The sequence below is a fragment of the Hymenobacter lapidiphilus genome, from assembly GCF_013377885.1.
Classification (GTDB): domain Bacteria; phylum Bacteroidota; class Bacteroidia; order Cytophagales; family Hymenobacteraceae; genus Hymenobacter; species Hymenobacter lapidiphilus.
Genome location: NZ_JABKAU010000023.1, coordinates 1 through 56870 on the forward strand (window position 1 = coordinate 1; position 56870 = coordinate 56870).

Genomic DNA, 56870 nt, shown 5'->3' on the forward strand with positions numbered 1-56870 from the left:
GCGCTCCGCTTGGTTGAAGGAGCTTTCTAGCGGACTTCAAGAATGAACCCCGGTACTTCTTGCTCGGCATCCCGCAGGGTTTCGAGTACTCGGTCCGCGTACTGGCCCAGGTGCAGGCGGCTTTGGGCAAAGTCCCGCCATTCCACGATTAAGGGAACATCTACGCATCGGATGCAGTCCCACAGCGCGTCCAAATTCTCGCCGTAGTAGTCGGGAAAGGCGAGCTGCTGCTTAAACTGAGCGTGCAGCGCCAGCACACTCGTCATCTCCGACCCTTGTAAAGCAACTTTCATCTTGGGAAGGTACTCAGAGGCGTTCACGAAAACGGTCGGATTTGCCAAAACGAAGATTCAACCTACGACTTAGTGGCTTCTCCCTGCGCCCTGGACTATGTCCTCGTAATGAATGCTTCTGCCATTCACGCGTACAAAGACCTGGGCGTCATGAATGGCCTCCTCCGTCATCACCACTTCTTTACCGAGTGTTAGGGAAACCGCAACCAGGTACTGCATAAGCCTTTCGTGGTCTGCCAAGCATTGTATTTCGCTCGGGCAAATGTCGTTCTCCAGTTCGAAATCTCCGAAAAAATAACACTGCACATGAATATGGGCCAGGAAGATCGTTGCGGACGTGGATGTACGCTCTTCATCATCCCACCAATGGGCGATAAAGTTCGCGTCAATTGCGCAAGCGGGCGCCTGATCGTTGTACTCTTCCACCGTCCACTGCACCGGGTAGTCCCGGTTAACCAAGGCAATCCACGCGGCCCAGTCGGCCCGGCTTGCATCGCGGACATAGATGTCGCGCAATCCCCCGTCGCGGCGATATACGGTTTGTTTTAGTTGTTCCCATTCCATCTTACTAACGCCTTGGAGAGATATGCGGTGCAACGAATCTTACATTTAATGGAGGAAAATACACGTTACTCTTAATTGTAATTTGACGTTCAGCGAAACGGTCGGAAGCAAAATGCAGCAATTCAGTTGAAGCATCGCTCTGGTCGTGCAGAAGTAGGCTTAGTTAAAAGCGTGATAATAGCTAAAATGGTATTTTGCCGCCACTATGTTCGCGAACTCTTTCCTACCTATTATCACGGCATTTTATCAACTTTCCGCTATGAAACCGCTTATTGTCATTGTTACGGTGGTGCTCGCAACCGCTTCCTGTAAGAAAAAGGAAACGGTCCCACTACCTTCCGGAAAGAACACCTTCTCCTGTCAGATTGCTGGCAAGGCATTTACGCCTCATCTGGACCCTATTCTACTGACGAGTCGGCAGCCGCTGCGGGCGTATCGCACCGGTACGCAAGGCGGGTTTGTGTTACAAGCACAAGATGCGCTGAATGTGCTGGAAATTTACCTGGCAGCGACGCAAGGTCCCGGCACCTATCCGGTGGGCTACGTCAGGGGTCCTATTCCCTATGCGCCCAACCCGGATAGTTATGCCGGCTACACGCAGTACCGGGGACCACAGTCTGGGGACGATCCCTACAACCCACCAGCACCCACCCGTTATTATACGGATGGCTCAAACACGGGAACGGTGACATTCACTCGTCTGGATACAGTGGCTCGAATAGCGGGAGGGACCTTCGAGTATACCGCTCGGGAAATGACGACGGGGCAGACCGTGCGGATCAAAAACGGAACGTTTGATGTGAAGTTCTGATAAACTGGAGAGACGAGACGACTCCACTAGTTCACGAAAACGGTCCGAACAGCGAAAGGACCACATAACAGCTTCGACTCGCGTATCCCTAGCCATGCTTTTGCACGCGTCTAACCCCCACTGGGCGGCCGATTTCCAGGCCTTGGCCCGCGTTCTGTCCTCCGCGCTGGACGGATTGGAGGTGGCCATTGCGCACGTGGGCAGCACGGCCGTGCCGGGGCTGGCCGCCAAACCCATCATCGACCTGGACCTAGCGTACGCACCCGCCGTGCCCTGGGCAGCCCTCCCCGCGGCCCTGACCCCGCTGGGCTACGTGCACGTCGGCGACCAGGGCCTGGCCGGGCGCGAGGTCTTCAAACGACCGGGCGGGGGGCCACCCCACCCGGTGCTCGACCGCATTGTGCACCACCTCTACGCCTGCCCGGCCGACGGCGCCGAATACCAGCGGCACGTGCAGTTTCGGGACTTTTTGCGCCACGACGAACCCACCCGGCGGCGCTACGAAGCCCTGAAACGGCAGCTGGCCGCGGAAGCCGGGCAAGACGCCAAGCGCTACGCGGCCCTGAAGCAAGTGCGCGCCCGGACCTTCGTGGCCGAGGTCCTCGAGCAGGCTCAGCGCCAGCGAGGAGGGCCCGCCCCAAGGGGAACCGGCCAACCGCTCACCCCATAAGGCGTTCCTCACGCAGCGTTCAAGAAAACGGTCCTAATAGAATAACGAGGGTATTTTGCATTAAGCTACAAACGCTACCGAGCCAGTTTCAACTTGAAATACTACGTTCGTTAACTCCGCTTCCTCAACTGCCTCACGCAACTTCTCCGACATAAAAAGGGGGCCCACGCGGCACTTAAAGAAATCCAAGCTGGGGTCAAATTGGTCACTCATGACGAGCGAACTAACCCCTGGAATCTTATGCGTCGTGTTACAGAAAGCTTCAAAAGCCTGCTGGTCGGGCAATGCTAGGTATTCCCACTGAGGCGAGGCCGGCAAGCTCCGGTTGAGCCGAAAGCGGGAGCGAGCAAAGTCGATGGCGTCATAGCCCAAATAGGGGCAATAGAATAAGGCGTACTCGCTGCTCACAAACGTGCCTTTCGGGTCGTAGAGGAGCACATCGAACCAATAATGAGGGCCGAGGTGGTGGCACGCAAACACCTCCCGGGCCCGCCTGCTGAGGAGGAATGGACAGCCCATGTAGAAGTTGTCGTACAGCAACAAGTCGGTCAATTTAGCCCGGGGCCGGAGCTGCGCGTACTCGAGGCGAAAAGGTCTCGGAGGGACATGGTTGGGGCGCTGCCAGTAGGTGCGGAAGTCAAAAAAGCGCTCCATCTCGTCGCAGGTGGTCTGGTTGGCAAACCGCTCAAACTTTATTTTAACCTGCGAAAGGCCGTCACGCACGCCAATTATCTTGGGCTCGGAACTGGTCGTAAAACTGTGATAGAGCATTAAATCTAATCTTCTCTTCTATGCGAGTACAAATAACACCTGTTCAGCCAAACGGTCCGAAGGTAAACGCACCCCGCTCAGTTGGAGGAGGGGTTAAATTAGACAGACAAGACATCTCATAGCCGGCTCCCGTAAGAAGCCCATTTTATGCTTTAGCCGCTAACAGGCAGTATGAAGCAGAAGGTACTACCCATGCCCAGCTCGCTTTCCACCCATAGTCGCCCGCCTTGGGTGGCAATAAACTCTCGGGCGATGCTCAGGCCCAGCCCCGAGCCGCCCCGGTAGCCGCTTGGATCGGGCAGCTGGGCGAAGCGCTGGAAGATGCGCTCGTGATACTCGGCGGCAATGCCCGGGCCATGGTCCTGCACCCGTATCAGCACCTTCTGGCCCAGGGCTTCGGCCCGCACCGTCATGGCTTCGCCCGGCGGCGAGTAGCGAATGGCATTGGCCAGCAGATTGATGAGCACCCAGGTAGTCTTCTCTACGTCGGCGCGAACGAAAGGCAGGTTGAAGGGCAGCTGCAAATCAAGCGTAATCTGCTTGTCGGTGAGTTGGGCCTGCACGGTGGCCGTGGCATAGCGCACCACATCGGCCAGGTTGGTAGGGCGCAGGTCGAGCTGGATGCCCGCGCCCGCGTCGAGGCGCGATACGTCGAGCAGCTCGCCTACCATGCGCTGCAGGCGCTGGGTTTCCTGCCGGATGGTGGCCGTGATGCGCTGGCGTTCCTCGGCTGGCAGCCGCTCATCCTGCAGCAGCCGCAGGTTGATGTTCATGCTGGAAAGCGGCGTTTTCAACTCGTGCGACACGGTGGCCAAAAAATTCGACTTCAGTTGGTCAAGTCGCTTGAAGTCCGACACGTTGCGTAGCGTCAGAATCTGACCCGCAAATTCCTTCTGGTTCAGCGCTTCATTGAAGGAGAGCAAGTCCCGCACGTCGAGTTGGAAGTAGGCTTCCTCTCCCTGTTGGTTGATGTGCAGCAGCGGCACTTCGCCGCTTCCGCCGCTGGCTGGCTCTAATGGTCGTAACATGGTCCGTACCAGGTCGTTTTCGAGGGCCACCTCGGCCGCGGGGCGGCCTAGCAACTGGTCGGCCTGCAAGCCCAGCAGCTCGCAGGCCACGGGGTTCACTAGCAAAATAACGCGGTGCTGGTCGAGCAGCAACAGGCCCTCATCGAGCCCGTTCACGATGCTGGCGGCCCGGTTGCGCTCGGTGATTAGCTGGGCAATGGTGGAGCTACGGTAGGCGTTGAGCTGCCCCAGCAGCCGGTTAAACGACTGGGCTACTTGCCCGAATTCATCCCGGCTCTCCACTGGAATGGTGGCCGAAAAGTCCTGGTTTGTAGCATGCTCAATGCTGACGGCCAAGCGCTGCAGTGGGCCTATGGCCGCCGCCGGCACCCGTATTACAAAGGTCAGCGCCGTGAGCACGCTCAGCCCGATAACGGCCAGCAGGTAGTAACCGGCCCGCGTGGCGGTGGCAGTAGCCCGGTCGTTGTTGGCCTGCAGGGTGGTCATGTTGAGTTGCACCATGCGGTGAGTCTGCCCGCGCAGTTGGCGCACTACCGCCCCGCGTCCACCCGCGCCCGCGGCATCGGTCAGCCGCTCATAACGAGCCAGATTGGCCGTGAGACTGTCCACCACTTCCTGCTCGCCGGGCTCCGTGATGTTGCCAGCCTCGCGGGTTAGACTTTCGCGGAAGCGGGCCAGTTCGGCTACCCCTTCGGGACGCTGCTCCAGTTCATCGAGCGACCTGAACATCTGCTGGCCCAACTGCACGCTGTAGAAGTTGTTCTTCAGAATGCTTTTGGCGCTCTGGTCGAGCTGGCGCACGGTGTAGAAGGCGTAGCCACCCAGGGCCAGCAGCAGGGCCAGCAGCGCCAGAAATCCCAGAGTTATTTTGGTCTTAAACGTCATGGGGTGGGATGCTTATGCTTAGGGCACGGGTAGAATTTTGGGCAGCAGGCAAAAACGGCGTCGTGCTCCTCATGACAGTTCGAATCTTCCTTTCAGCAAATGTCTCTATACTCACTTCTAACCACTCAATATGTCACCAGAAACATATCCACGTCCTGCCTTAAGTGCGCAACGGCGCGAATGAGGTCCTGGGTGATGCCGCGGTGGCTGAGGCGCTGCCAGGTAGTTTTTTCGCGCGTAATGCCGCACATCAGCAGCGTGGCTTCTTTCTCGCGGGCCACCGTGATGACGGTCCTTACCACGTCGTCGCTTTTCACGCGCAGAATCTGGCCACCCAACTCGGTAGCCAGCTGCAAATTGCGCAGCAAATGGCGCTGGGTGGCCAGGTGGATGCGGTCGGCGGCTTCGCGGCTGGTTTGTACATACAGCACGTACCAGGTGGTAATGCCCAGCTGCTGGGCCAGCCGCGAGGCTTTGCAGATGATTTGCCTGGCGGCCAGCTCGTTGGTGTTGATGCAGGCCAGCAGGCGGTCGGCATTACGGCGCGGGGCGGGCACCGGGGCAGCCCCGCCAGCTTCCGACTCCACCTGCTGGCCCAGTAGCTGGGCCACTTCGCGCACTGCCAGTCGCCGCAGTTGCAATAGGTTGTCGGCCCGAAAGAAGCTATTAAGCGCCACCGGCACTTTAGCCGGGTCGTAAATTTTACCCGCTTGGAGCCGGCCCCGCAGCTCGCCTACGGTCAGGTCCACGTTCACTACCTCGTCGGCCCCGCGCAGCACCTGGTCGGGCACCCGCTCGGTTACATCAGTGCCGGTTATTTTGAGTACCTGGTCGTGCAGGCTTTCCAGGTGCTGCACGTTCAGGGCCGTGAGCACCGAAATGCCTGCCTTCAGCAACTCTTCCACATCCTGCCAGCGTTTCTCGTTCTTCGAGCCGGGCACGTTGGAGTGGGCCAGCTCATCGACCACCACCACGGCCGGCCGGCGCTGAATGATGGCCTCCAGGTCCATTTCTTCCAGCGCCCGGCCCTTATAGAACAGGGTTTTGCGGGGCACTTCGGCCAGGTCGCGCACTTGGGCCACGGTTTCGGGGCGGCCGTGGGTCTCCACGTAGCCCAGCACCAGGTTTATGCCCTGACGGCGCAGCTCGTGCGCTTCTTGCAGCAGCCGGCAGGTTTTGCCCACCCCGGCCGCCAAGCCCAAATACACCTTCAGCCGCCCACGCCGCCGCTGCTGCACCAGTCGCAAAAACCGCTCGGCCGATTCGTCGCGCCGGGCATCATCAGCAGCCTGCATAGAAGTTGGGAATGAGGGTATATTGTCCGTTAGAAACTCAAGGCAATGCTGCTAGTCAGGTTGCCGTAGTTATCCGAAGTGCGGCTGTTGCGCTGCTCGAAAATGGGCCGTTTAGCATCCATCACCCGGCCCTCCACCCGAAATACCACGTTGGCGGTGGGGGCGTAATCAAGGTTGAGCGAGGCGGCCTTCACCTGGAAGTCGGCATCGGCGGGCAAGGGGGAAAAGGAGCGGATGATGACGCCGCGGGCGGCGTTGTAGTACTCGGCCCGGGCCGTGACCGACCACTGGTCGGCGAGCTTGTAGCGCAAGAACGCTGCGCCAGTATGCCAAGTGTCGCCCTTAGCGCCGCGCCGCTCGTTCTCCTGCTTACCCACGTCAAATACGACCGCCAGACTCAGGCGGTCGGTGGCGGCATAGCTCACGTAGAAATCGTGGAAGTAGCGGCGGCGGCGCACCGAGTCCTGGGGCTGCTCATTGCCATAAAAAGTGCTGGAATTGATGAGCAGTTTGTCGGTGGGCCGCCACTGAAGCTGGGTGCCCAGGGCCTTGCCCTGGTTGTTGTCGCGCAGGTTTTGCCAACCGTTGAGCGCCAGGGCGGTCAGGGTGAGCTGCGGGGCCACCTCGTAGGTGAAGCGCGCACCGGACTCGTAGTAAGGCGAGTTTTCGGCCATCAGCGAGCGGGTCAGCGTCCAGTTGTCTTTGCTGATGGCTGACTCAAACCCGATGTGCGAGGCGAAAATACCCACATCGAGCCAGGCTTTTTTGAACGGCCGGAAACCGGCGTAGCCCTCGTAAACATTCCGAAAAACCGGATCCTCCGCTGCGTAGTTGGCCGATACGTAGGAGCCGGCGTGCAGCCCGACCGCCCCGCGCACCTGCCCGTTGTCGTAGCGCAACCCCACGAGGCCCTGATTGATGGTAAACTCGTTCTGGCGGCTATGCGAATAGAGAAAGCCGGGTCGGTTTTGGGTATTGTTGTTCTTGAAATCGTAGCCGTAATAGCCATCCACGAAGCCATAAAAGGTGAGCGGATTGGGAGCGGCCACCGAATCGATAGGAGTCTGAGCCGAAACCCCGCCGGCGGCCAGCAGGATTAAGCTCAGCGTCGCAAGTGTCTTCATTAGAAACGATAAGTACAGCATTAAGCTAGCGCGTAAGGGGCTTGCTCCCGCCCGTTGTCGAACAGCGCCAACTGGAACCGTTCCGCAGCGGGCGGGGGTAAAGCCTGCCCCCATCTACTATTATTTTTCAGTGAGCGTATCCAACGCCAAGTTGAGCTGGAGCACGTTGACCGTTACCGGACCGAGCAGCACAAATATGGGCTCCTGCACGTGGGCATCTACCAAGGCTTTCACCCGGGCAGCAGGTAGGCCGCGCAGCCGGGCCACGCGCTCCACTTGAGCATATGCCCCGGCGGGCGAAATATGCGGGTCGAGGCCCGAGCCGCTGGCTGTCACCATCTCCACTGGCACCTGGCCCGGTTTCACACTGGGGTTTAGCCGAAGAAAGGCAGCCACGCGAGTGCCCACTTCGGCTACGTACTCCGGGTTAGTTGGTCCCTTGTTAGAGCCACCTGAGCCGTCGGCACGATAGTCCACGGCCGAGGGCCGGGAGCTGAAGTACTCGGGTCGGTCGAATTTCTGGCCTACGTCCTCGAAGCCCACCACCCGGCCCTTGTGCGACACCTGCACGCCCTGGCCCTGGCCGGGAGCCACCTGGGCCGCGCCCCACACCAGAGCCGGGTATGCGCCGCAGCACAGCACCAGCAGGGCCAAGGTCAGACGAAAAGCGGAAGCAATATTGTTTTTCATGATTTCTGAAATGAGCGACTCAAAGCCGCGGAGTTACGAAATGACAGATACTGTTCCTACTTGCCAATTCCGGCCCGGTCTGGCCCATCATCAGTTTAAGGGATTCTATTTTGCTGATAATCAGCGCAAAAATTTGCCTTATACAATCACGTACTTGCCATAATTTGCCCGAATCGGGTCAGAACGGCCCGGCGGACTGGTCAAAACGGCGCGGTTAAAAGCTACATGAACAGTCCAACTACTAAGTCAATCAGCTTGATGCCAATGAAGGGCGCGACCACGCCGCCGAGGCCGTAAATGAGCAGGTTGCGGCGCAGCAGGGCCGAGGCTCCTACGGGTTTGTAGGCCACGCCGCGTAACGCCAGCGGCACCAGTGCCGGAATCAGCAGGGCGTTAAAAATTACGGCGCTCAGGATGGCCGATTGGGGCGACTTCAACCCCATCACATTGAGCGCGCCCAAAGCCGGAATGCCCACCATGAATAGCGCCGGCACGATGGCGAAGTACTTGGCCACGTCGTTGGCGATGCTGAAAGTCGTCAGCGTGCCGCGGGTCATGAGCAGCTGCTTACCGATTTCGACCACCTCGATGAGTTTGGTGGGGTCGTTGTCGAGGTCGACCATGTTGCCGGCTTCCTTGGCGGCTTGGGTACCGCTGTTCATGGCTACGCCCACGTCGGCCTGGGCCAGGGCGGGCGCGTCGTTGGTGCCGTCGCCCATCATGGCCACCAACTTGCCCTGCTGCTGCTCGGCCCGGATATACTGCATCTTATCCTCAGGTTTGGCTTCGGCAATGAAGTCATCCACGCCGGCTTTTTCGGCGATAAACTTGGCCGTAAGTGGGTTGTCGCCGGTCACCATCACCGTTTTGATGCCCATGCGGCGTAGGCGCTCAAACCGTTCCTGAATGCCGGGCTTGATGATATCCTGGAGTTCAACCACGCCCAGCACCTCGTCGTTGTGACTCACGACGAGCGGAGTGCCGCCATTGCTGGCCACCAGTTGCACCCGCTCCACCACCTCGGCCGGGTAGGCCTTGCCGGCCCGCTCGGTAAGTTGCCGGATAGCGTCGGCGGCACCCTTGCGGATGCGGGTACCATCAGCCAGCGTCACGCCTGAAGAGCGCGTTTCGGCCGTAAATTTAATTAGCTCGGCCCCTTTCAGGTGTACTTTCAGCTTTAGCGCATCAACTTGCTGGGTTAGGGCCAACTCCACTATGCTCTTGCCTTCGGGCGTTTCATCCGTCAGGGAGGCAATCGTGGACATCACCGCTAAGTGTTGCACGGCCACGCCGGGGGCGGGCCAAAAGTGGGTGGCTTTGCGGTTGCCGATGGTGATGGTGCCGGTTTTGTCCAGCAGCAGCACGTCGATGTCGCCGGCCGTTTCCACGGCTTTGCCGCTCTTGGTGATAACGTTGGCCCGCAGGGCCCGGTCCATACCGGCAATGCCGATGGCCGAGAGCAGCCCGCCAATCGTGGTCGGAATCAGGCACACGAACAGGGCGATAAACGAAGCGACGGCAATGGGCGTGTTGGCGTAGGCCGCGAAGGGCTGCAGCGTAAGGCAGACGATGATGAACACCAGCGTAAAGCCGGCCAGCAGAATGGTAAGCGCAATTTCGTTGGGCGTTTTCTGCCGCGAAGCGCCTTCCACCAGCGCAATCATCTTGTCCAAAAACGACTCGCCCGGCTCAGTGGTCACCACTACCTTAATGCGGTCGGACAACACCTTGGTGCCACCCGTTACGCTCGACTTGTCGCCGCCGGCCTCCCGGATTACCGGGGCCGATTCGCCCGTAATAGCCGACTCATCAATAGTAGCCAAGCCCTCCACAATTTCGCCGTCGGTGGGAATAATTTCGCCGGCTTCCACCAGAAAAAACTGGCCTTTGCGGAGTTGCGACGACGACACCATACTCTCGGTACCCCGCTCATCAACCACGCGGGCAGGGGTTTCTTCGCGGGTTTTGCGCAGGCTCTCGGCCTGGGCTTTACCCCGCGCCTCGGCAATGGCCTCGGCAAAATTGGCGAACAGCAGCGTGAGCAGTAGCACCAGAAACACGGCGAAGTTGTAGCCGAAGCTGCCCTGAGTAGGGTCGGGCCGCACGAGCAGCCCCAGTGTCACGAGCAGCATCACCACGGTGCCCAGCTCCACGGTAAACATCACCGGGTTGCGCACCATCACCCGCGGGTCGAGCTTCACGAAAGCCTGCTTCACGGCCTCAGAAACCAGCGCGGGTTGAAAGAGAGAATTAGACATGGTTTTTTAAGCTGTCAGCTGCTGGCTGTTGGCTAGTAGCTGATGTTGAATGTGAAAGGAATAAGGGGAAAAGCCGCCGCCTTCGGAGCAGCACGAAAAGCTGTCAGCTAATAGCTACCAGCTAATAACCTATTGAGAAATGCTCGGCCAACGGGCCCAGGGCCAAGGCCGGGAAGAAGGCCAGGGCGGCAATAATCCAAATGACGAAGAAGACCATCAGGCCGAAGGTGGCCGTATCGACGCGCAGGGTACCGGCACTTTCGGGGATGTACTTTTTGCCGGCCAGCAGGCCCGCAATGGCCACCGGACCGATGATGGGTAGGTAGCGGCTCAGCAGCAGCACGAGGCCGGTGCTGATATTCCACCAGGGCGTGTTATCGCCTAACCCCTCGAAGCCCGAGCCGTTATTAGCGGCCGCTGAAGTGTACTCGTAAAGCATTTCAGAGAAGCCGTGGTAGCCAGGGTTAGCCAGCCAGCTAGCGTATTCGGTGGGGTTGCTCACGTAGAGGTGGGCCGCCAGGGCTGTGCCGCCCAGAATCATCAGCGGGTGCAGCAGGGCTACGATGATGGCAATTTTCATCTCGCGGGCCTCTATTTTCTTGCCCAGCAGCTCCGGGGTGCGCCCCACCATCAGCCCTGAGATGAACACGGCCACGATGATAAAGACGAAGAAGTTGAGCAGGCCCACGCCCACGCCTCCGTAAAAGGCGTTGGTCATCATGCCCAGCATGGCGTTCATGCCCGAAAGGGGCGTGAGCGAGTCGTGCATGGCGTTTACCGAGCCGTTGCTGGTAACGGTTGTTTGGATGGCCCACAGGGCCGAAGCAGCCGAACCGAGACGCATTTCCTTGCCTTCGAGTGCGCCTAGCGTCTGGTCGACACCCAGGGTGGCAAGGGCCGGATTGCCGTGCATTTCGAGGTACACAGTAGGGACTTGCAGCAGCAGGTAGCTGGCCGTCATCACCCCAAACACCATATAGCCCAGCTTGGGCCGGCGCAGGTAAAACCCTAGTGCCAGGGCCAAGGCCATTGGAATCAGTGTAATGCTCAGGTTCTCGGCCATGTTGGTGAGATAGGTCGGGTTTTCGAGCGGGTGGGCCGAGTTCACGCCGAAGAAGCCCCCGCCGTTGGTGCCGAGCTGCTTGATGGCAATCATGGCGGCGGCCGGGCCGCGGCTCACGGCCGTGGTGTCGCCCTGCAGCGTAATGAGCGCCTGCTTGCCGGCAAACGTCATGGGGGTGCCCTGGAAAACCAGGAGCAGGCCCAGCACCAGCGAAAGCGGCAGCAGCACCCGCGTGATGCTGCGCACGAAATACACGTAGAAGTTACCCAGCTTGTCGGCGCTCCGGTCGCGTAGGGCATTGAACACCACCACGCAGGCGGCCATACCAGTGGCCGCCGTCACGAATTGCAGGAACATGATGCCCACCAGCTGCGAGAGGTAGGTCAGGCCGGTTTCGCCCGAGTAGTGCTGCAGGTTGCAGTTCACCAGAAACGAAATGGCCGTGTTAAACGCCTGGTCGGCGGACATGGACGGGTTGCCGTCGGGGTTGAGCGGCAGGCTGCCCTGGAAGCAAAACACGAACATGGCCCAGACAAACCACAGCACATTAATGGTGAGCAAGGTCTGTAGGTGCTGCTGCCAGCTCATTTCGCGGGCCGGGTTGATGCCCGACAAGCGGTAGAGTCCGTTTTCGAGCGGGGCCAGGAAATCGGACCAGCTTCGGTCGCCGCGGTACACAGTGGCCAGGTAGCGGCCCAGCGGAATGGCCAGCAGCACCGTCGCGCCGAAAATGGCGGCAATGCCAAGAAGTTCAGTGGACATAGATTAATTGTCGGTTGGTAGCAACTGGTTATGAGGCTTTAGAAGCGCGGGCTTTGCGTTACGATATTTAAAACCAGCCGCAGAATTAGAATTTCTCCGGGCGAAGTAGCACGTAGCCGAGGTAGCCGAACGTGGCCAGCCCGAGCAGGAGTAGGGCAATCATCATGGCTTGGGAGCGGGGTTAGATGTGGTCGAAAAAGTCGACCGATTTGTAGAAGAGCCAGAAGCTGGCGAGGCCAGTGGCAGTCAGCAGCGGAAGCATCAGGGCAACGGACATAAGCGGGGTGAGTGAATAGGTGTGCCAGCCCGCTTGCCAATCCTGACCCGATTTCGCGCCGGCATAGTTTTCACATCGCTATACTGTTGGCAGTCAGATTTTAAGATTATTATTCCGCTTGGCTCACTAGTCCCCAAACGCAAAAAACCGAGTAATTCTGACCCAGTGCGGTGGTCAGAATTACTCGGTTTGATTGCTGGTTTTCTGGTGGCTAAGCGTTGCCGTGCTACCCTATCCCATACTCCTGAATCTTACGGTACAGCGTTTTGGTACCGATGCCCAGCTGGCGGGCGGCTTCCATTTTATTACCGCTGGCTTCCTGCAGCACCCTCGCAATCTGGTGTTTCTCCATCGTCCGCAGGGTGCGGTCGTTGGCATCGGTGGTGGCGGGGTCAGGCTGGAAGTGGTGAAACTCGGCGGGCAAATCGTCGGTAGTCAGCAACTCGCCGTCGGCCAGAATAACGGCCCGCTCCAGCACATTGCGCAGCTCGCGCACGTTGCCGCGCCAGTCGTGGCGGCGCAACTGCGCCAGCGCCTCGGGCTCCAGGCCCCGCAGGCGGCTCCCCAGCTTAGCGGCGAAAAACCGGAGGAAGTACTCGGCCAGCACGGGCACGTCGGCCCGGCGCTCATTCAGGCCCGGCACCGGCACCATAAACACGGCCAGCCGGTAGTATAAATCAGGTCGGAAGTTACCCGCAGCGGCTTCTTGTTGCAGGTTGCGGTTAGTGGCCGCCACCAACCGCACGTCCACGGTGGTGGGCCGGGTGTCGCCGAGCTTGGTGAACTGCTGGGTTTCGAGCACCCGCAGGAACTTAGCCTGCACACTTAGCTCCAACTCCCCGATTTCGTCCAGAAACAGCGTGCCGCCGTGAGCGGCCTCCAGCAGCCCCTTCTTGTCGGCCAGCGCGCCCGTAAACGCTCCTTTCTTGTAGCCGAACAACTCCGATTCGAGCAAATCTTTGGGGAAGGCGGAGCAGTTAACGGCCACAAACGGCTTGCCACGCCGGGGGCTGGCCTGGTGGATGGCCTGGGCAAACAGCTCCTTGCCGGCCCCGGTGGGCCCTTCGAGCAGCACGGTGCTGCCGGTGGGCGCGGCGCGGCGGGCCAGTCGCTGGGCCTCCAGCAGCGCCGCCGACGAGCCAATCATGCTCTCAAACGTGTACTGGGCGCCCACCTGCTGCTCCAGCTCGGCCACCCGCCGCCGCAACCGCGCTTTCTCCACCGCCCGGTCCACCACCACCACCAGTTGGTCGTCGGATTCGCCCTTGGTCAGGTAGTCGAACGCGCCCTCCTTCATGGCCCGCACGCTGTCGGGAATGGTGCCGTAGGCCGTTAGCAAGATGATTTCGGCCAGCGGAGCCTTGGCCCGGTAGCGGGGTAACAGGTCGAGGCCATGGCCGTCGGGCAGCTTCACGTCGCTCAGTACTACCAGTACTTCGTCGGCGTGCTGGGCCAGGTCATCGAGGCCCCGGTGGGCATCGGGGGCTTGGCGTACGGTGTAGCCCTCTAACTCCAGCATCCGGGCGATGGCCTGGCGCAGGGGCGCTTCGTCGTCAATGAGGAGCAGTGTTCCGTCGGGCACAGGCCGGGGCTTGAGGGCAGTAAGATGGGTAACAACTGGTAAACAGGCAGAAATCTGCCATCAGCTACTTGTAAACGGCTTAAGCGGAATTCAAATGTAATTGCTTCACGTCAAGTCACGGTAACGGCCCATACCAGCAACGAGCCTAAACTACTAATTGACGAGCCTGGCCAGCATCCCCACAGGCAATCCGGTCCCCAATAGCAACTTTGGGATGGACCGGGGGCGTGCCCCTCTGGTCAGCAGGGCCACAATACTGATTATCCAGGCCAGCGCAAGCCGAACCAGGGTACGGGATGAACTCCGAACGCGCATGAACAATCATGAACAATAAGGAAGGACAGGAACAATGCTTACCGAGCGAGCCGGGGGCAGCTTTACTGTCTATCCTATCTCTTGCCTGACTTGGGCTGCGGTGGGCGTAGCGCTGATACGGGTGAGCAGGACGTTCTGCACCGGGGCAAGTACCAACGGCACCTTCTCCACTTTCACCGAACTGGTGTCGAGACCGAAGTACTTGTCTTCGGAGGCGATAAACTGTTTGAGGTAGAAGTAGGACTGCATGACCAGCTTCTCAACGAAAGGAAAGTCGTTTTCTACCGAGAGGTACCTTTCCAGCACGATGAAGCGGAAGTCGCCGGTGACGTGTTGCTTGCTCAGCGACTCGTAGCGCGAGGTGATGTCGACCTCCTTGTTGCGCACCATTTCCTCAATCACCTTGCGGAAGTACAGATTGATTTTTTGCTCGACCCGGAAACCAAGCCGGAAATTGATGCGGTAGGCGTCGTCCGGGGCCAGCTCCTTCACGGAATACTCCATAGTGTAAGGCTGGTCGGTGGTATCCACGTGCACGAACCAGTAGATATCGGCCCGCTTGGGCCGCTTCTGGAAGATGGAATAGATAATTTTCTGCTCGATTTCCGTGCCGCGCTCCGCCGACGACATGAACACTAGGTGGGTGGCATACTTGGGGATGGACTCGTCGGCGCTTAACATCTTGATGCCGTCGAGGTACGACTTGATGGGTACGAATTCGGTGAGGCGACGTTTGATATAGTAGGCTCGCAGCCACACGTACATCACCCCCATCAGCACCAGGCCAAGGGCCACCGATACCCAGCCGCCGTGCGGAAACTTGATGAGGTTGGCGACCAGGAAGGAGCCCTCAATTCCCCCATATACCAGCACGAATAGAATTACGAGCGGCAGTGGCACTTTCCTGGCTCGCAGCCACACGCTTAGCAGCAGCGTCGTCATCATCATGGTCACAGTAATGGCCAGCCCGTAGGCCGCCTCCATGTTTTCTGACTTGCGGAAATAAAGTACGATTCCTATGCAGCCCAACAGTAGCAGGCGGTTCATGCTGGGCACGAACAGCTGCCCCTTCACGTCGGTGGGGTAGTTGAGCTTCACTTTGGGCCACATGTTGAGGCGAATGGCCTCGGCCACCAGCGTAAACGAGCCGGTGATAAGCGCCTGGGAGGCGATAATGGCGGCCAAGGTCGCGATGGCAATGCCGGTGAGCAGGAACCACGATGGCATCAGGGCATAAAACGGGTTGCGGCCGGCCAGTTGCTCGCCTTGGTGGGCCACCATCCAGGCACCTTGCCCGAAATAGTTGAGTAGCAGGCAGGTCTTCACAAATACCCAGCTGATGCGGATATTGCCCTTGCCGCAGTGGCCCAGGTCAGAGTACAGCGCCTCGGCCCCGGTGGTGCACAAGAACACGGCACCCAGCAGCCAAAAACCGCCCGGCGTGTTCACCAGCAAGCTGTAAGCGTAGTAGGGATTCAGCGCCTGGAGTACTTCGGGGTGTTGTAGAATACCGCTCACACCGAGCCCAGCCAGCATGGAAAACCAGACCAGCATGATAGGGCCAAAGGCCTTGCCTACCATCTGGGTACCGAAGCTTTGCAGCAGGAACAGGCCTACTATAATGCCAATGACGATGGGCACCGTCGGCAACGTAGGATACACGGCCTGTAAACCCTCAATGGCCGACGAAACGGAGATGGGCGGCGTAATCACGCCATCGGCCATCAGAGCCGCCCCGCCAATGATGGCGACGACTGAGAGCCAGGCCCCCCGTCGTCGCACCAAAGCGAACAGGGAGAAGATGCCCCCTTCCCCGTTGTTATCGGCGTTGAGTGTAAGCAGCACGTACTTGAGCGTGGTTTGCAGCGTGAGCGTCCAGAAGACGCACGAGATGCCCCCGTAGACCAAGTTGGCGTCTATTAAGCCGGGAACAATGGCCTTCATCACGTAGAGCGGCGAGGTGCCAATGTCGCCATAGATAATGCCCAGTGCCACGAGTACGCCAGCCGTGGTAATACGACTGGTGTGATGGCTGGCGGCGTGGGCGGGATTGGCTATGGATTCGGAGTTGGCTGTGGATTCGGCTGTCATGCTAAAAAAAGTTGGGGGGGGTAGCTTAGTTTTGATATGTACAGCTCGTCCAATAGCGTAAGATCTAGCCAACTTCCCGCCACATTTTACAAAGCGCCCACGCCCGCTACCTAAGGTGCTCACAGGTACGGTAATAACTTATCTCGTCAATCTTCGGGCAGGAAATTTCCTAAATCACCCCTATCATTTTGACATGGTTCTTTGTCAGAATGATAGGGGTGCCCAGGTAAGTACCCCAGCATTAACAGGCCGGATTAGTTGATTTAATGAAAGCGCAAAAAACCATCACGGCGCTGGTCATTGGGTTAGTGATTCGCCTCGCTGTCTGGTCTGCGACCCATGATAAAGAATTTGCCCTGACGGGCATGCTGCTGCTTTTTGCTTGTTGGATTGCTTACAAAAATTTCCAAAGCCTGAAGAGCATTCGAGCAGAAATAAGCCGCAGGTACAGGGTTGGTGAATGAAGGTGCTGAGGCCCAGTTTTTGTCTATATGTTTAGCCTAATCGTTGAGACCCCGAACCCGTGAACAGCGCTAGCCGGTACTCTAGACAAAGAACCAAGCAGGTGGGAGTAGTTCATTGAAACGGTCCCAAGCTAAACGTGGCAATTCAGTCTAAGGAGGGTTCTAATAGTTCAGGAGTACTTCTTCATATACCTGCACCCTGTAGTCTGCCGAATCGAGTAGCGGTGCGCCCACGCCGCCGCTGTCTTGCAGCCAGGCACGGATTATCGCGGCCTCGTCGGCACACGCGTTGACGGGGGCCCTGAACGGCAAAGCTTCATGCAGCACGCTGATGAAGTTAAAGCGCAGCTGCCCCGCCTGCGGGTCGTGCCAGAGGTAGTAGCGCAGCCCGCCCGGCTGCCCACGCTGGGCGAGTTGGGTGCGGCGGTTACACTTGACGCGTTGCAAAAACGCCTGTACCTCTGCGGGCGCAATCGCCCCAGCCAATTCCTCGCTCACGCCGATGGTCCACATGTTCTCGGCAATCTCGTTCTCCAACTCGTCCCGCGAGGCGGCCAAGTACACCTGGTCGGTTACGATGGACTCCAAGTCCTGAAAGTAGGCTTCTTTACTGGTCATAGGAACGGGCTAACTTTCTGCTGCAGGAAGCACCGGCGCGAAAGGTATCGCTTTCTTGCGTTCAGTAAAATGGTCGGAACCGCAAAAGTGGATAGGTGTGAACTTAGTTGCCGCATTTGCACTTACAGGTTATAGAAGAAAATTATCAATTATAGGATTCCGCGCGGTATCTTTGGGGCATGGTCGTCATTTCCCAGAAGCCGCTGCGGGAGTTTTGGGAGCAGCACCCCGACGCGAAAGAAGCGCTGAGTGCCTGGTACGCCTTCGTGCAGGAAAGCGACTGGGCCCGGCACGCGGACGTAATCCGGGACTACAACACGGCCGACTACACCCGCGACGGGCGCTACGTGTTCAACATCCGCGGCAACCGCTACCGCTTGGTGGCCCGGGTGCACTTCGCCACCCGTACCGTGTTCATCCGCTTTGTCGGCACGCACCAGCAGTACGACCGCATCAACGCCGACACCATTTAACCAGCCCTACACTCGCTCACGTTTTAGCAGCCGATTCCCATGGACATTCGCACCCCCGCCGATTACCAGCAGGCCCTGGACCAGTTCACGGCCTGGATGGACCACGAACCCGCCGACCTGGCGCCCATGCTCGCGCTGCGCGACGCCATCAGTGCCTACGAGAAGGGCCAGGGCTACGAACTGCCCGCCCCCCAGACCCTGGTGGGGCGCTTGGAGCTGGAGATGTACCGGCGCAAGCTCAACAAGAAAAACCTGGCCGCCCTGCTCGACATCCCGGCCTCGCGCCTGAGCGACGTGTTGCAGGGCCGGCGCATCAACCTGGACCTGGCCAAGCGCCTCTACAAGCGCCTGGGTATTCCCGCCGAATTCATTTTAGAGGCCGCTTAACGGTTCTGATCAGGCACAGGGCGCGTTCAGAAATAGGAGGGTTTCTGTAACAGCCGCAGTCGAAAAAAGCTAAAAGGGATTCGACTTTGGCTGCTCTGTTGGCCACGCCCTACTTGATCAACGTGAGGGCCGCGTTAAAGTCGCGGTCATCCACCGCTTTGGCACCCGTTCCCCCCGGAAGGGGCGGCATCCCCTCGACAATGTCGCGAATAACGCCTTCCCGGTCCACAAAGATGCTGAGTGGGTAGCTGGTAGTGAACTGGTTGCAATACGCCTGGGCCCCGACCAAATGGCGAAACGTAAAGGACCGCTTTTGCAAAAAGGCGCGCACTTTCTCCCCGCTCTCGTACGTCAGGGCCAGGAAGACAACCGCCGCGTTGGCCGGATCGGCCTGAATGCGGTTGAGAGCGGGCATCTCCGCTACGCAAGGAGCACACGTGGTGAACCAGAGGTTTAGCACCATGGCTTGGCCGCGTAAGCTGTTTGATTCGAGGGGCCGGCCGGCCGTGTCGAAGAGCACGAACGCGGGCAAGGGGCGTCCGATAAAGGAGGCGTAGCGTTTTCGATTCTCCCATACGCCCGCCGTCGCCCCTTGCAGGATAATCTCGTGGATCAAGGTATCGTGCCGCGCGAGGGTGGATTTTATCTTTTTGGCAAACGTAAATCCCACAGCCTTTCCCTTTTCGTTTTGCGCCTGTACCAGCGAATCCACTTGCTGGGCCGTCCACAGCCGTGGGCCACTGCTCTTGTAGCGTACGATTTGGGCTTGGCTCAGGGAGGCTAGCAGGAAAAGGGCCAGCCCGCAAGTGGTGCCGAGCAAGGGGGGGAAGGACACAGAGTAGGGAAAAGGAGTGGGCCGGCTATTTCTGAAAAGGTAAGAACTAAGCAATGGAGTTCAAGGCTCGTTCAGCGAAACGGTCCGAAGGTAAACGTGCCCCGCTCAGTTGAATGAGCGGTAAATTGGCCCCCGGCTAAACGACATTTCCTCCCCGTCCCCCCCCCTCACGATTGCATGAAAGGCCTCGTCATACCCCGTACATCCGTGCTCTACGCCCTGTGCCTGTGCGGCCTGGTGTCGTGCACCGCCGCCCGGGTCAAAGGCGATATGTACGTCTTCGAAGCGAACCGGACTTCCCGGATCCCGGTCTCGCTCACGCACTTGCAAAACGAGTACTACCTCAAAACCATCTACCTACGTCAAAAGCGCTTCGACCGCCTGCAGCACCTGCTCGCCACCCAAAGGGTGGCCAGACCGGACAAAGACCGCTACGACCTCAACGCGCGCATGTACCTGGTGTTTGTCTACCGGGGGGACACTACTGAAATCGCCGTGGACCGGGGGGCGACCGTGTGTTACGACTGGCAGTGTTACCAAATCGATCGGGACGCGGCGCGGTGGATAAGCCGGCTGTTTACCGCGAAAGAGAAAAAGAGGTACGTTCCGATCGCCTTTTCGATGCTGCCGAAATGACGCCGGGCGCAGGTCGCGGGTCGGCACAGGCCGCTTGAGGGGGACAAGCCGCGCGTGACAACGACCGCCTTCGAAACGCACAAGTAACCCAATCGGCCCGTATCGGTATCAGAAGATAACGGATCCTTGTGTTCAGTCAAACGGTCTAATCAGCGCTGATTGCCCTCAATCGGGTAATTCGTCCGCTAACGGCCGGCGAACGTGCGGCTGCATGCCGGGTTCGCAGCTACCGTGCTGGGCGAAGTGCTGGCGCGCTTGTTCCAAGCTAAGCATGTTGGCCCCGCCGGCGTACGTGGGGTTGCCCAGCTGTACGCCATCGTCTTCCCAAAAGCACACGGGGCAAATGTCGAAGGTGTTATCCGGTGGAGTCTCCAGAGTGTAGAAGCCACAACATGGGCAGGGGTAGTTTCCGTGACGGTTTGGGGTCATGGCCCAAAGGAACAGAGTAATATGTTCAGCCAAACGGTGGCAAGGTAAACCCGGGCAATCAGTTGAAGGAGGGTTTCGGGAAGCGGATGGCATGAATAGGCAGAAATTACCAACGTATCGTGTATCTACAACCTTACACGAAGAGCTACCTTGTAGGGAGCAACGTTCCAAATTCCGTATGACTTCAAGAGTAGTGGCTTCATCTTATGTGATCAATTTCCCTGATCATGACTTCGATGATAACGCTATCATGGCTTTGCTTAAAGCGGAAGCAGACATCCTGCTTCAAGAATTTGCGATAGCCTCGCTGGCCGATTGGGAAATCCTTTTCCATGCCATCTATGGCAACAGACCCGCAATTGGTGTCGCTACCAGCATGCCTTCTTACATACAGGAGAAGCAAAAGCTTCTAATTATTCATATTCCTATTCCCACCCGCGATATTGTTCCCTGGGGCGTTGATCCAAAGCAGCATATACGACTTGGTGTACACCCCAATGAAGATAAATACATTAAACCCCTGCCGGTCCATTTTACTGATTTCACGAATCAAACCGACTACCTAGTAGACTCTATGCGCCGCGCAATAGCCTGTTGCTTTGAGAACGGATTTAGAGTCAATAGCATCCCTATAAAGGCAAAACACTCGGCAAAGTCGCGCTAATGCCAGATACGATTCCTACAGTTTAGCAAAAGGGTGATTTGAGTAAACTGAAGGTCTCATAACACTTTACAAACGGTCGTCTATAAAACATTATAAGTCGGCCTTACTGTAGGAGGCCACTTGATACGCGGAATGTCGTGCCTCCTGGTAATAACAACCTGATTTTCCTTAAAACATAGCCACGGCCTCGCGCTTTATGGCCAGGATGGCGGCGGCCGTAGGGTCGGGTAACTCGTCGTTCATCATCGTTTCGAGGATGCGGCGGGCCAGCTCGGAGCCGCGGGCTTCGGCGGGGTTGGGCAGCTTCTGAAACTGGCTGCTGATGAGGTTGCTGACGCTGTTCTGGGCCAGCCGAACGGCCGCCCAGGTTTCGGGCTGCATGTACAGCTGCTGGCTGAGGTTGTGCTCCACTTCGGCCCGAATTTCCTGCAGCAGCAGCCGGTGGTAATCGGCCGCCGGAAGGTTGGCGCTGGTGATGCGCACCAGCAGGTTTTGGGGGCTGAGGCGCTCCAGCAACAACGTAACGCGCTCCAGGGCCTGCAGGCGCAGCGGCAAGGTGGTTTTGCTGGCTTCCAGGCGCATTTCCAGCAGGCGGCGCTGCTGCTCACGCTCCAGAAATTGCTGAAACAGAAAGTAGATGGCACCGGCCACGATAAGGGCCGGCAGAATAATTTTGAGCAGGTCGAAGATATAGGCGGTAGTGTCCATGCAGCCGATTAAAAGAAGAAGCGAGTACCTAAGCAGTACCTGGGGCAATTCGTTGCGGAGGCAAAGATAGGCGGTGAACCGCCGGAGCCAAGCCGTTGTTGTAGCCTCGAACGCCACCCTCCCGCCATGTAGTGTGCCGGGCGGCCGCCAGCAAGGTGTGGCCCCAACTACGGGCGGCGTTGTATCTTTGCCCCACTTCTTCTAAAACCGAACGCATTATGGCAACGGCCGTTTCTACCAAACTTGCTCCCATCAGCCTCACTCCCCGCGCCCTGGAGGAGGTTCGCAATATTCTCGTTGAAAAAGCGGTTCCCGGCGAGTACGGCCTGCGCGTTGGCGTGCAAGGCGGTGGTTGCTCGGGCATGAGCTACCTGCTGGGCTTCGACAAGCCTAAAGAGCAGGACGAAACCTTCGACATCGATGGCGTGCTGCTCATCATGGATAAAAAGCACGCCATGTACGTGCTGGGTATGGAAGTCGACTTCCAGGACGGCCTTAACGCCCGCGGCTTCATTTTCAGCAACCCGCAGGCCAAAAGCACTTGCGGCTGCGGCTCCTCGTTCTCGTCGTAAGCGCTAGCGGCCGTTACTTTGGTCAGATTCAGCCCACCTGCAGCATCCTGCGTACCCTATTTGAGTATCGGTGGCCTGACTACTACCCGCCAATTTTATAAAAGAAGCCGCTTCGCCATTGGCGAAGCGGCTTCTTACTTTAGGGTATCTGCGGTACGGCTGGCAGCAGGGCCTTGGCCAGAAACGCCCGCACCAGCCCCAGCCGGTGGCGGACCTGATCCTGCTCGTATTCGCGGGTAAGCGTGGTTTCAGTGGCGCGCTCGATCAGGTCGCACTGGCGGCGCAGAGCCTGGCGGCGCTTGTAGGAGCCCGTACGGCGGCCAATCGTTTGGAGGGCTTTGAGCTGGCGTAGCAATATGGCCACGTTGTCGTCGCCGCTGCTGCGGATCTGGTCGAAGGCCAGCTTCACGAAATCTTCGAAGTTGCGGGTGTGAGCAATCAGGCGTACCTGGCCGTCGGCGGCACGCAGGGGCTGGTGCAACTCGCGGCTGGCCAGGAAGGCCAGCATAGCCCCCAACCGGTCGACGCAGATAACGGCCGTGGTGGTATCGTTGATGCCCGGCGACAGCGCCTTGAGGGCAATATCAACAATCTGGCGGAAGCCAAAAGCCACATCCTGCTGGTCGATGCTGCGTTGGTTGTCGATGGTGAAATAGCCGTTCAGCTGCTCCTGCTCCTTGTCGGTGGGCAGGCGGTCGGTAGCGTAATAGGCCACCGCCACCAAGGGCGTGTCGAGGGTTACGAAGTCGCCGAGGCGGTGTTCGAGCCGTATTACAGCGTCGTTTTCGGTGGCAAAATCCAGCAGCTCCTGACTAGCTACCCCCTGCATGTAGCCGGTGGCGGCGGCTAGCACCAGATGCCAGTTCAGGTCGGTGGTGCGTAACGTTTCCTCCTCTTCCTGATCGGCCTCCTGGCCTACCTGCTTGGGGAAGATTTTGGTCATGCTGCTAATAGTTTCGTTGGCCGCTTCGGCAATAATATTGGCCGCCTGAATAGACGTAGCAATATGGTGGATGAAGAAAATCAGCATCCCGATACTGACCAAGGCCATCAGCAAGGCAAACGACACGGCCAGCGGCGGCACAAACCCCGCGTCATGGTCACTGCTGTCGCGGATCGTGCGCAGTACGATAAGGCAATACACGAAAATGCTCACGAAAAAGCCCATCACCACCTGGTTGGGCCGGTCGCGCATGAAGTTGCGCAGGATGCGCGAGGTGTACTGCCCCGATACGGTAGCCAGCGTGGAGAGCGTGAGCGAGAAAATGAGGGCCGCTACCGTAATGGCCGAGCCGGAAATCGAGGAAAGCATACCCCGGGCCCCGCTAGATCCGGCTCCGAACAGCAGCGGATAGTTGGACGTCCATTTGTTGCTGGTGCTGTTATCGATCAGCACCAGCCCGTAGGCCAGCACCATCGACGAGATGACCATCAGGGTGGGCACGAACCATAGACTCGCGTTGATGTTAAGCCACCAGCTTTTAATTTTATTCATGGAGAAAATGAGGGGATAACAGGCGTTGGACAGCCTTTGTGGAAACCGGAGCGGCGCTTCGTTCCGTTACGGCTTGGGCACGTTTTTCAGCGCCGAATGCGGGGCGTCGGCCGATTCGTGCTGGAGGGCGTTGAGGGTGCCGTCGTTTTCGAGCACTACGGCGGCAGCCTCGGCCAGGGAGGCAATGCCCCGCTCGCGCAGACTGGCCAGGATTTCGCCTTCCGTCACGCGCTCCGCTTTCATTACGGCGTGTAGAAACCGGCCTTGGTACACGAGCAGTGTGGGTTCCGATTTGATGAGTTTATCCACCGTCTGATACCGCACCGATAGCCAAGTAATACTGTACTGCAGGCCAATAAGCAGGCCCATACCCAACAGGCCATCGGCCAGGGCTACGCTTTTACTAAGCAAGGTAGAAGCCAGCATGGAGCCCAGGGCTACTGTTACGATGAGGTCGAAGGCATTCATTTTGGAGAGCGTGCGCTTGCCGGACGTACGTAGCAGCAAAATGAGACCGATATACACCAGCACGCCAATTACTACAATCCGAAGCAGGCTACTCCAATTTGTGAAGAAGAATTTTTCCATAAGTTTCTGGTGAAGACAGACCCCTAGCCCTGCCCCAGGCTGGTACCCGGTTTAATTGTCGGCTTCTTGGGGTCTTCGGGCGGATCAGCGAGGGTGCCAGGCTCGGCCATGGCCACCTGAATGGGTATGGCCGGCATTTTGGTGGGCAGGCGCAGCTCCAGAATATCGGGCGGCAAGGCGTAGCCACCGGCCATGAGCGCCACTTTCACCCGGTTCATCACCCGGCTGCGCAGTTCCAGGGTGGCCCGGCGGTAATCGTCGGTGTCGGTCCAGAAAAACACCTTCAGGTTAACAGTGCTGGCGGCTAGCTCATCAACGATGGCAAATGGCTCACGGTCGGTCAGCACCTCGGGTTCTTTGCGCACCTGCTCCAGAATCAGGGCAATGGCGGCGGCCACATCATCATCGTAGTCAACCCCCACCACAAACTCCTGGCGGATGAAGCCGTCGCGGGTATAATTGATGAGCGGCTCCTTGAGCACAATGGCATTGGGAATGGATATGTCGCGGCCATCGAAGGTGCCCATTTCGGTGGTGCGCAGGTTAAGCTTGGTAATCTGGCCAAACATTTCCTGGATTTTCACCGTGTCGTTGACGCCGAAAGGCCGGTTGAAGGCCAGGATGATGCCGGCCAGGAAGTTCTCGGCAATGTCTTTGAAAGCGAAACCCACCACGAAAGCCGATAGGCCCGCCGCCCCCAGAATGCCGCCCACCACGCCCGAAAAGCCCAGGATATTAAGCGACACTACCAGCCCCATCAGCACCAGCACCCAGCGGCCCACCTGGGTCAGGAAATCGGTTAGCAGCGGGTCATCGGAGCGGTTGCTGAGCTTGGCCGCCAGCCAGGTTCGCAGCCGGCTGGCCCCTACCCACACCACCCCCATCAATACGGCCGCAATCAGCAGCCGGGGCAGCATGTAGAGGAACTGTTCCCAATAAGTGTTGAGTACCTGGCTGAATTCGTCGGACATTCGGATGGCGTAATAGCGTGGGCGGTGCTGTTTGTACGGGGGCAGTAGTTGTCAGTTGCCGGGCGCGGGTAACTAATCGCCGCCGCCTATATTGCGCCTATGCGCCTTTCCATCCTTGCTCCTATCCTGCTGCTAAGCGCCTTCGGGGCGCGGGCCCAGGCCTTTCAGCCCGCCGAAATTGCTCGCTGGCAGCGCCAGGCCAAGCAGGTCACCATCACCCGCGATACCTGGGGCGTGCCCCACGTAAGCGGCAAAACCGATGCCGATGCCGTATTTGGGCTGCTGTACGCGCAATGCGAAGACGATTTCGCGCGCGTGGAGGCCAACTACCTTGATGCGCTGGGCCGTCGGGCCGAAGTGGAGGGCGAAAGCGTGATTTACCACGACCTGCGCGCCCGGCTGTTCATGGACAGCACCCAGGCCATTGCGCTCTACCAGAAAAGCCCCGGCTGGATGCGGCAGCTGCTGCAGGCCTTCGCCGACGGCACCAACTACTACCTGCACACTCACCCGCAAACCAAGCCCCAATTGCTGCGCCGCTTCCAGCCCTGGATGCCGCTGCTGTTCTCGGAAGGCAGCATTGGGGGCAACGTAAGCGTGGTGCCGGTAGAGCGGCTAAAGGCCTTTTACAGCCGCCAGCTGGCTCCCGGTACCGGCTGGCAGCCCCCGCAACTGCCCGCCAAAGAAGACTTGCTCGACCGTTCTTCGCTGGGTTCCAACGGCTTCGCTATCGGGCCGCAGCTCAGCGCCAGCGGCCACCCGCTGCTGCTCATCAACCCGCACACCTCGTTCTATTTCCGGCCCGAAGTGCAGATGACCAGCCAGGCCGGCCTGAACGCCTACGGGGCCGTAACGTGGGGCCAGTTTTTCATCTACCAGGGCTTTAACGAGCACTGCGGCTGGATGCACACCTCCAGCTACGCCGACTCGATGGATGAGTACCTCGAAACCGTGGCCCAGCAGCCCGACGGCCGTTATACCTACCGCTACGGGGCCGAGCAGCGGCCCGTGCGCCAGCAGCCCGTACGCGTAGCCTACCGCGCCACCGATGGCACCACCAAGCACCGCGAGTTCACCACCTACCACACCCACCACGGCCCGGTAGTAGGCCAGCAGCCCGACGGCCAGTGGCTGACGGTGCGCATGATGGACACGCCGGTGGCGGCCCTGGAGCAGTCGTACCTGCGCACCAAGGCCACCGATTACGCCAGCTTTCAGCAGGTGATGAAGCTGAACGGCAACGCCTCGAACAACACGGTATTTGCCGACAGCAAGGGTACCATTGCCTACTGGCACGGCAACTTTATGCCCCGCCGCGACCCTCAGTTTGACTGGAACCGGCCGGTAGATGGCAGCAACCCCAAAACCGAGTGGCAGGGGCTGCACCAGGTGGAAGACATTGTGCAGGCGAAAAATCCGGCCAGCGGCTGGCTACAGAACTGCAACGCCACGCCCTTCACGGTGGCCGGCCCCGGCAGCAGCCCCGCCCCCGCCGCCTACCCCGCCTATATGGCCCCCGATGCCGAAAACTACCGTGGCCTGAACGCCGTGCGGGTATTGAGTGAGAAAGCCAAGTCGAAATTCACGCTCGATACGCTGCTGGCCGCCGCCCGCGACCCGCACCTGACGGCCTTCGACGAGCTGCTGCCGGCGCTAAGTGAGGCCTACCAAACCGTAGCCGACGGCCCCGATGCCCCCCAGGGCGACATCCGGGAGGCCATAACGCTGCTGCGGGCCTGGAACCACAACTACGCCACCACCTCAGTGGCCCAGACCGTAGCTACTTACTGGGCCGAGCGCCTGTTGCGGCTGGCCCGCCCCCGTGCCCAACCCGGCCAGCCCCTCGACCAGATGGCAATGATTCGCTTCGCCATCAAAAGCACCACGGCTCCTGAGAAAGTAAATGCCCTGCAGGAAACCCTCGATGAGCTGACGACCTCGTTTGGCAGCTGGCGGCAGCCCTGGGGCGACATAAACCGCTTCCAGCGCCTCACCGGCCGCATTGACGAGGTGTACGACGACAAAAAGCCCAGCCTGCCGGTGGCCTTCACCTCTTCGGCTTGGGGCTCGTTGGCCGCCTTTGGCTCGCGCGCCCGCTCCGGCACCCAAAAGCGCTACGGCGATGTGGGCAACAGCTTCGTGGCCGTAGTTGAGTTTGGGCCCCGGGTGCGGGCCCGCTCGGTGCTGGCCGGCGGCGTTAGTGGCCAGCCCGCTTCGCCCCACTTCACCGACCAGGCCCCACTGTATGTGCAGCAGCAGTTCAAAAACATCTGGTTTTATCCCGAAGACATCAAACAGAATGCCAAGCGCACCTATTCGCCGGGGCAGTAAGGGGGCATAGAAGCCGTTTAGAAAGCACCCGAAATCAATCAGAACGTTATGCTGAGCCTGCCGAAGCATCTCTACCGCAGTGGCATATGTCTACTTTGGCGGTAGAGATGCTTCGACTCCGCCCATGGCTTCGCTCAGCATGACGTTCTTTTCAACGCCGTACTTCACACTCATTCATGCCCCATTTCCACCGCCCTACCCTGCTGGCCCGGCTCACCAGCCAGCCCGAATGGGATATACTTGTTGTCGGGGGCGGGGCCACGGGGCTGGGTGTGGCCCTCGATGCCCTGAGCCGGGGTTACCGCACGCTGCTGCTGGAGCGCGACGATTTTGCCAAGGGCACCAGCAGCCGCAGTACCAAACTCGTGCACGGGGGCGTGCGCTACCTGGCCCAGGGTGATGTGGGACTGGTGCGCGAGGCCCTGCAGGAACGGGGCCTGCTGCTACAGAATGCGCCTCATCTAGTCAGCAACCAGGATTTTATCATTCCTAGCTATAGCTGGTGGGGCGGGCCCTTCTATACCATTGGCCTGAAGCTCTATGACTGGCTGGCCGGCCGCCGCAGCTTCGGCGACTCGCGGCGCCTGAGCAGCGCCGAAACCCTGGGCCGCCTTAGCAACCTGCGCCGCACCGGCCTGCACGGGGGCGTGCTCTACCACGACGGCCAGTTCGATGATGCCCGCCTGGCCGTAAACCTAGCCCAAACGGCTCTCGAAGCGGGCGGCACGCTGCTCAACCACTGCGCCGTAACCGGCCTGCGCAAAGATGCCACCGGCCACCTGACCGGCGTGCAGGCCACCGACCAGGAAACCGGCCGCTCTTACGAGCTACGGGCCCGGGTGGTGGTAAACGCCACCGGCGTGTTTGTAGATGAGGTGCTACGCCTTGATGAGCCCACGGCCCGCCCGCTGGTGCAGCCCAGCCAGGGCGTGCACCTGGTGGTAAGCGCCGATTTCCTGCCCGGCCACTGCGCGCTGATGATTCCGAAAACCGACGATGGCCGGGTACTATTTGCCGTGCCCTGGCAGGGCCGGGTGCTGCTTGGTACCACCGACACGCCCCTGCCCGCCGCCAGCACCGAGCCCCGGGCCCAGGAGGCAGAAATCGACTTCATTTTGCGCACGGCCGGCCGCTACCTCACGCGCGCACCCAGCCGGGCCGACGTGCTGAGCGTGTATGCCGGCCTGCGCCCACTAGCCGCTCCCACCGGCGGCACTACCAGCACCAAGGAGATTTCGCGTAGCCACAAGATTATCGTTTCCGAAAGCGGCCTGCTCACCATTACCGGAGGTAAATGGACGACTTACCGCCGCATGGGGGAAGACGTAGTGGACCGCGCCATAGAACTAGTCTCACTACCGGCAGCCCCCAGCCGCACCGCCCAGCAGCCCATCCACGGGGCCCAACCCACCCCCGACCACCACGCCCCCCTGGCTAGCTATGGTACCGATGCGCCGGCCCTGCGCCAGCTTATGCGCGAGCAACCCGAACTGGCCGAAAAGCTTGTACCGGATTTCGATTTCACGCGGGCCGAAGTGGTGTGGGCGGCCCGCTACGAGCTGGCCCGCACCGTAGAGGACGTGCTGGCCCGCCGGGTGCGCCTGCTGTTTCTGGATGCCCGGGCCGCCAGCCGCGCCGCGCCGGCTGTGGCCGAACTGCTGGCCCAGGAACTGGGCCACAATGCAACCTGGCAGCAGCAACAGGTGGCGGAATTCACAGAACTGGCGCGGGGATACGTGCTCTAAGCCCAGGCGGGTGGAACGCGCAGTTTGTCCGTAACGTCCCACTAAGCGTTTATGCCTGCGTGAGGTCAGGTCTTTCGTGACTTACGACTGCGCGCTGGTACTGCTGGCCGAAGCTGGCTACGGCCTCTACCAGCGGCAGCGCGAAGCGGCCGGCTTCCGTCAGCTCGTACTCGACCCGAGGTGGTACTTCGCCAAAGTTGTGGCGCACGAGCAAGCCGGCATCGGTAAGGTGACGCAACTCCTGTACCAGCATTTTCTCGCTGATGTCGGGTAACAGCCGGCGCAACTCGCCGAAGCGGAGCGCCCCGCCACGCAGCTGGTGCAAAATCAGGAGCCGCCATTTGCCGCCAACCAGCTCCAACGTAGTGCGGATGGGGCAGCGAGCAGTGATGGATACGGGAGTTGAGACCATTTCTTACCTGTAAGTCAGTACCTGCCTTAGTGGAAGGTACAGGTAAGGTATGGTTCTTTACGGCAACCAATTTCCTATTCCATGAAAACTATTGCTCTTTTTGGCGGCTCCGGCCTCACGGGCCAGCAGTTTCTGACCCAGGCCCTGACGGCCGGTTACCGCGTCCGCGCCTTGGCCCGCGACCCGCAGAAAATTCCCCAGCGCTCCACTAAGCTCCAGGTTATCCAGGGCGACATCCTTAACGCCAATGACGTCGCCACTACCATAGAGGGCACCGACATCGTGGTGAGCTTGTTTGGGCAGGTAAAAGGCTCGCCCAAGGACGTGCAGACCCGCGGCACAGCCAACATTGTGGCCGCCATGAAAGAGGCCGGCATCCGGCGCATCATCAGCCTCTCGGGCGGCGGCCTGCCCTACGTCGACGACCGTCCCAAACTGGCCGACAAGCTCATCAAGGGCATCATGCGCCTCGTAGTGCCCCACGTACTCACCGACGCCCAAAACCACGCCGACGTACTCCGCCAAAGTGGCTTAGCCTGGGAAATCGTACGCGGCCCGCGCCTGACCACCGAGCCCGCCCGCGGCCAGTACCGCGTAGGCTGGGTAGGCGTCGATGCCAGCACCAGCATTGGCCGCGCCGACCTGGCCAACTTCATTCTCCAGCAAGTCGAAGCCGAGGGCTTCGTGCATAAAATGCCGTTTGTGAGCTACTGATCCCTATATTCCCAAAGAGTGCGGGTAACCGATAATTTCGGCTTCGGCGGCCAGCTGGGCCCAGTCGGTCAGGTCGGTGTTCAGGGCCTGGGCATTGGCCTGGGTGAGTGGCTCGTGGCGGTAGAAGCGGGCTATATCGGCGGCTTCCAGCGGCTCGCGCTCCGTTTCGTCGAGGTAATAGCCGTTGGCCCAGTCGGCGTAGGTTTCGGGGTCTTGGTCGAAAATGGCCAGCAAATCCTCCGAGCCATCGTCCTCGTCCTTGTCTATTATGCCGGTTTGCCAGCCGTGGGCGGGCGTGTACCACAGGCAGAAAGCAGTGCCGATAGAAGCCACCGGCTCGCCGAACATAAACTCCTCGAAGGCGGCGGGCAACCCCCGGGTAAGCTGCTCCTTATCGGCCGCCTCGTATCCCGAAAGCGAGCCGTTGATGCAGCAGCCCTCGGGCCGGAACAACACCATCAGCTGGTCGCCCTCGCCGTCGTTCATCTCCAGCATCTGCTCCCCTTCGTCCCATTGCGGGTCGTAGGTGTAGTAGCGATACTCGGGGTCGGGCGAGTTGATGGCGTCGAGCATGGCCAGCGCCTGGCCGAGGCGCTGCAAATCGGCGGCAGGCGGCAGGCCGGCGGAGTTGAGGGTGGAAAGCATATTCTGAAGCTCTTAGCTGACAGCTGTTAGCCGTTAGCGATGGTCTATTAAAACAGGATGGATGTCCGCGCCGGGCATATGTTCACAGCCCAAACGAATGTTTCAGCCCACAGGCCTCCACAGAACTCGGCTGCTCAATACGTCTTGGTCATATCGGCCGGCACTACCAGCACGAAATCGGCTTTCTGCTGATTGTCTTTCTCCAGCTTCGGCAGCTGTTCTTGTGAAACAGTGCTGATTGTAAGCACCTTCAGCTGTGGGTTTTGCTGGCGCAGGTAAGCCAGGATACCGTCGTGGTTATCGGAGTGGTAGCTGCCGTTGAGGTGTAGCAGCAGGTGGCCGGCGGGCCGGGCTTGGTTGAGGAAAAAGGCCATGGTAGCATCCTTGAGCGCTTGGGCCTGGATGATGTTCTGCACGCCGGCCGCATGAGCCGCGTCGCCCCCGAACATCTTCACCATGTTTTTGTAGCCGGGCAACTCGTAATCCACCGTCAGTGGCAATGGTGGCAGCCAGGTTTTGGTAGTGGTACCCAGCGTGTCGAGGGCCGCGAGGCTGCCTTTGGCCACCAGCGAGGCGTAGCGCCGCGGCACATTGGTGCCCACCACCCGAAATTTCTGCTTTCGGGCCAGTTGCAGCAGTGGCTTGTAGTCGGTGCCATAATTGGGCCAGGGCCGACTGGCGGCCTCGAAGTTCTGGTCGTCCAGCTCGCCGGTTATGTACTGGTCCACGAGCGGCTGCACGTCGCGCTCAAACATTTCGAGCCCCAGCACCAGCTGACCCTGTTTCAGGCGGAGCAAATCTTTGGTGAGCTGCAACTGCAGCCAGTGCGCAATGGGGTCGTTGTGCTGCTCGCCGAAGAACACCACGTCGGCCGCGGCCAGCTTCTTCAGCATGGCCTCGTAGCCTACCGGCTTACCGCCGGCCGCAAACAGACGGTAAGCCGGCCGGTCCTGAGCCTTGGCCAGGGCCGGGCCGATGAGTAGTAGCAGAAAGAGAAGAACGCGCATAGTTCAAAGATAACAGCTGGCGCGGACCAATTCTGCCGGTCATCCGGAACAGGCGAAGGACCTATACGGAAACCAACCCAACGTGTGGATTTGCTTCTGTATAGGTCCTTCGCCTGCTCCGGATGACCGGCAGAACTTACCGTTCTATCAGCCTTTATAAAACAGCCACTTCGACAGCTCGCGGTAGGTGATTTTTTTGCCGTACATGAGCACGCCCACCCGGTAGATGCGGGCTGCCACCCATACGGTGCCGATGAAACCTACAATCAGCAGCGCAACAGATAGGGCCAGCTGCCACACCGGCACCCCGAACGGCAGCCGGATAACCATGGCAATGGGCGAGGTGAACGGTATCATCGACATCCAGAAGGCCACCGGCCCGTCGGGGTTGCGCAGGATCACGCTCACCCCAATGATATAGCTCAGAATCAGGGGCATGGTAATCGGAAACATAAACTGCTGGGTGTCCGTCTGGTCATCCACGGCCGCTCCAATTGCCCCGAACAGCGCCCCATAGAGCAGGTAGCCGCCCAAAAAGTAAATCACGAAGCCAACCACAATCATACCCAGCGGCAGCCCGCGCAGGGCCTTAAACACACTGAACCGCTCCGATACGGCGGCGGCCGGGTCGGCCGGCGTTGCGGCGTTGTCGGCGCTGGCTACTTCGGCACCGCCCATTACCTGGGCCGCCCGCTCGGTACCGCCGGGGTTGGCCGCCATTTCGGTTTTGGCCGTGGCAGTCAGCTTATCGGCAAACAGGGCCGTTATGGCCGAGGTAGCTCCCACCGACAGGATACCCCAGAGCAAAAACTGGGTGAGGCCTACGCCCGCAATACCCACAATCTTGCCCATCATCAGGTCAAACGGCTTCACCGACGAAAGCATCACCTCCATAATCCGGCTCGATTTCTCCTCGCCCACACCGCGCATAATCTGCACGCCGTACATGAAAATGAACAGGTAAATGAGCAGTGCCAGCGCGTAGGCAATACCCGAGGTAGCCAGGGCGTTACTGTTCTTCTCCTTGCCACTTTCATCGAGGTTGATGCTGGCCACATCGATGTTGGTTTTCAGCGCATCCAGCTTTTCCTGTGACAGGCCCGAAGCCAGCATTTTGTCTTCCGAGAACAGCTTATCCAAAGCGTTTTCCACGGCCTGCTGCTTGCGGATGCTCACGTTGCCCTTGGCGTAGAGCTGCACGCCGCGCGGGGCCTCCAGGCTCAGGCCGGCTGGCAGGTACAGCAGCCCGTCAGCTTCGGATTTGAGGTAGTCCTTTTTCACCGTTTCCAGCGTGCCCTGCACAGGCTTAAACTGCATCTGCTTCGTCGAAACGAGCCGCGCGCCCAGGCGCTGCCCGCTCATATCGAGCACCTGCACTACGTCCTGCGTGTCGTTGTCGGAGGTGGCAATCTTAACGATGAAGAAGCCGAATGCAGCCACCACCAGCGGCACGAGTAGCGTCATGATCAGGAAGCTGCGCTTTTTTACCCGGGTCAGGTATTCACGCTGCGCGATAAGCCAGAAGTTGGAAGGCATGGTTTTTTGAGCTGTTAGCTAATAGCTGATGGCTGTTAGCTTTGAGTTTGATTAACAGATAATTACGCTAAAATCTAAGTCTGATTTTGCGCGAGAAGATACTCGTGTGCTGTTTCTTGTCAGAAAAAAGCTAACAGCTGTCAGCTTATGGCTAACAGCTTAGAAAGCTACGCTACCGGCTCTTCCACCAGCGTTTCGGGCATGGTTTCACGCACCCGCCGGATAAAGATTTCGTTGATGCTCGGAATCAGCTCGCGGAAAGCGTGTACCTCCACGTTGCCGATGAGGTAGCGCAGCAAATCGTTGGGCGTAGTGCCGGCGTGCAGCCGGATAATGTCGTGGAAATGGTCGTTTTCGCGCTCATGATGCTCCAGCACCTCAAAATCGGGATGCACCACCATCAGCCGGCCTTTGCCCTCTACCGAGTAAGTCTGGGTCCGGAAGGTATCCTTCACGGTGCTTACCGGCCCGTCGAGCACCTTGCGCGAACGGTTGATCAGGGCAATGTTGTCGCACATTTCCTCCACCGATTCCATGCGGTGGGTGGCCAGGATAATGGTTGCACCCTTGTCGCGCAGGGCCAGAATCTCGTCCTTGATGAGGTTGGCGTTGATGGGGTCGAAGCCCGAAAACGGCTCATCGAGGATGATAATACTGGGCTCGTGCAGCACGGTGGCAATAAACTGCACCTTCTGCTGCATGCCTTTACTCAGGTCTTCCACGTTTTTCTCCACCCAGGGCGTAAGGTCGAACCGCTGAATCCAGGCCTTGATGCGCTGGGTGGCATCGGTGCGGCTCAGGCCCTTCAGGCGGGCCAGGTACAGCAGCTGCTCGCCCACTTTCATTTTCTTGTACAGGCCACGCTCCTCGGGCAGGTAGCCGATTTCGGCAATGTGGCGGGGCGCGAGCCTCTCGCCCCGGATGCGGATTTCGCCGCCATCGGCCCCAGTTATCTGGGTGATAATTCGGATGAGCGAGGTTTTGCCGGCGCCGTTGGGCCCGAGCAAACCGTAAATACTGCGGTCCGGAATTTCCAGGCTCACATCGTTCAGGGCGACGTGCTCGCCGTAGGTTTTGCGCACGTTCAGGGCTTCGAGGGCTGGTTGCATCTGTTAGCTGATAGCTATTAGCTTCTGTTCGGAAGAATAAAGACTTGGAGAAACTTGCGGACGCTTAAATGTAGCGTTTTCTGAATTCTTGGATGGGCGAATTTCAACCAACCGGCTTCCTCAGTCCCGCAACTCGTGCAGCGCCGCTTCCAGCAGGTCGAGGTAGCGGCCGTAGCGGCGCTGGTGCTCCTTCTGGCCCGTGCGGTATGCTGCGTACATCAGCAACAACAACAGCACAATGCCCCCGCCCGCCATGCTCAGGTGCCATCCCCAGTTGGGTTGGCTAGGCTGTAGGTAGGCCCACAAATAGGTCCGGCGCACCACCACCGCAAACCCCGCTAACAATGCCAGCGACCCTACGCCCACATAGTCGTGCAGGCGCATAAGGTGCCGAAACCGGATGATGCGGGTAGTTAGGAACTGATGGAGGTTGGCCTGTTGCTGTTCCATCTGGCCGATGAGCTTCAGCCGCTGGTACACAATCAGGCCCACCAGACACAATATCGCAAAGATGCCCGCCGCAAAAAGCTGCAGCCTTACCGCATCACGGAAGAATATGAGCGCATCGAAAACGATTAGCACCAATCCCATACCTACGAATTTCAATTCCCGGGAAGCGTTTTTCTTCAGCCCAATCAATGGATTGGAAGAGCTATAGGACGTGAGCATAGTGCGGAGGGCTTGTTCAGAAGTAATGGTATCCGCAGGAAATCCAATGGGCTGGTGCTGCCAGCGGCTCTTCAAGTCATCGAGTTCCATCAGGCGGGTTGGGTTAGCAGTTGGCGAAGCTTGTCTTGCACCCGGTGCATTTTCACACGCACGTTATTTTGGGTGATGCCGAGGATATCGGCCATTTCGGCGTAGGTCTTTTCTTCCAGATAGAGCAACACGAAGGCCTTTTCGACGTCGGAAAGCCGTGCGATGGCTCGGTAGAGCTCAAGCAGGTCGTCGGGGTCGGGGCCTTCGGGCGGGGGCGCGGGCATTTCGGGCAGCCCATCGGGGCCGGGCAGACGGGCCGCGGCGGGCTGGCGGCCGCGGCGGCGCAGGTCCGATATAGCCACGTTCAGGGCCACCCGATACAGCCAGGTCCCCACCTGCACGTCGGGCCGGGCCTCGTAGCGCGGCCATGCCCGCCACAGCTGCAGCACAATTTCCTGGTACAAGTCCTGCCGGTCGTCGGCATCGGCGCAGTATAGGCGTGCCACCCGCCGCAGCCGGGGCTGGTGGGCGTTCAGGAGTTCCAGGAATTCCGGTGCGAGCGGAGCAGATGCCATCGGGAGGAGATTTGACGTCTATATCGACGGTTTTCAGTCAGCATTACAGGATTAAGATATTTTATTTTCCCACTGAGCAACACACCAAGGAGTAGGCAAGGAGTCTGTTCCGCCAGACATATCTATGGCCCAGCAAAGCACCCCAGAAACATGTATTTATACCTATATTTCAGTGCAATAGCAAGCTGTTCAAGCTATTCACAGTTTGCTGTATCGCCATCTACAATCAGCCACCACATGAAAAAAGCTCGTCTCCTAATCATCATCGTAGGCTCTGCGCTGATCGGGGTAGTGATTGGCCGGAGTCTCGTTAAGCTGATTCCGGCACCCGACCTCCATCCACTCTTTGGTCATGCCGTTGGATGGGCTGAAAACCTGCTCAAAGCAGGAGCTGTGCTGATGGCAATGTGGGCCGCACTGGCCGCGCACGAATTGGGCCACCTGCTGGTAGGCTTGGGCCAGGGGTTTCGCTTTGTCCTCTTCGTGGCGGGGCTATTGGGCGTCCGCCGCCACCCGCTTACCGACCGGATACAGGTATATTTCAATCGTGACCTGGCCCTGGCAGGGGGCGTGGCGGCCACCGTACCGACCCGCCGCGGCCCCCGGCTACGGCAGCAATTGGCGGCCATCTGTGCCGCGGGCCCGCTAACCAGCCTGCTCACCGGTGCAGCAGCCCTAGCCACGGGCTGGCACCTGCTGCACTCGCCCACCACCACGCTCCTAAACACGGTAGGCGGGCGAACCGGGGTGGTTTTCCTGCTGGTATTCGGACTGATGTCGGTAATGCTGTTTTTGGCTACTACGCTGCCCAAACGCACGGGTCCTTTCTTCACCGACCGGGGCCGGTTTTTCCGGCTATTGGGCGGTGGGCCAGCTGCGGCCACCGAGCAGGCCCAGCTAGAGTTGTTGGCCCATGTCCAGTCGGGCCAGCCCTACGCAGAGCTCGACTCCGACCAGTTAGCGCTGCTGCTTGCTGATGAGGAACCGCTCGTACGCTGCTTTGCGCACTTTATGGCCTACTACCGCGGCCTCGATCGGGCCGAGGATTTGGCGGCGCTAGGCCATATCCGCGCTGCCGAAGAGCTGGCCAATAACCAGCCACAGCTTTTCCGGAACGAAATCAGCAAAGAGCGCGCCTTTGCCGAAGCTTTTGTAGCCCGCGACGCAACTGCCGCCGAGCAGGCCTGGCACACCATCAAACCAGCCCTGCGCCAAACGCCCACCGCCCAGCACTACCTCGTGCAGGCAGCCTTGGCGCTGGCCCACCAGAATACCAGCGAAGCCCGCCGCCTCGCCCACCAAGGACAGCAGGCATTGCCCGCCACGCCCACCAAAACCGAAGATGTGCTACGGGCCAAGCTGCTCCGTCGGATGGTAGATTCCCTGCCCGATGCGCCCCTGCAAACACTACCGTAGCCGTCTGCCAACCGGAACGCTGCATCATGAAAAGTGCCGGCCTCTTTTGGGGCGGGCGCTTTTTATTTTCTCGCGCACCTCCACGAAAAAAACTTTATCACATCGTGTAATGCCCGCCGAAAACCGTCGATATACCCGGCAAATCTCCTCCCAGCGGCAGCTGCTCGGCTCACCGGAATTACTGAAATCGTTGAACGACCATTTCAGAACAGCCAAACAATTCTATTCAAGAAATCAGCACTGATTTCAGCATGTGAGGACGCGACCTAAGCAGCAACAGGCGCTTTTGCTACGCCTGTTTTACCGCCACCCAACTACGACCCGATGAGCCGGAGTACCTTTCGGGCGAAAGCAGCTTAACGATAGTTCTGAGGCCGTCAACCTGCTGCATCAAGCCACGCACAAGCTCACGGCTGGCCCACAAATCAAAAAGTCATTTAAAACCATCCCCTCCCCTTTTCCACCTTTTCCTGTAAAAAATGCGTCTTTTTAGCCTCTCGTTCGCCGCCACTTTACTACTTGCCAGTCCGCTTGCTCAGGCCCAAAAGGTGGCTAAAGCTCCCAAAACAGCTACTGCTCCGGCAACAACTAAATCCCTGCTCTGGGAAATTTCGGGCAACAAGCTCGCCAAACCCTCTTACGTGTTTGGCACCATCCACCTGCTTTGCGCCGACGACCTGAAGATGAGCGAGGCCGTGAAAAAGGCCATCGATAACTCCCAGCAAATTGCACTGGAGGTGGATATGGATAGCCCCACGATGATGGAGGAGATGCGCGGCCAGATGATGCTACCAGCCGGCCAGACCGTGCAGGGCTGCATGACGAAGGAAGAATACGCCGCCGTGAGTGAATATTACACCAACGAGCTGAAGATGCCCTTCGCCCAAATGGGCACCATGAAACCCTTCATCCTGTCGTCGTTGATGTACCCCAAAACGCTCGGCTGCCCGGTAGGCAGCTACGAGGGGACGTTGGTAGACATAGCCAAAGCCAAGCAGTTAGAAGTTATCGGCCTCGAAACGGTAGCCGATCAAATGGGCATATTCGATAAAATCCCCTGCGACAAGCAGGCCCGCATGCTGTCGGATATGGTAGCCAAGCGCAGCGAAGCCCAGCAGGAGTTCAAGGCCCTGTTCCAGCTATACCAGGCCCAAGACGTCGAAGGCCTCCTAAAAGCCTCACTGGCCAGCCAGTTCGGTATGAAGGAATACGAGGATGAACTCATCACCAACCGCAACAAGCGCTGGATACCTCTGATGGCCCAACAAGCCTCCAACAAACCCACCTTTTTCGCCGTCGGTGCCGCCCACCTGGGTGGATCAAATGGCGTACTAACGCTGCTCCGTCAGCAAGGGTACCAGGTAAAACCTGTTCTGTAGCCCCAGACAGGTCTCAGGCAGTAAAAAAGCCCGCTTTCCGGTTAAGGAAGGCGGGCTTTTCTGTGAAGGGAGAATATCGACGGATTATTTTGCTGGCTAAACCAGCAGCTACGCGAAGTACTCCTTTACTTTCTCGAAGAAGCCCTTGTCGTTTTTACCCGGGCTGGGCGTGAAATTACGCGAGTCGCGCAGCTTTTCGAGTAACTCACGCTCCTCATTGCTCACGTTTTTGGGGGTCCAGACGTTGAGGTGGATGAGCTGGTCGCCACGGCCGTAGCCATTGATGTCCTTGATGCCCTTGCCGCGCAGGCGCAGGATTTTACCCGGCTGGGTGCCCGGCTCCACCTTGATTTTCACCTTGCCCTCGATGGTCGGCACCTCGATGTTGGAGCCCAAAGCGGCATCCACGAACGAGATATACTGCTCGAACATGATGTTGTTGCCCTCGCGGCGCAACAGCTCGTGCGGCTCTTCCTCAATCTGAATAAGCAGGTCGCCGGGCACGCCACCACGCTCGGGGTAGTTGCCCTTGCCGGTCATGCTCAGCTGCATGCCCTCGGCCACGCCGGCCGGGATATTGATGGGAATGACCTCCTCATGCAGCTGGCGGCCGTCGCCCTTGCAGGTGTCGCAGGTGCTGGTTACCACTTTGCCTTCGCCCTCGCAGGTGGGGCAGGTACTGGCGCTTACCATTTGGCCGAGCATGGTGTTCACCACGCGCTTCACCTGGCCCTGGCCGTTGCAGGTGCCGCAGGTTTTCAGGTCGGTACCGTTTTTGGCACCCGTGCCCGAGCATGGCTCGCAGGCCACGTAGCGCTTCACCTTTATCTTCTTCTCGACGCCGTTGGCAATTTCTTCCAGATCGAGCTTGAGCTTGATGCGCAGGTTGGAACCCTTGCGCACGCGCCGCCCGCCCTGCTGGCCCCGGCCGCCCCCGAAGAAGCTCTCGAAGCCGCCGCCGCCGAAAATGTCGCCGAACTGGCTGAAGATGTCCTCCATGTTGGGGTTGCCGCCGCCGTTGCCGCCCATGCCCTGGTGGCCGTACTGGTCGTAGCGGGCACGCTTCTGCTCATTGCTGAGCACCTCGTACGCCTCGGCCGCCTCCTTAAACTTGTCCTCGGCCGTAGGGTCGTCGGGGTTTTTGTCGGGGTGATACTTGATGGCCACCTTGCGGTAGGCCTTCTTAATCTCGTCGCCCGCCGCGTTTTTGGCCACGCTCAGCACCTCGTAATAATCTCGCTTCGTTGCCATGTTGTTGTATTTCGTCTGTCATGCTGACGAAGGACGCATCTCTACCAAAGTGGTAATCCTTCGAAGAAGCGGTAGAGATGCGTCCTTCGTCAGCATGACAGGCGTTGTTTCGTTTACTGGCCCAGCACCACTTTGGCGTGGCGTAGCACCTTATCTCCCAGATAGTAGCCCTTCTCCACTTCGTCCACTATTTTGCCCTTCATGTCCTCCGACGGAGCCGGAATCTGGGTAATAGCTTCGTGTAGCTCGGGGTCGAAGGCTGTGCCTGCGGCATTCATCGGAGTCAGTCCCTTCTGCTCCAGAATTTTACCAAGCTTGTTCTGGATGATGTTCATGGCCTCGCGCACGGTGCCGGCATCTTCGGTGGTCTGGGTGTGGTGACGGGCCCGTTCAAAATCATCCAGCACGGGCAGCAACACAACCATCAACTCCTGGTTGGCGCTCTTGAACAGGTCGATGCGCTCCTTGGAAGTGCGACGCTTGTAGTTCTCAAACTCAGCCGCCAGGCGCAGGTACTTGTCCTTAAGGTCGGCCAGCTCGGTATCGGCCGCGGGAACACCGGTTTCGGTCGTTGGCTCGTCGGTCATTTCGCCAGCCACGGGGGCAGCGGGGTCGGTCAGGTTGTCGTCCTGGGGCAGGTTCTGGTCGTCAGCCATAGTCGTAAAATATCGTCGAAAAGGGTTTTTCACTGGATTAGCCGAAAGGCAAGAGGCCGGGTGCAAGCAATAGGCCAAAGCGGTATTGGCTGTCAGTTTGGCACAAACAACGGGCCGGGCGCAGGAGTCGTTCCTGCACCCGGCCCGTTATTTATGGCACTCTACTCCGCGTGCAGCGCCGTCCAGATCATGTCTTTCAGCGGCTGGATGTTTTTGTTGGTCAGGCTGGAAATGAAAACGGTAGGCAGCTCGGTGGGCAGCGTGGCCCGGATTTCCTCCTCCAACTCCTCATCAAGCATATCCGACTTGGTGATGGCCAGCAGCCGTTTCTTGTCCAGCAACTCGGGGTTGAACTGCTCCAACTCGCTGAGTAGCACCTGGTACTCGGCATTGATGTCGGGCGAGTCGCAGCTGATCATAAACAGCAGAATCGAGTTACGTTCGACGTGACGCAGGAAGCGGTGGCCCAAGCCTTTACCCTCGGCCGCCCCCTCAATAATGCCCGGAATATCGGCCATCACAAACGACTTGTAGTCGCGGTAGGCGACTACACCCAGGTTGGGCGTTAGGGTGGTGAAGGCGTAATCGGCAATTTTGGGCGTGGCGGCCGAAACCACCGAAAGCAGCGTGCTCTTGCCCGCGTTCGGGAAGCCCACCAGGCCCACATCGGCCAGCAGCTTGAGTTCCAGAATCACCCACTCATCAATGCCCTCCTCGCCGGGCTGGGCATAGCTGGGCGCCTGGTTGGTAGCCGATTTGAAGTGGTCGTTGCCGAGGCCGCCGCGGCCGCCGGGCGTCAGAATCAGGCGCTGGCCAGCTTCGGTAATCTCCAGCTTCTTCTCGCCGGTTTCGGCGTCGCGGGCTACCGTGCCCAGCGGCACCTGAATAATAATATCCTGGCCCTGCTTACCGGAACGCAGGTTTTCGCCGCCGCCTTCGCCCGCCTCGGCAATCAGGTGCTTCCGAAACTGCAGGTGCAGCAACGTCCACAGCTGGGAGCTGCCCTCCAGAATAATGTGACCACCACGGCCGCCGTCGCCACCATCAGGCCCACCGTTGGGCAGGCCCTTGGCCCGGAAAAAGTGGTGCGAACCTGCCCCGCCCCGGCCCGAGCGGCAATTGATTTTAACGTAGTCGATGAAGTTATTAGAAGCCAATTTCGTTGCGAAGCTAGGAGTTGGAAGACAGGAGATAGAAGCCCTATCATCCCTAAAAAAGACTGTCATCCTGCCCCTTCCGCTGGTTGAGCGGAGTACGCAGGATGACAGAAGGGAGATTCTGCCGCAGCCCGAGCGGGCCGCAGCGGCAAAGTTACGCTTTTACTTCCTTGGTAGCCTGCTGGCTGCCGCTGGTAGTAGCGGGCTGGTGCTGATCGAGGATGGCGCAGATCTGGCCGAAAATATTATCGATGGCCCCAATCCCGTTCAGGGCGTGAAATTTATTCTGGGTAGCATAGTAGCCGGCCACTTGGGCGGTTTCGGTGTTGTACACCGTCACGCGCCGGGTGATTTTAGCCTCATCCTGGTCGTCGGGGCGGCCCGAGGTTTTACCACGTTCCAGCAGCCGCTTCACCAGCTCCTGCTCCTGCACTTCCAGCGCCACCATGCACGACACCTTGGTATTGTGCACAGCCAGCAACTGGTCGAGGCTTTCGGCCTGGGGCACGGTACGCGGGAAACCATCGAAGATGAAGCCTGCCGCCTGCTCGTTCTCTTTGAGGGCCGAACCAATCATGCCGATTACTACCTCATCGGGCACTAACAGGCCTTCGTCCATGAGCTTTTTGGCTTTCAGGCCCAGCTCAGTACCGCGGGTAATCTGGGCCCGCAGCAGGTCGCCGGTAGAGAGGTGCACCAGGTTATAGCGGGCAATCAGCTTCTGACTTTGCGTGCCTTTACCGGCCCCGGGAGGGCCAAATAGTACAAGATTAAGCATGAGCAGCGAGGAGTTACGCGGAAAGGTTGAAATAGGCGGGTTTGGGAAATATAAGCACGAAACGGCAAACGCCCCGCGCAAAGCTACGGCCGGAATCCGGTATCGGAGGCGACGGTCCGGCTTATACGGCTTGGTAGACGTCGGGGTAATTGCGGCCCAAACCGTCGAAATCGAGGCCGTAGCCCACAATAAAGTCGTTGGGAATGGGCAGACCCACGTAGCGCAACGGCAGTTCATGCTGAAGGCACTCGGGCTTGAGAAACAGCGTGGCCACTTCCAGCGAGGCTGGTTGTTTGGCCCCCAGCGTATCGAGCAGCATGCGCATGGTGTGGCCCGTATCTACGATATCTTCTACCAGCACCACATGGCGGCCCTGCAGCTCCTCAGTCAGGCCCAGCACCTCCTTGATTTCGCCGCTGCTGCTGGTGCCCGTGTAGGAGGCCACCCGGATAAAGCATACTTCGCAGGTCAGGCTGATGTGCTTGAGCAGATCGGCGGCAAACATGAACGAGCCGTTGAGCACCACCACAAACAGCAGTTGCCGGCCGGCATAATCCTGATTGATGCGACCGGCGACGTCGGCAATGGCCGTCGTCAACTCCCGGGCCGACAAATAGGGTTTAAACTCTTTGTCGTGCAGCGTAATATGGTCGGGATTCATCTGCTTGAGGTTGGGCTCAAAGTCAATAGGCAGGTCAAAGGTAGAGTTTACCGCTTAGATGGCAGTAAATAGCTGGAGGGTTTGGGGAAAAAGCGAGGTAGGGTGCGGGGCTTGTCCCCGCCCGCCGTTGCACGGAACCTGATGTGGTCGTTTAACGGCGCAGGTAAGCCCCGCACCCAACTCGTTCTCTACTTAATCAATACAGCTACTGCAGCAGCCGGCACGGGTAACGCGGACCGCACGTGCGTAGCCGGCACCTCAGGAGCCTGCACCACACCGCGGCTCGGGGCGGCAATGTGGGGGGCAATAACGAGCGAAACAATGCTCATTAGCTTGATGAGGATGTTCATGCTGGGGCCCGAAGTGTCCTTGAACGGGTCGCCCACTGTGTCGCCGGTTACGGAGGCCTTATGGGCATCTGAGCCTTTGTACTGCATCACGCCGTCAATCATCACGCCTTTCTCAAACGACTTTTTGGCGTTGTCCCAAGCCCCACCGGCATTACTCTGGAAGATGGCCATCAACACGCCGCTCACCGTTACGCCGGCCAGCGTGCCGCCCAGCACTTCGGGCCCGAAGGTGAAGCCCACCAGCACCGGCACCAGCAGGGCAATGGCACCCGGCAGCATCATTTCGCGGATGGCGGCGTCGGTGGAAATGGCTACGCACTTCTCGTACTCAGGCCGACCAGTGCCTTCCATGATACCCGGAATCTCGCGAAACTGACGGCGCACTTCCTGCACCATAGCCATAGCCGCCCGCCCCACGGCCGAAATAGCCAGGCCCGAGAAGATAAACGGAATCATGGCCCCCACAAACAGCCCTGCCAGCACCCGGGCATTACTGATATCGATACTCGTGATGTTAGCCGTGCCCATGAAGGCGGCAAACAGGGCCAGCGAGGTAAGCGCGGCCGAAGCAATGGCAAAACCCTTGCCCGTGGCGGCGGTGGTGTTGCCCACGGCATCCAGAATATCGGTCCGCTCGCGCACTTCCTTGGGCAAGTCGCTCATTTCGGCAATGCCGCCGGCGTTATCGGCAATGGGGCCGAAGGCGTCGATAGCCAGCTGCATGGCGGTGGTGGCCATCATACCGGCTGCGGCAATGGCTACGCCGTAAAGTCCGGCGAATTCATAGCTGAGAATAATGCCCGCCGCCAGCACCAGAATGGGCAGCACGGTGCTTTCCATCCCCACCGACAGCCCGCCAATAACCGTGGTGGCGTGCCCCGTGGAGCTTTGGCGCACAATGCTGAGCACCGGCCGCCGGCCCATAGCCGTATAATATTCGGTGATGATGCTCATCAGCGTGCCCACTATCAGGCCGACAATCACGGCCCAGAAGACACTCATGGCATTAAACGTAACGCCACGAATCACGAGGTCCTCAGTAGGCAGGATCCAGCGGATGATGAAGAACGAAGCCACCGCCGAAACGACCACCGACACATAGTTGCCAAAATTGAGCGCACCCTGCACGTTACCGCCCTCCTTTACCCGCACCAGCAAAATGCCAATCAGCGAGGCCACGATGCCCATGCCAGCAATCACCATCGGCAGCAGAATCGGCGAGAGGCCCTGAAACTGGTCGCCGCGGGCAATAACTTCGCGGCCCAGCACCATGGTCGCCAGAATAGTGGCCACGTAGGAGCCGAACAGGTCGGCGCCCATGCCGGCCACGTCGCCTACGTTGTCGCCCACGTTATCGGCAATGGTGGCGGGGTTGCGGGGGTCGTCTTCTGGAATCCCGGCCTCCACTTTACCCACCAGATCGGCTCCAACGTCGGCGGCCTTAGTGTATATGCCGCCGCCCACGCGGGCAAACAGGGCAATGCTTTCGGCCCCCAGCGAGAAGCCCGTGAGCACCTCCAGCGCCGTTTCCATCTCGATGCCATTGGCCGTTCCGCCCTTGCTCACTACAAATAGCTGGTAGAAGACGATAAAGAGCGAGCCAAGCCCCATCACGGCCAGTCCGGCCACGCCCATACCCATCACCGAACCACCCGAAAACGACACATTCAGCGCTTTACTTAGACTTGTGCGGGCCGCCTGGGCCGTGCGCACGTTGGCCTTGGTGGCAATCTTCATTCCAATATACCCCGCCAGCGCCGACAGAAAGGCCCCGATGATGAAAGCAATGACAATTACCGGGCTCGACTTTTCACCGGTGCTACCCAGGTAGAACAGGAAGGCCGAGGCAATGAGCACGAAGATGGCCATCACCCGGTATTCGGCCCGCAGGAAGGCAATGGCCCCATCGGCAATGTAGCCGGCAATAGTGCGCATCCGCTCGTCGCCGGCATCCTGCCGGCTCACCCAGCCCGAGCGCACCCAGGTATACAAAAGCGCAAAAAGGCCCAGTACGGGCACGGCGTAAAGAACAAGCGGCATAAGCGGTGGGAAGTTGGTTTTGGTTGAGAAAGAGTTTAGGTGGGGTAAAATAGAGCTTATTCGCTAATACCCAATGCTTCTGATTTTTAGCTGTTAGCCGAGAGCGATTAGCTGTTGGCTCTCTTCTACACAAAAAGAACGTCATTCAAGCTATGTAGGTGTTGCGCTACACAGCTTAAATGACGTCCTTTCTCCTCCAGAAGACGGTAACTTCTGTTTGAACGGAAGCTAACAGCCAGCAGCTTTCAGCTAAGAGCTCAGGAATTCTACAGCTCCCGCATTAATACCCGATAAAGCGCCAGCATACTCTCAATATCGCGCTTGTCCACGATTTCGTCGGGGGAATGCACGTTATCCTCGGGGGCTCCAACAAAGCACCAGTCCCAAGGTTGAGCGCCATGCTGGAGTTCCTTGGCGTCGGAGCCACCGCTGCCTTCCACCTCCAGTTGGTGCGGAACGCCAGATTTTGCCGCTATCCGGCGGATGCGGTCAACGTAGGCACGGCGCGGAATCAGCGAGTCGCGCAAACTGATGGCGACACCCTCACCGGGGTGCACACCTTCGGTTACCCAAGTGATGTCGGAAATCAGGGCCTGGCGTACACCATAGGTTTCGTAGATATGCTTGGCCAGGTAAGCTACCGAGCCCCCACCATGCTCTTCCCAGCATGAGAACACTATAATACCGTGCTCCAGTGTTTCGCACAGCCGCAGTGCATTCCAGACACCCAAACGATTGTCGAGGTAGCAGCTTTGCACAGTGGTTTCGGTTTCACGAAAGTCGCAATGGAACGTCAGTTCCGTGCCTCGGTCAATTTCCCGGCTATAGTCGTAGCTCAATGCGCCGGTAGCTTCGTCCACCACCAGGGTACAGTCAATCTTTCCCTGAGAGTCTTCGCCCACCAGCCGGTAGCCGGTTTCGGCCACTGGCCCACCAATGCGCACTAACTGCCGGCCGTAACGCACAGTAAAGCCGATGCTGTCGAGATGGGCAAAAACAGCGGTACGCGGCCTACCAAACACCAGAATAATACAATCCTGAAATTCATCTCCTGTTAGTACATCAGGCTTAGTGTGCCACTGGTCCACGTTTTGCCCCACATAGCGGAGCACAAATTCAGTGAGTTGGGTTTCATGCCCTGAAGGGGCCTGAATATGGCACATAGCGCGTAGAAGCTCCATCTGGTATATTTTTTTTGTCCAAAATAGCGCTAAAAGTTCTACTTTAGCCTTTCCGTCGGGCTTCAGCGGGCTCGTTTCCACTTCTGCCCGCCGTTGCGATTTGCCGAGCGTATGCACCAATTGTTACAATTATTATTTTTTCTGCTGTTACTGCTTCCCTGGGTGGCCCGCGCCCAGCAGCCAGTTGGCATCCCTCCTCCACCGCCGCCTTCTGAGGCCACGCGTTCGGAGACCATGGGCCCCGATCTTACACGCCCCGACTTGCTACCCGACTCGACTCGGCAGGTGAAGCTGGAAAATGTTGATGTGGCCCCGGCAACCGTTGACATTTCGGGTTGGCTGCTACTCGACAAGGATATTCAGACCGAGTTAGAAGGGGCCGTATACAACCTCTACAACTTTAAATACGACAAGGCCGAGCGCCAATTCAGGAGCCTCCGCCGACGGTACCCCAACCATCCGATGCCCTATTTTCTGCTGGGGCTCAGCGCCTGGTGGAAAATCGTGCCTACCGGTATTCAGACCAAGCTCTACGACCGGCAGTTTTTCGCCTACATGGATACCACGATAACCAAGGCGGAGGCACTTTACAAAAAGGATAATAAGAATTATGAGGCCTGCTTTTTTCTGGCCGCCGGCTATGGCTTCGATGCCCGCCTGCATGCCGAGCGTCGCGACTGGCGCAAAGCTACCGTCAGCGCCAAACGCGCACTCGACTACCTAGAAAAAAGCAAGGAAGCCAACGACCTGAGCCCTGAGTTTCTTTTCGGGCAGGCATTGTTTAATTACTATGCTGTATGGGTTCCCGAAAACTACCCCCTTCTCAAGCCTGTGCTACTGTTCTTTCCGAAAGGGAATAAACAATTAGGTCTGCAACAGTTGCGCAACGTAGCTGAGAACGGGTTTTATGTCGGTCCAGAGGCACGCACCTACCTCATGCGTATTCTTCTCATCGAGGAAGACAAGCCAGCCGAAGCCCTGCCTGTAGCCCGGTATCTGGCCACCACCTATCCCGAAAACGCGTTTTTCCAACGGCACTACGCTAACGCCTGCTTCCGCGAAGGCCAGTTCCGGGAGTGCGAGCGGGTTAGCCGAGACCTGCTCGATAAGCTGGGCCGCGGCCTTCCCGGCTATGAGGCCAATGGGGGCCGTTACGCCACCTACTTCCTGGCCTACTTCATGCAGCATAAGTATAAGGACCTTGCCAAGGCCCGCGACTACTACCAGCGCTGTATCGTGTTTGCCGAACAGAACAACGAAACCAACTACGGTTTCTACGTGTTCGCCAATCTAGCCCTGGCCCGCCTCGCCACCGATGCAAAGGATGGGCGCGCCGCCCGCCGTTATTACGCCGTGGTGCTGGAAAAATCGGACCGTAAGTCCGACCAGTACAAAGAAGCGCGGGGGTATTTGAAGGTTAAATAGCCGGCAAATATTGTAGAAGAGCCGAGACATAGGCCATAATGGCATGCTGAACGCAGCCTATACACGCTGACGTACCCAACTGAACACCCGTTATGGACTTAAAGGACCTCTTCCTGACTCCGTTTTACCTGGCTCTATTTTATGGGCTGGCCTTCGCAGTGCGCAAGCGGTTCACGAACTCCCTGACGAAGAAATACTTCATCCCGGCGCTATCGGTTAAGTTTCTGGGTGCTATTTCATTGGGACTAATCTACCAATTTTATTACGGGGGCGGGGATACATTCAACTATTACCTCCACACCAAGATTATCTATCAGGCCTTCGGCGACTCTTTCGCAGCCGGTCTGAAAATCCTGACTACTAATGGTACCTACGAACCATCCATTGTAAGGTACACGGGGCAGATGTTCTGGTGGGAACCCGACTCCACTGAAATGTTCGTGGTAAAGATTGCTAGTCTATTGGGTCTTCTATGTTTCAATACTTATACCGTAATTGCTCTATTTTTTGCCTTCATAAGCTTCTGCGGGATGTGGGCTATGTATATAACATTTGTTAGAATATACCCCCTGGCCTATAAGAATTTAGCTATTGCTGTTTTGTTTCTGCCTTCAGTGTTTTTCTGGGGCTCAGGTCTGATGAAAGACGCACTCTGTATAGGGGCGCTAGGCTGGGTTTTTTACGGCTTTTATCACGTTTTCATCGTGAAGAAAAGCCTCTTATTGGCTTCTCTGCTTGGATCACTAGGGGCTTATATTGTCATATCAGCTAAAATATATATATTACTTTCCTTTACCCCTCCCGCTCTATTTTGGATCTTTAACGAGAACAATGCTCGTATTAAATCTGCAACTGCTCGGTTACTACTTAAGCCATTTTTTCTGGTGGCAGGAGCCGCTATAGCATACGTCGCCGCCACAAATCTAACGGCCGGTGACAAGCGATTTGACGTTGAAAAAATTGGCGAACGCAGCAAAATAACTCAGGAGTATCTTAGCGAATATGTAACTAGTGGTTCAGCCTATAATATTGGTGAGCTAGATGGCACATTGGGCTCTATCGTTAAAGTAGCCCCCCAAGCCGTCATCGTTGCACTATTCCGCCCCTTTCTTTTTGAAGCACGTAATCCGGTTATGCTGCTCTCAGCATTAGAGGCTACGTTCTTTCTGTACCTCACGCTCAGTTTGATATATAAAACAGGTTTTTTTATGTCTTTGAAACTTATAGCTTCTGAGCCTATTTTAACTTTCTGCTTTATATTCTCCATCATCATGGCAATCGGGGTGGGCACCACGAGCGGTAATTTTGGCACCTTAGTACGTTATAAAATTCCGCTCATGCCCTTCTTTCTCTCCGCCTTATTTATCATGCAAAACAAGGCACAAGGTGCCCGCCGTAGAATTAAAAAAGCGCCCCTGATTGCTCAGGGGCGCACTTCTCCACAAGCTGCGTAGGATGTTGCATTAGCAGACCCCAAAGCGGCGTCGAATGCGTATATATTCAGCCAGAGTGGGATGCGACCAGAGCCGTGATTTACCTTCGGGTGCGGGTTTTAGTTGCAGTATGCCTTGCAGCGCGTCGCGTACTGCCTGTTTTAGTAGCGGTAATCCGGCCACTAGCTGGAGGAGTGGGTAGGTTACGAAGTTGTCGTTCGCCGTTGGCTGGATCAAAGCTTGGGCAATGATTGCCCCCGTATCAATGCCTGGATCGACTAAATGAACCGACACTCCGCAGTGGCTTGGATCACTGTTCGCTAAAGCCCAGTAACCACCGTGTACCCCCCTGTACAAGGGTGTAATCCCGGCGTGGGTGTTAATGAATTTTGCCCCCACACTTGTTAACACCTGCTGGGAAATAATCCGCGTGCCATTCACCACAATAACTGCCGGATTTAACTCCTGTAGTTGGGCTATGCACGCCGCTGAGTTCACCGATTCCACCCGAATAACTCGTTCTTCGGGTAAAGGTTGGTTATCGAGATTTGCCTCCCTCCTGATTTGAAGCAGCCGCTGCCGTGAACGACGACTCAACGGTCCGGCAATTAATAGTTTAAATAGGATTTGACCCGCTACGGTGCCATAACCCAGCTTTTTGCTCCGGCGCTTTAGCAGCATTTGTTGGCTAACTGGGGTTTCAACGATAATGTGTGCTATGCCGAACTCGGCATCCAAGGCATGAAAAAGAATATTGGTAGATTCGCCTGGTCCAGCGAGAATAATAACTTTCCGGTTGTTTTCGGCAGTGGGACTCATACGGTGGTCGTGCTGGTGGTTTGCTGTTGAAGCTCGGTAGCCAAGTCAGCCATGGTCTGGCTCTGCAGCCCAAAACGGGTGTTGAGGTAGCGGTAATGCTCCGCAATACGGCGGAGCACTGTCATATTTTCCGTCAAATTTGCTCCGAAGTTATGCGGGTGCCACCACAAATGGAAGACCTGCCCGTGTCGGGCAGCATATTCCATTCCGCGTAGAATCCGGCGCAGACGCAGTTTTTCCAGAGTCCGCAGTTTACCAGACCAAGGGCGTAAAAAGCGGCTGGCTGGAATATTATAAGGAAACTGCTGGGCAATATCGGCCAGGGTGTGGCAGTTAGGGCCCGATAAATCAAGGTATGCGTCCAGCAGCCGGACCCCGCGCTTGTAGAGGCTTTGCTGCTCTTCACTACGTTCCCGGTAAATCCAGGATTTCTCATTTCCCCGGTAGCTACTTATTCCTTGTGCTTCACAAATGGCCACGTACTGCGCGTTGTATTGATTGCGCGGAAATACCAAGCTGCGGAGCGTAATGTCCTGCTCGTGCGCAACCGCTGTAGCTGCTGCTAAGTCGGCCGCGAACGACTCGGCCGTCTGCCCGCGCTCCAAGCAGTAATAATGGCAGAAAGTGTGCGTGGCTACTTCCTGTCCGGGAGTGGCCCGGATTTGCGCCAATAGGCTATGGCCGAAATGGTATGGATCGGAAGCTTCATCATCCCCAATCTGATCCACCGCCGAGTAAGGCGATAAGTTGGGGTCAACATATTGCGGCCGGATATTAGGCAGATTAGCCAGTAACTGCTGTTTATTTTCAAAAAAGAGTAGCCCTACCGTAGCCCAGGTGGCCCGGAGGCCAAATTCGGTGAACAGCGCTAAGGTGGCGGGAATGGCCTGCCGGACGCCCAACAGATTGGGGCCATATACTGCCAGAGTTTGCTGGTCACGTACGCCCCAGTTAAGCTCAAAGTCCAGGGATATTATAAAATGGCCCTGTGACGGCGTTTGCTCGGTCTGTTGGTTCATTATACTTTGCTAATTAGTTGAATAAAGACAGGAAGTTTGCCCGATTCGACCGCACTGAGTAGTGCTCTTCAATAGTCTGGCGGGCCGCCTTTCCCTGCCGGGCACATAAGTCTTTGTCCGTGAGCAAAGCCACCAGGGCAGCATACCATTGCCCGCTTGTGGCGCATACGAAACCGTTATAGCCGTCCTGCACCACTTCAGTGTTCATACCTACCGGCGAAACCAGTGCCGGCATGCCCAGAGACATGTATTGCAAGGCTTTGAACGCACACTTACCCCGCGCCCAAGGGTCGTCCACGAGTGGCATCAGGCCAATATGAAACTGACTTAGATCCGCAATTTCAGTTTCCTTACGCCACGGTAGGTAACGCAGGTTTTGTAGTTGCTGCGGTGGTGGGGGCGCATTGGAGATAATCCGAAACTCGAAGTCGTGGCCCTCCTGCTGCAATTGCTCCAACACTGGCCATACCAAGTCGAGGTGACGCAAGGTGGTATGGGTGCCAGTCCATCCAATGACTGATCGGCCCGGCGCGTACTGGTCACGTACTTGATTGTGCAACAACTCAGTGTCCAAAGTGGTCGGATTGATGACTGCGCGGGCATTAAACTGACCAGCATAGTCGCGCAGGTAAGCATTACCGCAACTAACTTTCTCGGCCCAACCACAAATATGTCCTACCTTCTGTTGCCATTTCAACCGGCTAATCAAGGTTGATCGGCTGGCGGGATCTTGCATCCAGATGGCGTCATCGAAGTCGTAGATGATTTTCTTCCGCCACACCTTTGCCAGCAACCACTCGAATAATGGCGGCCCGATTGGCGAAGCCTCCCGGTGAATGAATACGTAATCATACTTATGAACCTTCAGCAACTGGGCGGCCCGGCTAGCAAAGCCGCTAACGATGCCCAATACCTTGCGCAGCTGGTGACCTGGTAGGTACAGAATTCGCCAGGTAGCTTCCGAAATAAAAGGTGCAATCTGGTACTGATAGCCGGCCTCGTCGAGGGCCCCGAAATATTGCTCAAACCGAAACCGTTGTGAGGGAGCCTTGCCGGTAGGATAGGGTACCATAAATAAAATCTTCATACGCACTAACAAAATACTGGCGGGGGCTGGCAGCAAAGTTGGAGCCATATCAAGGCCAAAGATACGGCGACTGGCTGGCACGTCGGCAACCTCCCAGGCAGGTTTCCCAATACCGTGGCCCTTCTCCGCTTTGGCCCATTACCTTTGGGCCTATTGCCCCGCCGCTATCGGCAAGCTCTTTAATCCGGCTCCCATGCTACCCGCGCCCCTGCCGCCCGATTTCATTCCCTTCAACCGCCCCCACCTAGCCGGCCCCGAGCTGGACTACATCCGGCAGGCCGTGGCGGCGGGCAAGCTCTCAGGAAACGGGGAATTTACGCGGCGCTGCCAGCAGTTTTTCGAGCAGCAGTACGGCATCAACAAGGCACTGCTGACTACCAGCGGCACCGCTGCGCTGGAAATGGCCGCGCTGCTGCTCGATATTCAGCCGGGCGACGAGGTTATCGTGCCCAGCTACACGTTCACCTCCACGGCCAACGCCTTCGTGCTGCGCGGGGCCCGCATCATCTTTGTCGACAGCCACCCCGAGCATCCTAACCTCGACGTCGCCCAGCTCGAACTGCTGATTACGGCCCGCACCCGGGCCATGGTAGTGGTGCACTACGGCGGCCATCCCCCCGCCGATCTGCCGGCCCTGTTGGCCCTGGCCGAGCGCTACAATTTATGGGTGGTGGAAGACGCGGCCCAGGCCATTGAGGCCCGCTACCACGACCGGCCACTGGGCACGTTTGGCCACCTCGCCGCTTTTTCCTTCCACGAAACCAAGAACCTGAGTGCCGGGGAAGGGGGCTTGCTGGCGGTCAACGACCCGCGTCTGGCCGAGCGGGCCGAAATCATCTGGGAGAAAGGCACCAACCGCGCCGCCTTCGCCCGGGGCGAGGCCGCCCGCTACGAATGGGTGGACATCGGCTCGTCTTTTTTGCCCTCCGAGCTGAACGCCGCCTATCTATGGGCCCAGTTGGAAGCCCGCGCAACCATTCAGCGGCGACGGCAGCAGCAATGGCAATTCTACGCCACCGCCCTGGCCCCATTGGCTGCTGCCGGGACGTTGCGGCTCTTGCCCGCCATACCCGACGCGCAACCCAACTGGCACCTGTTCGCCCTGCTCTGCCGCTCCGAAGCCGAGCGCGATGCACTGCTGGCTCATCTCCGGCAGCGGCACATCCTGGCTGTGTTCCATTACCTGCCCCTGCACCGCAGCCCCTATTACGCGCCCCGCCACGACGGCCGCCCCCTCCCCCACGCCGACCGTTTCAGCCGCACGCTACTGCGCCTACCGCTCTATCACGAGTTACAGCCCGAGCAGCAGCAACGGATTGTGGGGGCGGTTAAGGGATTTTACAGCATGAATACCTAACCCAAGTTTTAGCCTGTAGCATTAAAAGCTAAACCCAGCTTCCCTCCTCAGATGAGCAGGAAAGCTGGTTTTGGCTCTCGAAGCTGTTCAGAACGTCATGCTGAGCCTGTTGAAGCATCTCTACCGCTTTGTAACAGTAATTCAACGAAGCAGTAGAGATGCTTCGACAGGCTCAGCATGACGTTCTATTTGGTTTTGGATGCTTTCTGAACAGCTTCCTTATCATGCCGTCTGCGACTTGGGTTAATTATAGCCCGCGCCCTTCTTCGCCTTTGCATCAGCCACGAATTCCTTGACCCGCTGCTCTTCGGTGCGCTTGCAAATCAGCAGTACGTTGTCGTACTCGGCTACAATGTAGCCTTCGAGCCCCTGCACCACCACCAACCGCTCGGTGGGCGTCTTAATCATGCAGTTGGTCGTGTCGTAGAGCAGCGTATCGCCATCCACCACGTTGCCCTGCGCATCCGGCTGGCCAATCCGGTGCAATGAGTCCCAGGTACCCAGGTCGCTCCAGCCAAATTCTGCCGGCATAACATATACATTATCGGCCTTTTCCATCACGCCGTAATCAATACTGATGTTGCGGCAGTGGGCGTAGGCGCGCGTAATGAAGTCGACCTCCCGCTCAGTCCCCAACTCCGCGGCCCCTTCCTCAAATACCTCGGCAATATCGCTCAGGTACTGCCCGAAGGCCCGGACAATTACCTCGGCCCGCCACACGAACAGGCCCGAGTTCCAGAGGAAATCCCCGCTGCGCACGAATTCCTGCGCCAGCTCCAGATTGGGCTTCTCAGTGAAAGTCTTCACCTTGCGCAGCTCCACCGGAATACCCGCCTCCTGCCCTTCCCGGTACTGAATGTAGCCGTAGCCCGTATCGGGGCGGGTAGGCTGCAGGCCGATAGTAATAAGAATATCCTGCGTCCGGGCCGCGTCCACTGCCTGGCTCACCACGCGCCGGAATTCATCCACCCGCACCACTGCGTGGTCGGCCGGCGACACGATAATAACGGCCTGCGGATCCTGGCGGGCAATGCGGTAGCTGGCGTAGGCAATGCAGGGAGCCGTGTTGCGGCCGATGGGCTCGCCCAGAATCTGGTCAGCCGGCATCTCGGGCAGGTGCTGCTGCACCAGCTCGGTATAGTCGCGGTTCGTGACTACAAACACGTTTTCAGCCGGGCAGATGCCCGCGAAACGGTCTACCGTCATCTGGAGCATCGACCGGCCCACGCCCAGCACATCGTGGAACTGCTTCGGATGGTTGGTCCGGCTGAAAGGCCAGAACCGGCTGCCAATGCCGCCCGCCATCACGACGAGGTAGGTGTGTTGATTCATCTTGAAATTAATTGTTGTCTAAATTTTGAAGCTGTTCAGGAAGCGCCAGGAATCAATTAGGATGTCATGCTTCGACTTCGCGGACGCCAGATGAAGCATGACGTCCTGTTGACTTTCTAAACAGCTTCTTTATCAGTGGGCCACATCAGTTGGCATCGTCGCCGATATTCGCCATTAACTATGCCAGGCCTTCAGCGCGGTTGAAATTTCCGGCAACTAAGCCGGCAGAAGCCCACCAAAAAAGTTCTCATATGCCTGCTCCGCCCGCTGAATTGAGCGGTGCCGGGCCGCCAGCCCTATTATCAGCTGCCGGTAGTTGGGTTGCTCCACAATAGCCGCGATGCGTTGAATAGCCGCTGGTACCGATTCGGGCTGGACCAGCGTGAAAATGGCTCCTCCTCCCTCCCGCTCGATAATATCACTGTCGTCGCCCACGCCGGCCGTTAGTAGCACTGGCAAACCACTGGCCCAGTACTCCCCCACCTTTATCGGGGAGCAGAACCGCCGGCAAGCGGCCGGCCGGATGGGCGCAAAAGCAAAGTCGGCGGCGGCCAGATAGGCCGGTACTTCTGCGTGCGGGGCTTTGGTTACGAAGCTATGGTTGTCTCCCAACCCCACGGCGGCCAGTTTAGCGCGCACTTCAGCCGCCGGATCGGGTGTCAGCACGATCAATCGGAATCGGGGCCCAAAGTGCGCGGCAGCAGCTTTAAATAAGTCGAAGGCTTCTTCATCGTAGTAGATGTCGCCGAACTTACCCACATAGATGCCCACCAGTGCATCCACCGCGAAGCCCAGCTGCTGGCGGACCTGGCTACGCCGCGCCGGATCGGGCGCGAAAGCCGACAGGCTCACGGAACAGGGCACCGTTATAATCTGCGTAGCGGGCACTCCTTCCGCAATTAGCTGGTCGCGGTAGTTCTCGGCCACCGGCATCAGGCCCCGCGCCAACTGCTTCTGCTTCTGCTCCCAGTGCCGCTGAAACAGGTAGCGCGGGTCGTAGCGCCGCCACACGCCCGACTCCAACATGTAGTCGGCGTGCGGCTCGAAAGATTCGACGTAGAAGGGGGTCTTCGTCTTTTTCCACACCAGGTAGGCCAAGGCCCCGGCCGGTGCTCCCCGGGCCAGAATGAAATCAGGCTTGAATTCGGCTACCTGATTTATCAGCTCCTGGGGGAAGCGGGTGAAGTCCTCTATTTTATTGAGAATCACGTTGCGGCCGGGCCGGGAACGCAAGGGCTTGAAACTGATTTTGTCGGCCGCGAAGCCGGGCGCGAAAACAAGCTCTGCCTGCGCATCCGTCCCCCGCTCAATCGTAACCAGCCGCACCGCCGCCACATCGGGGCGCTGCTGCAAAATGCGCAGGTGTGGAAATACGGTGCTCGTGGTCAGGCCATCGTGCAGGCCCCAATAACCCAGAAATAAAATACGCATGCAATC

Annotated in this window: 54 protein-coding genes; 16 read left to right on the forward strand and 38 right to left on the reverse strand. The window is 58.3% G+C overall.

What is annotated here, in order from left to right; all coding sequences use genetic code 11:
- Positions 1-26: 26 nt before the first annotated feature.
- The gene (locus HW554_RS12645; protein ID WP_126546909.1) at positions 27-293 is read right to left on the reverse strand and encodes a barstar family protein; all 267 of its coding nucleotides are present in this window, start codon (positions 291-293) and stop codon (positions 27-29) included.
- A 69-nt stretch (positions 294-362) separates the two neighbouring features.
- On the reverse strand, positions 363-857 hold the full coding sequence (locus HW554_RS12650; protein WP_176908959.1) for a hypothetical protein: 495 nt from the start codon (positions 855-857) through the stop codon (positions 363-365).
- A gap of 259 nt (positions 858-1116) precedes the next feature.
- Between HW554_RS12650 and HW554_RS12655 the strand changes: the two genes are divergently transcribed.
- Together HW554_RS12655 and HW554_RS12660 are read left to right on the forward strand one after the other, a co-directional pair.
- The gene (locus tag HW554_RS12655; protein WP_176908960.1) at positions 1117-1668 is read left to right on the forward strand and encodes a DUF6252 family protein; all 552 of its coding nucleotides are present in this window, start codon (positions 1117-1119) and stop codon (positions 1666-1668) included.
- A 100-nt stretch (positions 1669-1768) separates the two neighbouring features.
- Complete coding sequence (locus tag HW554_RS12660; protein WP_176908961.1) at positions 1769-2338, forward strand: GrpB family protein; 570 nt, start codon at positions 1769-1771, stop codon at positions 2336-2338.
- Between the two features lie 60 nt (positions 2339-2398).
- Here the strand turns inward: HW554_RS12660 and HW554_RS12665 are convergent, their stop codons facing one another.
- From HW554_RS12665 to HW554_RS12710, 10 genes are all read right to left on the reverse strand, one after another.
- Positions 2399-3109 carry an imm11 family protein gene (locus HW554_RS12665; RefSeq protein ID WP_176908962.1) on the reverse strand — a complete coding sequence of 237 codons (711 nt, stop codon included), beginning with the start codon at positions 3107-3109 and terminating at the stop codon, positions 2399-2401.
- Positions 3110-3261: 152 nt separating this feature from the next.
- On the reverse strand, positions 3262-5022 hold the full coding sequence (locus HW554_RS12670) for a sensor histidine kinase (protein WP_176901172.1): 1761 nt from the start codon (positions 5020-5022) through the stop codon (positions 3262-3264).
- A gap of 125 nt (positions 5023-5147) precedes the next feature.
- Positions 5148-6317, reverse strand: a complete 1170-nt coding sequence (locus HW554_RS12675) for a sensor protein KdpD (protein ID WP_176908963.1) — start codon at positions 6315-6317, stop codon at positions 5148-5150.
- A 29-nt stretch (positions 6318-6346) separates the two neighbouring features.
- On the reverse strand, positions 6347-7441 hold the full coding sequence (locus HW554_RS12680) for a porin (RefSeq protein ID WP_176908964.1): 1095 nt from the start codon (positions 7439-7441) through the stop codon (positions 6347-6349).
- Between the two features lie 120 nt (positions 7442-7561).
- On the reverse strand, positions 7562-8131 hold the full coding sequence (gene kdpC / locus HW554_RS12685) for a potassium-transporting ATPase subunit KdpC (protein WP_176901169.1): 570 nt from the start codon (positions 8129-8131) through the stop codon (positions 7562-7564).
- Positions 8132-8352: 221 nt separating this feature from the next.
- Positions 8353-10389, reverse strand: a complete 2037-nt coding sequence (kdpB, locus tag HW554_RS12690) for a potassium-transporting ATPase subunit KdpB (RefSeq protein WP_176908965.1) — start codon at positions 10387-10389, stop codon at positions 8353-8355.
- 121 nt (positions 10390-10510) lie between these two features.
- Positions 10511-12214 (reverse strand): potassium-transporting ATPase subunit KdpA, encoded by a 1704-nt coding sequence (gene kdpA / locus HW554_RS12695; RefSeq protein WP_176908966.1) that lies wholly within the window; start codon positions 12212-12214, stop codon positions 10511-10513.
- An 85-nt stretch (positions 12215-12299) separates the two neighbouring features.
- Positions 12300-12380: a K(+)-transporting ATPase subunit F gene (kdpF, locus tag HW554_RS21090; protein ID WP_218134708.1), complete on the reverse strand. Its 81-nt coding sequence runs from the start codon at positions 12378-12380 to the stop codon at positions 12300-12302.
- Between the two features lie 337 nt (positions 12381-12717).
- On the reverse strand, positions 12718-14073 hold the full coding sequence (locus tag HW554_RS12705) for a sigma-54-dependent transcriptional regulator (protein ID WP_176908967.1): 1356 nt from the start codon (positions 14071-14073) through the stop codon (positions 12718-12720).
- Positions 14074-14457: 384 nt separating this feature from the next.
- On the reverse strand, positions 14458-16479 hold the full coding sequence (locus HW554_RS12710) for a KUP/HAK/KT family potassium transporter (RefSeq protein WP_176901166.1): 2022 nt from the start codon (positions 16477-16479) through the stop codon (positions 14458-14460).
- A gap of 266 nt (positions 16480-16745) precedes the next feature.
- Between HW554_RS12710 and HW554_RS12715 the strand changes: the two genes are divergently transcribed.
- The gene (locus HW554_RS12715; RefSeq protein ID WP_176901165.1) at positions 16746-16943 is read left to right on the forward strand and encodes a hypothetical protein; all 198 of its coding nucleotides are present in this window, start codon (positions 16746-16748) and stop codon (positions 16941-16943) included.
- Positions 16944-17105: 162 nt separating this feature from the next.
- Here the strand turns inward: HW554_RS12715 and HW554_RS12720 are convergent, their stop codons facing one another.
- The gene (locus HW554_RS12720) at positions 17106-17561 is read right to left on the reverse strand and encodes a hypothetical protein (protein WP_088466087.1); all 456 of its coding nucleotides are present in this window, start codon (positions 17559-17561) and stop codon (positions 17106-17108) included.
- A gap of 179 nt (positions 17562-17740) precedes the next feature.
- Here HW554_RS12720 and HW554_RS12725 point away from each other — a divergent pair, with 179 nt between their 5' ends.
- Positions 17741-18034, forward strand: coding sequence for a type II toxin-antitoxin system HigB family toxin (locus tag HW554_RS12725; RefSeq protein WP_176908968.1), 294 nt, complete (start codon positions 17741-17743; stop codon positions 18032-18034).
- A 39-nt stretch (positions 18035-18073) separates the two neighbouring features.
- On the forward strand, positions 18074-18421 hold the full coding sequence (locus HW554_RS12730) for a hypothetical protein (protein WP_176908969.1): 348 nt from the start codon (positions 18074-18076) through the stop codon (positions 18419-18421).
- A gap of 109 nt (positions 18422-18530) precedes the next feature.
- Here HW554_RS12730 and HW554_RS20980 read toward each other — a convergent pair whose 3' ends face one another.
- Positions 18531-19256 carry a TlpA family protein disulfide reductase gene (locus HW554_RS20980; protein ID WP_176908970.1) on the reverse strand — a complete coding sequence of 242 codons (726 nt, stop codon included), beginning with the start codon at positions 19254-19256 and terminating at the stop codon, positions 18531-18533.
- 207 nt (positions 19257-19463) lie between these two features.
- Between HW554_RS20980 and HW554_RS12740 the strand changes: the two genes are divergently transcribed.
- The gene (locus HW554_RS12740; RefSeq protein WP_176908971.1) at positions 19464-19892 is read left to right on the forward strand and encodes a hypothetical protein; all 429 of its coding nucleotides are present in this window, start codon (positions 19464-19466) and stop codon (positions 19890-19892) included.
- A 165-nt stretch (positions 19893-20057) separates the two neighbouring features.
- Here the strand turns inward: HW554_RS12740 and HW554_RS12745 are convergent, their stop codons facing one another.
- Positions 20058-20414, reverse strand: coding sequence for a CPCC family cysteine-rich protein (locus tag HW554_RS12745; protein ID WP_317170877.1), 357 nt, complete (start codon positions 20412-20414; stop codon positions 20058-20060).
- A gap of 85 nt (positions 20415-20499) precedes the next feature.
- Between HW554_RS12745 and imm9 the strand changes: the two genes are divergently transcribed.
- Entirely contained in the window at positions 20500-20985 is a 486-nt protein-coding gene (gene imm9 / locus HW554_RS12750) for an Imm9 family immunity protein (RefSeq protein ID WP_176908973.1), read from the forward strand.
- A gap of 168 nt (positions 20986-21153) precedes the next feature.
- Here imm9 and HW554_RS12755 read toward each other — a convergent pair whose 3' ends face one another.
- A complete protein-coding gene (locus tag HW554_RS12755; protein WP_176908974.1) occupies positions 21154-21693 on the reverse strand; it encodes a DUF7935 family protein in 540 nt (179 codons plus the stop codon).
- 218 nt (positions 21694-21911) lie between these two features.
- Between HW554_RS12755 and HW554_RS12760 the strand changes: the two genes are divergently transcribed.
- Positions 21912-22265 (forward strand): HesB/IscA family protein, encoded by a 354-nt coding sequence (locus HW554_RS12760; RefSeq protein WP_176908975.1) that lies wholly within the window; start codon positions 21912-21914, stop codon positions 22263-22265.
- Positions 22266-22404: 139 nt separating this feature from the next.
- Here HW554_RS12760 and HW554_RS12765 read toward each other — a convergent pair whose 3' ends face one another.
- From HW554_RS12765 to HW554_RS12775, 3 genes are all read right to left on the reverse strand, one after another.
- A complete protein-coding gene (locus tag HW554_RS12765) occupies positions 22405-23760 on the reverse strand; it encodes a DUF2254 domain-containing protein (protein WP_176908976.1) in 1356 nt (451 codons plus the stop codon).
- A 66-nt stretch (positions 23761-23826) separates the two neighbouring features.
- A complete protein-coding gene (locus HW554_RS12770) occupies positions 23827-24348 on the reverse strand; it encodes a DUF421 domain-containing protein (protein WP_176908977.1) in 522 nt (173 codons plus the stop codon).
- Between the two features lie 23 nt (positions 24349-24371).
- On the reverse strand, positions 24372-25319 hold the full coding sequence (locus HW554_RS12775; protein ID WP_176908978.1) for a mechanosensitive ion channel family protein: 948 nt from the start codon (positions 25317-25319) through the stop codon (positions 24372-24374).
- 99 nt (positions 25320-25418) lie between these two features.
- Here HW554_RS12775 and HW554_RS12780 point away from each other — a divergent pair, with 99 nt between their 5' ends.
- Both HW554_RS12780 and HW554_RS12785 read left to right on the forward strand, forming a co-directional pair.
- Positions 25419-27650 carry a penicillin acylase family protein gene (locus HW554_RS12780; protein ID WP_176908979.1) on the forward strand — a complete coding sequence of 744 codons (2232 nt, stop codon included), beginning with the start codon at positions 25419-25421 and terminating at the stop codon, positions 27648-27650.
- A gap of 176 nt (positions 27651-27826) precedes the next feature.
- On the forward strand, positions 27827-29395 hold the full coding sequence (locus HW554_RS12785) for a glycerol-3-phosphate dehydrogenase/oxidase (protein ID WP_176908980.1): 1569 nt from the start codon (positions 27827-27829) through the stop codon (positions 29393-29395).
- 49 nt (positions 29396-29444) lie between these two features.
- Here HW554_RS12785 and HW554_RS12790 read toward each other — a convergent pair whose 3' ends face one another.
- On the reverse strand, positions 29445-29807 hold the full coding sequence (locus HW554_RS12790) for a winged helix-turn-helix transcriptional regulator (RefSeq protein WP_176908981.1): 363 nt from the start codon (positions 29805-29807) through the stop codon (positions 29445-29447).
- Positions 29808-29888: 81 nt separating this feature from the next.
- Between HW554_RS12790 and HW554_RS12795 the strand changes: the two genes are divergently transcribed.
- Positions 29889-30521, forward strand: coding sequence for an NAD(P)-dependent oxidoreductase (locus HW554_RS12795; RefSeq protein WP_176908982.1), 633 nt, complete (start codon positions 29889-29891; stop codon positions 30519-30521).
- 3 nt (positions 30522-30524) lie between these two features.
- Here the strand turns inward: HW554_RS12795 and HW554_RS12800 are convergent, their stop codons facing one another.
- From HW554_RS12800 to HW554_RS12825, 6 genes are all read right to left on the reverse strand, one after another.
- A complete protein-coding gene (locus HW554_RS12800) occupies positions 30525-31166 on the reverse strand; it encodes a hypothetical protein (protein WP_176908983.1) in 642 nt (213 codons plus the stop codon).
- Positions 31167-31300: 134 nt separating this feature from the next.
- On the reverse strand, positions 31301-32173 hold the full coding sequence (locus tag HW554_RS12805; RefSeq protein ID WP_176908984.1) for a ChaN family lipoprotein: 873 nt from the start codon (positions 32171-32173) through the stop codon (positions 31301-31303).
- Between the two features lie 147 nt (positions 32174-32320).
- Positions 32321-33709: an ABC transporter permease gene (locus HW554_RS12810; RefSeq protein ID WP_176908985.1), complete on the reverse strand. Its 1389-nt coding sequence runs from the start codon at positions 33707-33709 to the stop codon at positions 32321-32323.
- Positions 33710-33876: 167 nt separating this feature from the next.
- On the reverse strand, positions 33877-34818 hold the full coding sequence (locus HW554_RS12815; RefSeq protein ID WP_176908986.1) for an ABC transporter ATP-binding protein: 942 nt from the start codon (positions 34816-34818) through the stop codon (positions 33877-33879).
- 120 nt (positions 34819-34938) lie between these two features.
- A complete protein-coding gene (locus HW554_RS12820; protein WP_176908987.1) occupies positions 34939-35409 on the reverse strand; it encodes a hypothetical protein in 471 nt (156 codons plus the stop codon).
- A gap of 167 nt (positions 35410-35576) precedes the next feature.
- The gene (locus tag HW554_RS12825; RefSeq protein WP_176908988.1) at positions 35577-36092 is read right to left on the reverse strand and encodes an RNA polymerase sigma factor; all 516 of its coding nucleotides are present in this window, start codon (positions 36090-36092) and stop codon (positions 35577-35579) included.
- A 237-nt stretch (positions 36093-36329) separates the two neighbouring features.
- On the opposite strand from HW554_RS12825, the gene HW554_RS12830 reads away from it, so the two are divergent.
- Positions 36330-37508, forward strand: coding sequence for a site-2 protease family protein (locus HW554_RS12830; protein ID WP_176908989.1), 1179 nt, complete (start codon positions 36330-36332; stop codon positions 37506-37508).
- A 479-nt stretch (positions 37509-37987) separates the two neighbouring features.
- Positions 37988-38887, forward strand: a complete 900-nt coding sequence (locus HW554_RS12835; protein ID WP_176908990.1) for a TraB/GumN family protein — start codon at positions 37988-37990, stop codon at positions 38885-38887.
- Between the two features lie 108 nt (positions 38888-38995).
- Here HW554_RS12835 and dnaJ read toward each other — a convergent pair whose 3' ends face one another.
- The 7 genes from dnaJ to HW554_RS12870 form a co-directional block, all read right to left on the reverse strand.
- The gene (gene dnaJ / locus HW554_RS12840) at positions 38996-40138 is read right to left on the reverse strand and encodes a molecular chaperone DnaJ (protein ID WP_176908991.1); all 1143 of its coding nucleotides are present in this window, start codon (positions 40136-40138) and stop codon (positions 38996-38998) included.
- Between the two features lie 113 nt (positions 40139-40251).
- Positions 40252-40794 carry a nucleotide exchange factor GrpE gene (locus tag HW554_RS12845; RefSeq protein ID WP_176908992.1) on the reverse strand — a complete coding sequence of 181 codons (543 nt, stop codon included), beginning with the start codon at positions 40792-40794 and terminating at the stop codon, positions 40252-40254.
- Positions 40795-40955: 161 nt separating this feature from the next.
- Positions 40956-41951: a GTPase ObgE gene (obgE, locus tag HW554_RS12850; RefSeq protein ID WP_176908993.1), complete on the reverse strand. Its 996-nt coding sequence runs from the start codon at positions 41949-41951 to the stop codon at positions 40956-40958.
- A gap of 154 nt (positions 41952-42105) precedes the next feature.
- Positions 42106-42729, reverse strand: coding sequence for an adenylate kinase (locus HW554_RS12855; RefSeq protein WP_176908994.1), 624 nt, complete (start codon positions 42727-42729; stop codon positions 42106-42108).
- Positions 42730-42850: 121 nt separating this feature from the next.
- A complete protein-coding gene (gene hpt, locus HW554_RS12860) occupies positions 42851-43390 on the reverse strand; it encodes a hypoxanthine phosphoribosyltransferase (RefSeq protein WP_176908995.1) in 540 nt (179 codons plus the stop codon).
- A gap of 188 nt (positions 43391-43578) precedes the next feature.
- Entirely contained in the window at positions 43579-45780 is a 2202-nt protein-coding gene (locus tag HW554_RS12865; protein ID WP_176908996.1) for a sodium-translocating pyrophosphatase, read from the reverse strand.
- A 266-nt stretch (positions 45781-46046) separates the two neighbouring features.
- The gene (locus HW554_RS12870; protein ID WP_176908997.1) at positions 46047-46961 is read right to left on the reverse strand and encodes a M20/M25/M40 family metallo-hydrolase; all 915 of its coding nucleotides are present in this window, start codon (positions 46959-46961) and stop codon (positions 46047-46049) included.
- 111 nt (positions 46962-47072) lie between these two features.
- Between HW554_RS12870 and HW554_RS12875 the strand changes: the two genes are divergently transcribed.
- A complete protein-coding gene (locus tag HW554_RS12875; protein WP_176908998.1) occupies positions 47073-48386 on the forward strand; it encodes a tetratricopeptide repeat protein in 1314 nt (437 codons plus the stop codon).
- A gap of 92 nt (positions 48387-48478) precedes the next feature.
- Positions 48479-49840, forward strand: a complete 1362-nt coding sequence (locus tag HW554_RS12880) for a hypothetical protein (protein ID WP_176908999.1) — start codon at positions 48479-48481, stop codon at positions 49838-49840.
- Between the two features lie 9 nt (positions 49841-49849).
- On the opposite strand, the gene HW554_RS12885 is transcribed toward HW554_RS12880, so the two are convergent.
- Genes HW554_RS12885 through HW554_RS12895 form a run of 3 tightly spaced genes read right to left on the reverse strand, consistent with a single transcriptional unit; the run spans position 49850 to position 52744 of the window.
- A complete protein-coding gene (locus HW554_RS12885) occupies positions 49850-50638 on the reverse strand; it encodes a formyl transferase (RefSeq protein ID WP_176909000.1) in 789 nt (262 codons plus the stop codon).
- Positions 50635-51657: a polysaccharide deacetylase family protein gene (locus tag HW554_RS12890; protein WP_176909001.1), complete on the reverse strand. Its 1023-nt coding sequence runs from the start codon at positions 51655-51657 to the stop codon at positions 50635-50637. Before HW554_RS12890 ends, HW554_RS12885 begins: the two co-directional genes overlap by 4 nt.
- A 13-nt stretch (positions 51658-51670) precedes the next feature.
- Entirely contained in the window at positions 51671-52744 is a 1074-nt protein-coding gene (locus HW554_RS12895; RefSeq protein WP_176909002.1) for a glycosyltransferase family 4 protein, read from the reverse strand.
- Between the two features lie 193 nt (positions 52745-52937).
- Here HW554_RS12895 and rffA point away from each other — a divergent pair, with 193 nt between their 5' ends.
- Positions 52938-54101 (forward strand): dTDP-4-amino-4,6-dideoxygalactose transaminase, encoded by a 1164-nt coding sequence (rffA, locus tag HW554_RS12900; RefSeq protein WP_176909016.1) that lies wholly within the window; start codon positions 52938-52940, stop codon positions 54099-54101.
- A gap of 243 nt (positions 54102-54344) precedes the next feature.
- Here rffA and HW554_RS12905 read toward each other — a convergent pair whose 3' ends face one another.
- Together HW554_RS12905 and HW554_RS12910 are read right to left on the reverse strand one after the other, a co-directional pair.
- The gene (locus tag HW554_RS12905; protein WP_176909003.1) at positions 54345-55433 is read right to left on the reverse strand and encodes a mannose-1-phosphate guanylyltransferase; all 1089 of its coding nucleotides are present in this window, start codon (positions 55431-55433) and stop codon (positions 54345-54347) included.
- A 216-nt stretch (positions 55434-55649) separates the two neighbouring features.
- Positions 55650-56864 carry a glycosyltransferase gene (locus tag HW554_RS12910; protein WP_176909004.1) on the reverse strand — a complete coding sequence of 405 codons (1215 nt, stop codon included), beginning with the start codon at positions 56862-56864 and terminating at the stop codon, positions 55650-55652.
- Positions 56865-56870: the final 6 nt, after the last annotated feature.

Coding starts and splice junctions, on each gene's coding strand:
- HW554_RS12645 (WP_126546909.1), bottom strand. CDS start 293: ATGAAAGTTGCTTTACAAGGGTCGGAGATGACGAGTGTGCTGGCGCTG.
- HW554_RS12650 (WP_176908959.1), bottom strand. CDS start 857: ATGGAATGGGAACAACTAAAACAAACCGTATATCGCCGCGACGGGGGA.
- HW554_RS12655 (WP_176908960.1), top strand. CDS start 1,117: ATGAAACCGCTTATTGTCATTGTTACGGTGGTGCTCGCAACCGCTTCC.
- HW554_RS12665 (WP_176908962.1), bottom strand. CDS start 3,109: ATGCTCTATCACAGTTTTACGACCAGTTCCGAGCCCAAGATAATTGGC.
- HW554_RS12670 (WP_176901172.1), bottom strand. CDS start 5,022: ATGACGTTTAAGACCAAAATAACTCTGGGATTTCTGGCGCTGCTGGCC.
- HW554_RS12675 (WP_176908963.1), bottom strand. CDS start 6,317: ATGCAGGCTGCTGATGATGCCCGGCGCGACGAATCGGCCGAGCGGTTT.
- HW554_RS12680 (WP_176908964.1), bottom strand. CDS start 7,441: ATGAAGACACTTGCGACGCTGAGCTTAATCCTGCTGGCCGCCGGCGGG.
- kdpC (WP_176901169.1), bottom strand. CDS start 8,131: ATGAAAAACAATATTGCTTCCGCTTTTCGTCTGACCTTGGCCCTGCTG.
- kdpB (WP_176908965.1), bottom strand. CDS start 10,389: ATGTCTAATTCTCTCTTTCAACCCGCGCTGGTTTCTGAGGCCGTGAAG.
- kdpA (WP_176908966.1), bottom strand. CDS start 12,214: ATGTCCACTGAACTTCTTGGCATTGCCGCCATTTTCGGCGCGACGGTG.
- kdpF (WP_218134708.1), bottom strand. CDS start 12,380: ATGATGATTGCCCTACTCCTGCTCGGGCTGGCCACGTTCGGCTACCTC.
- HW554_RS12710 (WP_176901166.1), bottom strand. CDS start 16,479: ATGACAGCCGAATCCACAGCCAACTCCGAATCCATAGCCAATCCCGCC.
- HW554_RS12715 (WP_176901165.1), top strand. CDS start 16,746: ATGAAAGCGCAAAAAACCATCACGGCGCTGGTCATTGGGTTAGTGATT.
- HW554_RS12720 (WP_088466087.1), bottom strand. CDS start 17,561: ATGACCAGTAAAGAAGCCTACTTTCAGGACTTGGAGTCCATCGTAACC.
- HW554_RS12725 (WP_176908968.1), top strand. CDS start 17,741: ATGGTCGTCATTTCCCAGAAGCCGCTGCGGGAGTTTTGGGAGCAGCAC.
- HW554_RS12730 (WP_176908969.1), top strand. CDS start 18,074: ATGGACATTCGCACCCCCGCCGATTACCAGCAGGCCCTGGACCAGTTC.
- HW554_RS12745 (WP_317170877.1), bottom strand. CDS start 20,414: ATGCCATCCGCTTCCCGAAACCCTCCTTCAACTGATTGCCCGGGTTTA.
- imm9 (WP_176908973.1), top strand. CDS start 20,500: ATGACTTCAAGAGTAGTGGCTTCATCTTATGTGATCAATTTCCCTGAT.
- HW554_RS12755 (WP_176908974.1), bottom strand. CDS start 21,693: ATGGACACTACCGCCTATATCTTCGACCTGCTCAAAATTATTCTGCCG.
- HW554_RS12760 (WP_176908975.1), top strand. CDS start 21,912: ATGGCAACGGCCGTTTCTACCAAACTTGCTCCCATCAGCCTCACTCCC.
- HW554_RS12765 (WP_176908976.1), bottom strand. CDS start 23,760: ATGAATAAAATTAAAAGCTGGTGGCTTAACATCAACGCGAGTCTATGG.
- HW554_RS12770 (WP_176908977.1), bottom strand. CDS start 24,348: ATGGAAAAATTCTTCTTCACAAATTGGAGTAGCCTGCTTCGGATTGTA.
- HW554_RS12775 (WP_176908978.1), bottom strand. CDS start 25,319: ATGTCCGACGAATTCAGCCAGGTACTCAACACTTATTGGGAACAGTTC.
- HW554_RS12780 (WP_176908979.1), top strand. CDS start 25,419: ATGCGCCTTTCCATCCTTGCTCCTATCCTGCTGCTAAGCGCCTTCGGG.
- HW554_RS12785 (WP_176908980.1), top strand. CDS start 27,827: ATGCCCCATTTCCACCGCCCTACCCTGCTGGCCCGGCTCACCAGCCAG.
- HW554_RS12790 (WP_176908981.1), bottom strand. CDS start 29,807: ATGGTCTCAACTCCCGTATCCATCACTGCTCGCTGCCCCATCCGCACT.
- HW554_RS12795 (WP_176908982.1), top strand. CDS start 29,889: ATGAAAACTATTGCTCTTTTTGGCGGCTCCGGCCTCACGGGCCAGCAG.
- HW554_RS12800 (WP_176908983.1), bottom strand. CDS start 31,166: ATGCTTTCCACCCTCAACTCCGCCGGCCTGCCGCCTGCCGCCGATTTG.
- HW554_RS12805 (WP_176908984.1), bottom strand. CDS start 32,173: ATGCGCGTTCTTCTCTTTCTGCTACTACTCATCGGCCCGGCCCTGGCC.
- HW554_RS12810 (WP_176908985.1), bottom strand. CDS start 33,709: ATGCCTTCCAACTTCTGGCTTATCGCGCAGCGTGAATACCTGACCCGG.
- HW554_RS12815 (WP_176908986.1), bottom strand. CDS start 34,818: ATGCAACCAGCCCTCGAAGCCCTGAACGTGCGCAAAACCTACGGCGAG.
- HW554_RS12820 (WP_176908987.1), bottom strand. CDS start 35,409: ATGGGATTGGTGCTAATCGTTTTCGATGCGCTCATATTCTTCCGTGAT.
- HW554_RS12825 (WP_176908988.1), bottom strand. CDS start 36,092: ATGGCATCTGCTCCGCTCGCACCGGAATTCCTGGAACTCCTGAACGCC.
- HW554_RS12830 (WP_176908989.1), top strand. CDS start 36,330: ATGAAAAAAGCTCGTCTCCTAATCATCATCGTAGGCTCTGCGCTGATC.
- HW554_RS12835 (WP_176908990.1), top strand. CDS start 37,988: ATGCGTCTTTTTAGCCTCTCGTTCGCCGCCACTTTACTACTTGCCAGT.
- dnaJ (WP_176908991.1), bottom strand. CDS start 40,138: ATGGCAACGAAGCGAGATTATTACGAGGTGCTGAGCGTGGCCAAAAAC.
- HW554_RS12845 (WP_176908992.1), bottom strand. CDS start 40,794: ATGGCTGACGACCAGAACCTGCCCCAGGACGACAACCTGACCGACCCC.
- HW554_RS12855 (WP_176908994.1), bottom strand. CDS start 42,729: ATGCTTAATCTTGTACTATTTGGCCCTCCCGGGGCCGGTAAAGGCACG.
- hpt (WP_176908995.1), bottom strand. CDS start 43,390: ATGAATCCCGACCATATTACGCTGCACGACAAAGAGTTTAAACCCTAT.
- HW554_RS12865 (WP_176908996.1), bottom strand. CDS start 45,780: ATGCCGCTTGTTCTTTACGCCGTGCCCGTACTGGGCCTTTTTGCGCTT.
- HW554_RS12870 (WP_176908997.1), bottom strand. CDS start 46,961: ATGGAGCTTCTACGCGCTATGTGCCATATTCAGGCCCCTTCAGGGCAT.
- HW554_RS12875 (WP_176908998.1), top strand. CDS start 47,073: ATGCACCAATTGTTACAATTATTATTTTTTCTGCTGTTACTGCTTCCC.
- HW554_RS12880 (WP_176908999.1), top strand. CDS start 48,479: ATGGACTTAAAGGACCTCTTCCTGACTCCGTTTTACCTGGCTCTATTT.
- HW554_RS12885 (WP_176909000.1), bottom strand. CDS start 50,638: ATGAGTCCCACTGCCGAAAACAACCGGAAAGTTATTATTCTCGCTGGA.
- HW554_RS12890 (WP_176909001.1), bottom strand. CDS start 51,657: ATGAACCAACAGACCGAGCAAACGCCGTCACAGGGCCATTTTATAATA.
- HW554_RS12895 (WP_176909002.1), bottom strand. CDS start 52,744: ATGAAGATTTTATTTATGGTACCCTATCCTACCGGCAAGGCTCCCTCA.
- rffA (WP_176909016.1), top strand. CDS start 52,938: ATGCTACCCGCGCCCCTGCCGCCCGATTTCATTCCCTTCAACCGCCCC.
- HW554_RS12905 (WP_176909003.1), bottom strand. CDS start 55,433: ATGAATCAACACACCTACCTCGTCGTGATGGCGGGCGGCATTGGCAGC.
- HW554_RS12910 (WP_176909004.1), bottom strand. CDS start 56,864: ATGCGTATTTTATTTCTGGGTTATTGGGGCCTGCACGATGGCCTGACC.